At 30.2% G+C, this 57,671-nt stretch carries 49 protein-coding genes (2 of these 49 cut by a window edge); 32 read left to right on the top strand and 17 right to left on the bottom strand.

The features are described 5' to 3' along the window. From dut to ETU08_RS07000, 7 genes are all read left to right on the top strand, one after another. On the top strand, positions 1–248 hold the 3' portion of the coding sequence (gene dut, locus ETU08_RS07030; protein ID WP_146262322.1) for a dUTP diphosphatase. 187 nt of this gene lie to the left of the window's left edge; 248 of the gene's 435 nt are visible here — the last part of the coding sequence; its start codon lies beyond the left edge, outside the window; its stop codon occupies positions 246–248. Positions 249–295: 47 nt separating this feature from the next. After that, positions 296–1,306, top strand: a complete 1,011-nt coding sequence (locus ETU08_RS07025; protein ID WP_146262321.1) for a sugar phosphate nucleotidyltransferase — start codon at positions 296–298, stop codon at positions 1,304–1,306. A gap of 5 nt (positions 1,307–1,311) precedes the next feature. Beyond that, entirely contained in the window at positions 1,312–2,106 is a 795-nt protein-coding gene (locus tag ETU08_RS07020) for a lipoprotein insertase outer membrane protein LolB1 (protein WP_146262320.1), read from the top strand. Beyond that, entirely contained in the window at positions 2,106–3,653 is a 1,548-nt protein-coding gene (locus ETU08_RS07015) for a peptidoglycan DD-metalloendopeptidase family protein (RefSeq protein WP_146262319.1), read from the top strand. The genes ETU08_RS07020 and ETU08_RS07015 overlap by 1 nt, the downstream gene beginning before the upstream one ends. Before the next feature lie 94 nt (positions 3,654–3,747). Further along, positions 3,748–3,936 (top strand): twin-arginine translocase TatA/TatE family subunit, encoded by a 189-nt coding sequence (gene tatA / locus ETU08_RS07010; RefSeq protein WP_146262318.1) that lies wholly within the window; start codon positions 3,748–3,750, stop codon positions 3,934–3,936. 27 nt (positions 3,937–3,963) lie between these two features. Beyond that, positions 3,964–4,569 (top strand): DUF4254 domain-containing protein, encoded by a 606-nt coding sequence (locus ETU08_RS07005; RefSeq protein WP_146262317.1) that lies wholly within the window; start codon positions 3,964–3,966, stop codon positions 4,567–4,569. A 105-nt stretch (positions 4,570–4,674) separates the two neighbouring features. Then, a complete protein-coding gene (locus ETU08_RS07000; RefSeq protein WP_146262316.1) occupies positions 4,675–5,583 on the top strand; it encodes a DUF3078 domain-containing protein in 909 nt (302 codons plus the stop codon). A gap of 33 nt (positions 5,584–5,616) precedes the next feature. Here ETU08_RS07000 and feoB read toward each other — a convergent pair whose 3' ends face one another. Both feoB and ETU08_RS06990 read right to left on the bottom strand, forming a co-directional pair. Next, the gene (feoB, locus tag ETU08_RS06995; protein ID WP_146262315.1) at positions 5,617–7,662 is read right to left on the bottom strand and encodes a ferrous iron transport protein B; all 2,046 of its coding nucleotides are present in this window, start codon (positions 7,660–7,662) and stop codon (positions 5,617–5,619) included. Between the two features lie 8 nt (positions 7,663–7,670). Continuing rightward, complete coding sequence (locus ETU08_RS06990; protein WP_146262314.1) at positions 7,671–7,910, bottom strand: FeoA family protein; 240 nt, start codon at positions 7,908–7,910, stop codon at positions 7,671–7,673. Between the two features lie 265 nt (positions 7,911–8,175). Between ETU08_RS06990 and ETU08_RS06985 the strand changes: the two genes are divergently transcribed. From ETU08_RS06985 to ETU08_RS06970, 4 genes are all read left to right on the top strand, one after another. After that, positions 8,176–9,381: an OmpP1/FadL family transporter gene (locus ETU08_RS06985; protein WP_146262313.1), complete on the top strand. Its 1,206-nt coding sequence runs from the start codon at positions 8,176–8,178 to the stop codon at positions 9,379–9,381. A 13-nt stretch (positions 9,382–9,394) separates the two neighbouring features. Further along, positions 9,395–10,906, top strand: a complete 1,512-nt coding sequence (locus ETU08_RS06980; RefSeq protein WP_146262312.1) for an SGNH/GDSL hydrolase family protein — start codon at positions 9,395–9,397, stop codon at positions 10,904–10,906. An 85-nt stretch (positions 10,907–10,991) separates the two neighbouring features. Next, positions 10,992–11,927 (top strand): ribose-phosphate pyrophosphokinase, encoded by a 936-nt coding sequence (locus ETU08_RS06975; RefSeq protein ID WP_146262311.1) that lies wholly within the window; start codon positions 10,992–10,994, stop codon positions 11,925–11,927. Between the two features lie 3 nt (positions 11,928–11,930). After that, entirely contained in the window at positions 11,931–12,551 is a 621-nt protein-coding gene (locus ETU08_RS06970; RefSeq protein WP_146262310.1) for a 50S ribosomal protein L25/general stress protein Ctc, read from the top strand. Positions 12,552–12,763: 212 nt separating this feature from the next. Here the strand turns inward: ETU08_RS06970 and ETU08_RS06965 are convergent, their stop codons facing one another. Together ETU08_RS06965 and panC are read right to left on the bottom strand one after the other, a co-directional pair. Then, entirely contained in the window at positions 12,764–13,786 is a 1,023-nt protein-coding gene (locus ETU08_RS06965; RefSeq protein WP_146262309.1) for a lysylphosphatidylglycerol synthase transmembrane domain-containing protein, read from the bottom strand. A gap of 1 nt (position 13,787) precedes the next feature. Further along, positions 13,788–14,648, bottom strand: coding sequence for a pantoate--beta-alanine ligase (panC, locus tag ETU08_RS06960; RefSeq protein WP_146262308.1), 861 nt, complete (start codon positions 14,646–14,648; stop codon positions 13,788–13,790). Positions 14,649–14,764: 116 nt separating this feature from the next. Between panC and ETU08_RS06955 the strand changes: the two genes are divergently transcribed. The 4 genes from ETU08_RS06955 to gpmI all read left to right on the top strand — a co-directional run bounded on the left by ETU08_RS06955 (position 14,765) and on the right by gpmI (position 20,583). Beyond that, the gene (locus ETU08_RS06955) at positions 14,765–15,574 is read left to right on the top strand and encodes a glycogen/starch synthase (protein ID WP_146262307.1); all 810 of its coding nucleotides are present in this window, start codon (positions 14,765–14,767) and stop codon (positions 15,572–15,574) included. A 7-nt stretch (positions 15,575–15,581) separates the two neighbouring features. Further along, on the top strand, positions 15,582–17,078 hold the full coding sequence (locus ETU08_RS06950; RefSeq protein ID WP_146262306.1) for a DUF4270 family protein: 1,497 nt from the start codon (positions 15,582–15,584) through the stop codon (positions 17,076–17,078). Positions 17,079–17,091: 13 nt separating this feature from the next. Next, positions 17,092–18,936 (top strand): glutamine--fructose-6-phosphate transaminase (isomerizing), encoded by a 1,845-nt coding sequence (glmS, locus tag ETU08_RS06945; RefSeq protein ID WP_146262305.1) that lies wholly within the window; start codon positions 17,092–17,094, stop codon positions 18,934–18,936. Positions 18,937–19,059: 123 nt separating this feature from the next. Then, a complete protein-coding gene (gpmI, locus tag ETU08_RS06940) occupies positions 19,060–20,583 on the top strand; it encodes a 2,3-bisphosphoglycerate-independent phosphoglycerate mutase (protein WP_146262304.1) in 1,524 nt (507 codons plus the stop codon). A 128-nt stretch (positions 20,584–20,711) separates the two neighbouring features. On the opposite strand, the gene ETU08_RS06935 is transcribed toward gpmI, so the two are convergent. The 4 genes from ETU08_RS06935 to ETU08_RS06920 all read right to left on the bottom strand — a co-directional run bounded on the left by ETU08_RS06935 (position 20,712) and on the right by ETU08_RS06920 (position 25,970). Next, complete coding sequence (locus ETU08_RS06935) at positions 20,712–22,304, bottom strand: peptide chain release factor 3 (RefSeq protein ID WP_146262303.1); 1,593 nt, start codon at positions 22,302–22,304, stop codon at positions 20,712–20,714. A gap of 53 nt (positions 22,305–22,357) precedes the next feature. Further along, positions 22,358–23,218 carry a formyltetrahydrofolate deformylase gene (gene purU / locus ETU08_RS06930; RefSeq protein WP_146262302.1) on the bottom strand — a complete coding sequence of 287 codons (861 nt, stop codon included), beginning with the start codon at positions 23,216–23,218 and terminating at the stop codon, positions 22,358–22,360. 355 nt (positions 23,219–23,573) lie between these two features. Further along, positions 23,574–24,929 (bottom strand): hydroxymethylglutaryl-CoA synthase family protein, encoded by a 1,356-nt coding sequence (locus ETU08_RS06925; RefSeq protein ID WP_146262411.1) that lies wholly within the window; start codon positions 24,927–24,929, stop codon positions 23,574–23,576. A gap of 159 nt (positions 24,930–25,088) precedes the next feature. Then, positions 25,089–25,970 carry an arginase family protein gene (locus tag ETU08_RS06920; protein WP_146262301.1) on the bottom strand — a complete coding sequence of 294 codons (882 nt, stop codon included), beginning with the start codon at positions 25,968–25,970 and terminating at the stop codon, positions 25,089–25,091. Positions 25,971–26,145: 175 nt separating this feature from the next. On the opposite strand from ETU08_RS06920, the gene ETU08_RS06915 reads away from it, so the two are divergent. Next, positions 26,146–26,502, top strand: coding sequence for a winged helix-turn-helix transcriptional regulator (locus tag ETU08_RS06915; protein WP_146262300.1), 357 nt, complete (start codon positions 26,146–26,148; stop codon positions 26,500–26,502). Between the two features lie 35 nt (positions 26,503–26,537). On the opposite strand, the gene ETU08_RS06910 is transcribed toward ETU08_RS06915, so the two are convergent. Beyond that, complete coding sequence (locus ETU08_RS06910; RefSeq protein WP_146262299.1) at positions 26,538–27,557, bottom strand: helix-turn-helix transcriptional regulator; 1,020 nt, start codon at positions 27,555–27,557, stop codon at positions 26,538–26,540. Between the two features lie 170 nt (positions 27,558–27,727). On the opposite strand from ETU08_RS06910, the gene ETU08_RS06905 reads away from it, so the two are divergent. Beyond that, positions 27,728–29,308, top strand: coding sequence for a TROVE domain-containing protein (locus tag ETU08_RS06905; RefSeq protein ID WP_146262298.1), 1,581 nt, complete (start codon positions 27,728–27,730; stop codon positions 29,306–29,308). A 96-nt stretch (positions 29,309–29,404) separates the two neighbouring features. Here ETU08_RS06905 and nadC read toward each other — a convergent pair whose 3' ends face one another. The 3 genes from nadC to nadA form a co-directional block, all read right to left on the bottom strand. Further along, positions 29,405–30,265 (bottom strand): carboxylating nicotinate-nucleotide diphosphorylase, encoded by an 861-nt coding sequence (gene nadC / locus ETU08_RS06900; protein WP_146262297.1) that lies wholly within the window; start codon positions 30,263–30,265, stop codon positions 29,405–29,407. A gap of 2 nt (positions 30,266–30,267) precedes the next feature. After that, positions 30,268–31,842, bottom strand: coding sequence for an L-aspartate oxidase (gene nadB / locus ETU08_RS06895; RefSeq protein ID WP_146262296.1), 1,575 nt, complete (start codon positions 31,840–31,842; stop codon positions 30,268–30,270). Positions 31,843–31,914: 72 nt separating this feature from the next. Beyond that, positions 31,915–32,919, bottom strand: coding sequence for a quinolinate synthase NadA (gene nadA / locus ETU08_RS06890; protein WP_146262295.1), 1,005 nt, complete (start codon positions 32,917–32,919; stop codon positions 31,915–31,917). A 1,589-nt stretch (positions 32,920–34,508) separates the two neighbouring features. On the opposite strand from nadA, the gene ETU08_RS06885 reads away from it, so the two are divergent. The 3 genes from ETU08_RS06885 to ETU08_RS06875 are packed head-to-tail and all read left to right on the top strand — an operon-like array spanning position 34,509 to position 38,540. Continuing rightward, complete coding sequence (locus ETU08_RS06885; protein WP_221410542.1) at positions 34,509–35,246, top strand: hypothetical protein; 738 nt, start codon at positions 34,509–34,511, stop codon at positions 35,244–35,246. A gap of 2 nt (positions 35,247–35,248) precedes the next feature. Next, a complete protein-coding gene (locus ETU08_RS06880) occupies positions 35,249–37,192 on the top strand; it encodes a hypothetical protein (RefSeq protein ID WP_146262294.1) in 1,944 nt (647 codons plus the stop codon). 1 nt (position 37,193) lies between these two features. Next, positions 37,194–38,540 carry a hypothetical protein gene (locus ETU08_RS06875; RefSeq protein ID WP_146262293.1) on the top strand — a complete coding sequence of 449 codons (1,347 nt, stop codon included), beginning with the start codon at positions 37,194–37,196 and terminating at the stop codon, positions 38,538–38,540. A gap of 15 nt (positions 38,541–38,555) precedes the next feature. On the opposite strand, the gene ETU08_RS06870 is transcribed toward ETU08_RS06875, so the two are convergent. From ETU08_RS06870 to ETU08_RS06860, 3 genes are all read right to left on the bottom strand, one after another. Continuing rightward, on the bottom strand, positions 38,556–39,224 hold the full coding sequence (locus ETU08_RS06870) for an ABC transporter ATP-binding protein (RefSeq protein ID WP_146262292.1): 669 nt from the start codon (positions 39,222–39,224) through the stop codon (positions 38,556–38,558). A 23-nt stretch (positions 39,225–39,247) separates the two neighbouring features. Continuing rightward, entirely contained in the window at positions 39,248–40,906 is a 1,659-nt protein-coding gene (locus ETU08_RS06865) for an ArnT family glycosyltransferase (RefSeq protein WP_146262291.1), read from the bottom strand. Positions 40,907–41,007: 101 nt separating this feature from the next. Beyond that, positions 41,008–42,057, bottom strand: a complete 1,050-nt coding sequence (locus tag ETU08_RS06860; protein WP_146262290.1) for a branched-chain amino acid aminotransferase — start codon at positions 42,055–42,057, stop codon at positions 41,008–41,010. Between the two features lie 94 nt (positions 42,058–42,151). Between ETU08_RS06860 and mnmD the strand changes: the two genes are divergently transcribed. From mnmD to ETU08_RS06845, 3 genes are all read left to right on the top strand, one after another. Then, entirely contained in the window at positions 42,152–42,823 is a 672-nt protein-coding gene (gene mnmD, locus ETU08_RS06855) for a tRNA (5-methylaminomethyl-2-thiouridine)(34)-methyltransferase MnmC2 (RefSeq protein ID WP_146262289.1), read from the top strand. Continuing rightward, positions 42,811–43,245: an NUDIX domain-containing protein gene (locus tag ETU08_RS06850; protein WP_146262288.1), complete on the top strand. Its 435-nt coding sequence runs from the start codon at positions 42,811–42,813 to the stop codon at positions 43,243–43,245. Before mnmD ends, ETU08_RS06850 begins: the two co-directional genes overlap by 13 nt. 135 nt (positions 43,246–43,380) lie before the next feature. Next, positions 43,381–43,632, top strand: coding sequence for a hypothetical protein (locus tag ETU08_RS06845; RefSeq protein ID WP_146262287.1), 252 nt, complete (start codon positions 43,381–43,383; stop codon positions 43,630–43,632). 70 nt (positions 43,633–43,702) lie between these two features. Here ETU08_RS06845 and ETU08_RS06840 read toward each other — a convergent pair whose 3' ends face one another. Beyond that, positions 43,703–44,962: a cation:proton antiporter gene (locus ETU08_RS06840; protein WP_146262286.1), complete on the bottom strand. Its 1,260-nt coding sequence runs from the start codon at positions 44,960–44,962 to the stop codon at positions 43,703–43,705. Between the two features lie 170 nt (positions 44,963–45,132). Further along, positions 45,133–46,386, bottom strand: a complete 1,254-nt coding sequence (locus ETU08_RS06835) for a CinA family nicotinamide mononucleotide deamidase-related protein (RefSeq protein ID WP_146262285.1) — start codon at positions 46,384–46,386, stop codon at positions 45,133–45,135. Between the two features lie 244 nt (positions 46,387–46,630). Here ETU08_RS06835 and ETU08_RS06830 point away from each other — a divergent pair, with 244 nt between their 5' ends. From ETU08_RS06830 to ETU08_RS06790, 9 genes are all read left to right on the top strand, one after another. Further along, complete coding sequence (locus ETU08_RS06830; RefSeq protein WP_146262284.1) at positions 46,631–48,916, top strand: cation:proton antiporter; 2,286 nt, start codon at positions 46,631–46,633, stop codon at positions 48,914–48,916. After that, complete coding sequence (locus ETU08_RS06825) at positions 48,916–49,581, top strand: HAD family hydrolase (protein WP_146262283.1); 666 nt, start codon at positions 48,916–48,918, stop codon at positions 49,579–49,581. Before ETU08_RS06830 ends, ETU08_RS06825 begins: the two co-directional genes overlap by 1 nt. 916 nt (positions 49,582–50,497) lie before the next feature. Further along, on the top strand, positions 50,498–51,589 hold the full coding sequence (locus ETU08_RS06820) for a PKD domain-containing protein (protein WP_146262282.1): 1,092 nt from the start codon (positions 50,498–50,500) through the stop codon (positions 51,587–51,589). 16 nt (positions 51,590–51,605) lie between these two features. Next, on the top strand, positions 51,606–54,062 hold the full coding sequence (locus tag ETU08_RS06815) for an AAA family ATPase (protein WP_146262281.1): 2,457 nt from the start codon (positions 51,606–51,608) through the stop codon (positions 54,060–54,062). 20 nt (positions 54,063–54,082) lie between these two features. Further along, positions 54,083–54,529: a hypothetical protein gene (locus ETU08_RS06810; protein WP_146262280.1), complete on the top strand. Its 447-nt coding sequence runs from the start codon at positions 54,083–54,085 to the stop codon at positions 54,527–54,529. 2 nt (positions 54,530–54,531) lie between these two features. Continuing rightward, the gene (locus ETU08_RS06805; RefSeq protein WP_146262279.1) at positions 54,532–55,902 is read left to right on the top strand and encodes a DUF5458 family protein; all 1,371 of its coding nucleotides are present in this window, start codon (positions 54,532–54,534) and stop codon (positions 55,900–55,902) included. Between the two features lie 53 nt (positions 55,903–55,955). After that, positions 55,956–56,552 (top strand): hypothetical protein, encoded by a 597-nt coding sequence (locus ETU08_RS06800; protein ID WP_146262278.1) that lies wholly within the window; start codon positions 55,956–55,958, stop codon positions 56,550–56,552. Between the two features lie 2 nt (positions 56,553–56,554). Further along, a complete protein-coding gene (locus ETU08_RS06795) occupies positions 56,555–57,268 on the top strand; it encodes a hypothetical protein (protein ID WP_146262277.1) in 714 nt (237 codons plus the stop codon). Positions 57,269–57,289: 21 nt separating this feature from the next. Next, a protein-coding gene (locus ETU08_RS06790) for a GPW/gp25 family protein (protein ID WP_146262276.1) crosses the window boundary here: on the top strand, positions 57,290–57,671 show its 5' portion. The gene runs 53 nt beyond the window's last position; 382 of the gene's 435 nt are visible here — the first part of the coding sequence; it begins with the start codon at positions 57,290–57,292; its stop codon lies beyond the right edge, outside the window.

Below are 57,671 nucleotides of genomic sequence, written 5' to 3'. Positions count from 1 at the left end.
GTAGCGGTTTAGCTCTAAAGCACGGGATAGGGTGTCCTAATTCTCCCGGAACGATTGATGCCGATTATAGAGGAGAATTAGGAGTAATTTTAGTCAATTGGTCTAAGGATGATTTTGTTATAAATGATGGAGATAGAGTTGCCCAATTGGTTATTTCTAAGCATGAAACCGTTGAATGGGTTGAGGTTAGTGAACTAAACAATACTTCTAGAGGTAATGGAGGCTATGGAAGTTCAGGCATAAATTAAACATATTAAAAGTTAAAATATATATTATAATTAATCATAAAAATACCATGAAAATAATTGTACCTATGGCGGGAAAAGGTTCACGCTTACGTCCGCATACATTAACAGTACCTAAACCATTAATTCCTATTGCTGGAAAACCAATTGTACAACGTTTAGTTGAAGATATTGCTAAGGTTGTGAATGAAAAGATTGATGAAATAGCTTTTATCATTGGAGATTTTGGTCAAGATGTTGAAAATAAATTAATTAAGGCTGCTGAAAACCTTGGAGCAAAAGCTTCTATTTATTATCAATTAGAGCCTTGTGGAACAGCACACGCAATACATTGCGCTAAGAATAGTATGTCTGGACCTGTAATCATAGCCTTTGCAGATACACTTTTTAGAGCAGATTTTCAACTGGATAAATACTCCGATGGAGTTATATGGGTGAAAAAAGTGGAAAACCCAAGTGCTTTTGGAGTAGTAAAACTTGATGCTTATGGGGTTATTCAGTCAATTGTGGAGAAACCTAAAGAATTTATCTCTGATTTAGCCATTATAGGAATATATTATTTTAAAGAGGCAGAGAAGTTAATGAATGAAATTGATTACCTTATAGATAATAATATTAAATCTGGAGGAGAATACCAATTAACAGATGCCTTAGATAATTTGAAAACAAAGGGAGCAAAGTTTACTTTAGGCAAAGTAGACGATTGGATGGATTGTGGAAATAAAGATGCAACTGTTGAAACGAATTCTAAGATATTAGATTATGAAAAAGACAATGCGATTGAATATCCAGCAAGTGCTGAGATTAAAAACAGCTTAATTATTCCGCCCTGCTATATTGGGGAAAATGTAAAAATTACTAACTCAAAAATAGGTCCTTATGTTTCACTAGGCAATGGTACTAAAATTGATAGTAGTAATATTGAAAATTCTTTAATACAAGAAAATACTCTTATCACTCATGGGAACTTAAACAATTCTATGATAGGAAGTTCAGCAAAATACTTTGGAGTAGCAAGCGCTTTAAGTTTAGGTGATTTTAGTGTTTTAGAAACAAAATAACCTAAATGAAATATATAATCTATTTTGCATTATTAACTATTCTTTTTTCTTGTAATACCCAAAAAGTTAGTACTGAACAAACGAATAAAATCAATTTTGAGAGTGTTAATGAAAAAAGGGTATTTGACAATATCAATAGTTCATTGGAATTTAAGAATTTAAAAATTAAAGCCAATGCAAATATAAAAGTAGGAGAAACAAGTTATCCTTCTGTTTCATTGGTTTTATATTTAGATAAATATAAAGAAATTTGGGGAAATGCATCTTTAATATTGCCTTTAGCAAGAGTTAGTATTACCCCTGAAGCATTTAAGCTGTATGAAAAAATAGGAAAGAGTTATATTGATACAGATTTTAAATATATTAATAGTTTATTAAATGTAGATTTTTTAGATTATTCAAGTATAGAAAATTTATTAACAGGTAAAATATTTTTAACAATAACTCCTAAGGATTATAAATTTTCAATTGAAAAAAACCAATTTATACTACAATCAATAAAAGATATTCGAGTAGGTGAGGGGAAAAACATTCGTAATTACAAAGTGAAAATTTCATTGGATTCCAACTACAACTTAAAAGAAGTTAAAATGGAAGATAAAAAATACAATTCTTTAATTGAAGTTAGTTACGGTGAATATTTACTCTTTGAAAATTTGAAATTCCCAAAGAATATTAAAATTATCTTAAAAGACCAAAAAGAAGCTTCTATTACTTTAGAATATAATAAATTTGAATCCGTTAAAATGGAAACTCCATTTGATATACCTAAAGGATATACCCAAAGAAAAATAAACTAATGAGTATAAAGTCATATTTTACACTTTTCACAGCTGTATTTTTAGGCTGTATAACCTATGCACAACAGCCTTATAAGAAAGAAAATCTTCAGAAAGAAAGTGCTAAGCTAAGACAAGAAATTGTAGAATTAAATAAAGCTTTATCAATCAGTAAAAATCAATCTCAAAGCTCATTAATTTATATAACTAATTTAAATAAAAAATTAGCAGCAAGAGAAGCTTTAATAAATAACACGAAAAAAGAGTCTAAAGTTTTAGATGATGAAATCTATCTTAATCAATTAGCTATAAACAAATTAAGAAGAGAACTAAAAGATTTAAGGGAGGATTATGCTGAAGTATTAATAAGGTCTTATAAAAACAGATCAGTGCAAAATAAGGTACTTTTTATTTTATCATCCAATGATATTTCCCAGGCCTTTCGAAGAATAAAATATTTACAAAAATATTCTGAATATCAAAATGAAAAAGTAGCTGAAATTGAAGCCAAGCAAGAAGCTATACTTAAAACAATTGAATTAAGAGAAAAAGCCAAAAAAGATAAAATTAACATTCTTGCTCAGCAACAAGCGCAAATAAAAGAAATAAACAAAGACAAGAAAGAAAAAGAAGCGGCTGTTGAACTTTACAATAAGCAGCAAGGAGATTTGTTAACAAAAATTAAGGAAAAACAAACGCAACGAAATGCTTTAGATAGACAAGTACAGGCGATTATTACAGAAGAAATGCGTATTGCTAAAGCTAAAGAAGCAGAGGAAAGAAGAAAAGCGGAATTGGCTGAACTAGCAAGAAGAAAAACCATTGAGGAAGAAAGAGCGAGAAAGGCTAGGGAAGCAGAGTTAGCAGCAAAAAAATTAGCAGAAGAAAAAGCAGCTGCAGCAAGAAAAGCAGCTGCAGAAGCTTTAGCAGCGAAGCAGGCAGCTGAAAAAGAAGCCAATGAAAAAGCCAGAATCGAAGCAGAAAAAATTAGAGTAGCAAGAGAGAAGGCAGCAGAAAAAGCAGCAGCAGAAAAAGTGGCTGCTGATAAACTTGCTGCTGAGAAAGCAGTGAAAGCTAAAGAGGCTGAAAAGATTGCTGATGATAAACGTGCTTCCTTAGGGATTACAAAAACACCCATAACTAATACAGAAACTTTATCTAAAAATTTTGAAGCAAATAAAGGCAGATTGCCTTGGCCAGCTATAGGTACAGTAGTTGCTACTTTTGGGACTTCTCCGCACCCGACTATGCAAAATATAAAAGTTGACCATAAAGGGGTTGAAATAGCAACTTCACCCGGAAGTTTAGCTAAATCTGTATTTGAAGGAACGGTAAGCAAAGTATTTGCAGTTCCTGGAGGAGGTAAAGCTGTTCTAGTAAACCATGGGAACTATTTTACTTTATATGCAAATTTATCAACGGCTATTGTTTCAGCGGGCGATAAGGTTAAAATAGGCCAGCCTCTAGGGAAAATTTATACTGATGATGCAAATAATACATTATTAGATTTCCAAATTTGGCAGGGACAAGTTCCAGTAAATCCAGCCAATTGGATTTCAGGAATGTAGAATATATTTTTAAACTTGAGAGTATTAATTCAATATGCATATTGTAATAATAAATATTTATTACCTTTGAAAAAATCTATTAAAGAATAACATCATGAGATTATTTGAGCATCCTATGACAATTGTAATTATACTAGTGGTAGTATTATTATTATTTGGAGGTAAAAAAATTCCAGAATTAATGAGGGGATTAGGTACAGGGTTGAGAGAGTTTAAAGATGCTACCAAGAAAGATGAGGAGGTTAAGAATAAGGACTCCAATTCCACTAAAGATGAGTTATAATAACTTAAAATTTCACTCAATTTTTTTATGAATTTTACAGAAAACGCTTGGAGAATTTTTAATCAGTCAATTGAACATTATCATAAGCTTGACAGGGTAGACCAAGAAATTAAAAATCCATATCCCAATCATTCAATTGAACATCTGCTATATCTAAAAAACTGGATTGATACTGTGCAATGGCATTTAGAGGATTTGATAAGAGATCCTAAGATTGATCCTATTGAAGCTTTAGAATTAAAAAGAAAAATTGATGCATCCAATCAAGAAAGAACGGATCGTGTTGAAAATTTAGACGGTTGGTTTTTAGAGAAATTTAAGGATGTGAACATTTTGTCTGAAGCTAAAATAAACACCGAAAGTCCTGCTTGGGCTCTTGATAGATTTTCAATCTTAGCCTTAAAAATTTATCATATGAATATGGAGGTTAATCGTGAAGATGCCTCGACTACACACATACAAAATTGCAAAGAAAAACTTTCAATTTTAAAAGAACAACATAAAGATCTATCCATAGCCATTGAAGAATTGTTAGAAGATTATAAACATGGTAGAAAGTATATGAAAGTGTATAAACAAATGAAGATGTATAATGACGAAGACTTAAACCCTATATTGTACAATAAAAAATAATATTAGTATATAACTCTAAAGTATAGTAAATTACGAAATTTATCTTAATTTCGTAATTTTTTTATATAGTCTAGTATCATCTATTAATACTATTAAACCAGTGAAATGCAGAAAATAATCTACACATATATTATTTTAATAGGAGCAATTAATCTGTTTGAAGCACAAGAAAACAAAAAGGTTGATGAATTGGATTCTATCATAGTTCCAAAAAAAGAAAAACATTGGAAAATTATTGGTGAACAATCGTTAACCATAAATCAAAGTTCATTCTCTAATTGGGTAGCAGGAGGTGTAAATTCATTTGGTGCGAGTGCTAAAATTAATTATTCATTCAATTATGAAAAAGGTAAAAACATCTTTAAGAATAAAATAATTTTAGGTTATGGTCAAGTAAGTAACGAAAAGGAAAAACCTAAAAAAACAGACGATGTTATTCATATTGAATCGATGTACGGATATAAAATCAGTAAAAGTTGGTATAGTTCAATAGCATCATCATTAATTACACAGATGGCCAATGGTTATAATTATGATGCTGATCCGGACTATACAGTTAAGGATAGAAAATCAGCCTTTATGTCGCCGGGTTATGTAACTCTCGGTTTGGGGTTTGAATATAAGCCCTACGGAAAACTACAAATTTCCATTTTACCAGTAACTGCCAAAGCTACACTTATTTTAGATAAAAAACTACAAAAAAAAGGGGAGTATGGTTTAAAAAAAGATGGGGATAACTTATTTATGGAATTGGGAAACCTTGTTACTGTAAAATATGATTTTGATTTAATGAAAAATGTTTCAACTAACAATACCTTAAGCTTATTTTCTAACTACCTGGAACATGTAGAAAGATTTAACATAGTATACGGAACTATTATTAATATGAAGATTAATAATAGTCTAGCTACTAAACTTACTTTTGATCTTATATATGCACACAACCAAGTACAAAAGGTTCAAATTAAGCAAACCTTTGGCTTAGGAATGTCCTACAAATTTCAAACGGAATAATTAGTTAAATAAATATTTTATACTTGAAATATACTATTTTAATATTTGATAGGCTAATAGAGCTGTGAAATATGCAATTCCAGTCATTGATAATAATTGAATGATTGGCCACTTCCAAGAAAAAGTTTCTTTTTTCACTACTGCTAGGGTGCTTACGCATTGCATAGCAAAAGCATAAAACAACAAAAGTGAAACACCTGAAGCAAAATTAAATGAAGGTTTTCCAGTGTTGGGATTAATGTCATTTTTCATCAGCTCTTTCAATTTCACATTGCTATCTGAGTCATTTTCTTCAAGGCTATAAATGGAAGCTAATGTACCCACAAAAACTTCTCTTGCTGCAAAAGATGATAAAATAGCAATATCAATTTTCCAATCATATCCCAAAGGTCTGAATACAGGTTCAATAGTTTTACCGAATTTCCCTAAATAGGAATCAGCAAGAGGTACTTCTGCAAAATAATTAGTTTTAGAATTGTTTTTAGAAATTCCAAAGGTTCCCAAAGCCCATAAAACTACACTCACAGCAATAATAATTTTTCCTGCGTTGGTTATAAAGCTTAAAGACTTTTCATATAAACCATAAAATACATTTCTCCAGAATGGCACTTTATAGTTGGGCATATCTAAAACAAGATAACTTTTATATTTAGATTTTATAAACGCATTAGCAATGGAAGCTCCGAGAAAAGCCATTAAAACACCTAGTAGGTACATCACCATCATAGCTACTCCTTGTAAATTAAAGAAACCTTCTCCTTTGGGTATAATTAAAGAAATAATGATTGAATATACAGGTAAGCGAGCAGAGCAAGTCATAAACGGAGTTACTAAAATGGTAATAAGCCTTTCTTTAGTATTTTCAATATTTCTAGCAGACATTATCCCGGGTATTGCACATGCCACCCCAGATAGTAATGGAACAACACTTTTTCCATTTAGTCCCACCGGTTTGAACCATCGATCCATTAAATAAACAACTCTAGCCATATATCCACTCTCCTCCATTAAAAGCAAGAAAAAAAATAACAAAGCTATCTGTGGAACAAAGACTATTACGCCACTAACTCCTGGAATAATTCCTTGAGCAATTAAATCCGTAAGAGGACCTTTGGGGAGAAACTTAGAAATCCAAGTACTGCTATCTGCAAATATACCTTCTATCCAATCTTGAGGATAACTTGATAAATAAAATAAAGATTGAAATATTAGAAAAAGAATCAAAAAGAAAATTAAATATCCCCAAATTTTATGTGTAGCAATTTCATCAATTTTATTTGTTAAAGTTTGATAAGTTGGATCTTTGTATACAATTTTTTCAACAACATTATCTATCTGCTGATGTCTTAAAATAGTCTCTTTAACTTGTAAACGTTTAGGTATGATTTTGTATTTTTTCTCAATTTCAGAAATAACAGATTTATATTTAAGAGGTATGTTATATGTTTTAACTTGAGTGATAAGTAACCAAGCAATATAATCATTATTAATGGAACAACTCTCTTTAATTTCGTTGATAATAGCTTTATATTCATTAGGACATTCAAAATGAATTTCTTTTGTAACAGCACTACTAGTAGTTAGTTCATATATTTTATTTTTTAGTTCTTCAACACCCTTATTTTTCCTAGCACTAACCAATACAACAGGAGTGTCAAAATAGGTACTAATATTCTCTTCTCTAATTAGAATACCTTCTTTTTCAATATCATCAATTTGGTTGATTGCTAAAATACAGGGGATTTGTAAATCTCTTATTTGCTTATATAAATATAAACTTCTTTTTATATTATGTACATCTCCAACGACAACTATACAATCAGGATAAAAAGGATTTTTGGTATCTAATAAAGTATTTAATACAACTTCTTCGTCAGCAGAAGAAGGACTTAAGCTATAGGTTCCAGGTAAATCTACAATTCTATAATTTGTATTTTTAAAAGAAAATTTACCTTCTTTTTTTTCAACAGTAATTCCGGGATAATTGCCTGTTTTTTGGTGAAGTCCAGTTAATTGATTAAAAAGGGTAGTTTTTCCAGAATTAGGATTCCCTACAAGAACTATAGTTTTTTTTTCCATTATAAAATTTAAGATTTTACCTCAATAAGAATACATTTTGCCTCTTCTTTTCTTAGCATAATAATGCTTTTCTCATTCCCATATTCTATGTATAGAGGACCATTCCATGGAGCTTTTCTTATAAGAGAGATGGAAACTCCAGGTACAATACCCATTTCTAATATTTTCGCAGGAATATCTTCCTCTGAAAAACCAATTACTATTGCTTTTTCAGAAGGTTTTAATAAGGATAATGATTGAGGGTTCATAGATTGACTCAAAGTGAATTGATTGCAAATATAAAAATTATTTAGATTTAATATAAATAAAATTTGAATCTATATAGTATATATGATAATTGTGAATACATAAAAAATAATTCAATATTTTATTAATATATCTTATTATAACTGAAAATATTAGCTAATATTTTAATAATTTATTAAAATTACTAATAGTTTTGCTTTCAAAGTTTAGAGAATTTTAAATTATATGAGAAATAAAAAGCATTTATTAATATTTATATTCATAATCATGATTTCAATGGTACAAGCTGGAGGTTTTAGAGTATCATTGCAAGGGGTAAGACAAGCAGCTATGGCGCATACTAGTGCACATGTAAGAGATGCAAGCGTTGCTTTCTTTAATCCCGGAGGAATAGCATTTATCCCTTCTAAACTGAGTATATCCTCCGGAGGTTTTTTAGTAGGAACCAAAGTAAATTATCAAAATTTACAAACCCATTATAAGGCAAGTACAGACAATCCAATTAGCACACCAATGACATTTAATGTGGCTTACAAAGCAACCAATCAAATTTCTGTAGCTTTAAGTATTACAACACCTTTTGGAAGCACAGTTAATTGGGGGAGAGATTGGGCAGGAAAAGATTTAATCAACAAAATTGAACTTCAAGCTTTTTATATACAACCTACGGTTGCCTATAGGTTTAATAATTGGATAAGTGTGGGTGCAGGGGTTATATATGCTACAGGGAACGTAAACTTACAAAAATCATTAACACCCGTAAATGGACATATGAAGTTAGAAGATAAAAATGCATCCGGTAACGGGTTTAATGTAGGAGTGTATCTAAGACCCACTGACAAATTAGATATCAGCGTAGCATATCGATCAAAAGTTGATATGAAAGCAAAAAAAGGAAAAGCTGAATTTGATATTCCTTCTTCATTGGTTGGGAAAAGTCCCTTTTTAACGTCAACAGACCAGTTTAGTGCAACACTACCTTTAGCTTCAGAATTTACACTTGGGCTAACTTATAGAGTATTACCAAAATTATCTATATCCGCCGATTGGAATGTTTCCGGGTGGAACAGATATGAAAATTTAACCTTTAACTTTAAAAAGAATCAGGTGGGTAACTTAGAAAATGATCCTACTGTTTCAATGGCACCCAAAAAATTTAAAAATTCAAATACCTTTAGAATAGGTGGAGAATACTTAGCAACTAAGGATTTAGCCGTTCGTTTAGGATACTATTACGATCAATCTCCTGTAAGGTCAAATTATTGGAGTCCGGAAACACCTAGTACGAATAATAATGCTGTTACAGGTGGAGTAGGTTATAGTTTTTATAATAAAAAACTAATGGTTGACTTATCTGGAATTTACTATGTAGGAAAGTCAAGGAAATTTAATAACGAATTTTATAACTTTAGTGGAGAAGCTAACTTAAGTAGCTTTATTGTTGGACTAGGATTAACTTGGAATCCATTTTAAAATTTAAAAAACGATGAAAAAAAAATATTTATATCTCTTTCTATTACCTATATTAGTATTAATCGTACATTCTTGTAAAAATAGTTTTGATGAGGATGTCTCAGATGTAGCTATTCAAAAAGGACAGGCAGATTTTTCAAGATATGTTGCGTTAGGGAATTCACTAACTTCAGGTTATAGAGATAACGCTTTATATATATCAGGTCAAAAAGAATCATACCCAGTTATGTTAGCCACTCAAATGAAATACGCTGGAGGAGGTGATTTTAAAGTTCCTTATATGAATGATGAATTAGGGGGGATACCCATGCTGAAAGTTGAAAATAAAAAAATATTAGCAGTAGTAAATGGTAGTTTATCTCCAGTAACAGCCCCTGATAATGCAAGCACAACCATAAATAATTTATATTCTGAAGGGCCTTTTCAAAATATGGGAGTTCCGGGAGCTAAATCATTTCATTTGATAGTTTCGGGGTATGGAAATCCTAACAAATTACAATCTCAAGAAGCAAATCCATACTTTGTACGTTTTGCATCTTCACCAGAGTCCTCAGTTTTATCTGATGCAATGTTGCAGAATCCAACTTTTTTTTCATTGTGGATAGGAAATAATGATGTATTGGGTTATGCTACCTCTGGAGGGGACGGCACCAATCCAATTACAGATATTTCTACTTTTGATTCTGCTTATAAAACATTAGTACAAACCCTAACTTCAGGAGGTGCTAAAGGAGTAGTTGCGAATATACCAGACGTAACCAGTATTCCTTTTTTTACAACTGTTCCATTCAACCCATTATCCCCTCAAGCACTTACAGCAAGTGATCCAAATCAAATAGATAAAATTAATACTTCATATTCACAGTTGAATCAAATTTTTGAAGCTTTAGGTTACCCGGAAAGAAAAATTGTGTATTCATCAACACAAGCAAATCCGGTATTAATTAAAGATAAATCAATTAAAGATTTAAGTCAACAATTGTCAAATGTATTAATATCCAAAGGAATCCCATCACAGCAAGCAAATTTTCTAGGAAAGTTGTATGGACAATCTAGACCAGCAAATTCAAAGGATTATTTGTTATTAACAGTAAGCTCAATTCTTGGAAAGCCCAATCAAGAAGCTATAAAAGATGGTGTTCTAGCAGAACAATCCATTAATGGGGTAACATATCCATTGGAAGACCAATGGGTACTAACAGAAGTAGAAGTAAATCTAATAAAACAGGCAACAATCGCATTCAACAATATAATAAAGAATTACGCAGAACAATATAATTTAGCATTTGTAGATGTCAATAAGCTGATGAATGATTTAAGCAAAAAATCAGGGATTACATATGATGGAGTTAACTATACAAGTAAATTTGTTACAGGAGGAGCTTTCTCTTTAGACGGGGTTCACCCTTCAGGTAGAGGATATGCCTTTATTGCTAATGAATTTATAGAGTCTATTAACAAAAAATATTTATCAAATTTACCTAAAGTAAATCCTAATAATTACAAAGGCGTAGACTTTCCTTAGAAATTTATTTGCAATAATTAGTCTATATCTGAAAAAATTATAAATTTGTGTCATTGTTTTTGGGTAAAAATTTTAATAAGCATAAATGAGTCAACCGGTACATATTTTCTCTACCAGAGAAAATGTAACTTTAGCAGAAAAAATATCACAAAGTTATGGAATGCCATTAGGAAAAATGAGCTTTTTTGATTTTAGTGATGGAGAATATCAACCATGTTTAGAAGAATCTGTAAGAGGTTCAAGAGTTTTTATCATAGGATCAACCTTTCCACCTGCAGATAATTTAATGGAAATGTTATTGATGATTGACGCTGCTAAACGAGCTTCTGCTGATAAAATTACAGCAGTGATTCCATATTTTGGTTTGGCTAGGCAAGATAGGAAGGATAAACCTAGAGTACCTATAGGAGCTAAGTTGGTAGCCAATTTACTAAGTGCTGCCGGAGCGACGCGTATAATGACCATGGATTTGCATGCAGATCAAATTCAAGGTTTTTTTGAAATACCGGTGGATCATTTATTTGCATCCAACATCTTTGTGAATTATGTACGTTCATTAAATTTAAAAAATTTAACAATAGCATCTCCGGATATGGGAGGAGCTAAAAGAGCGAGAACCTATGCCAGTCATTTAAATGCTGACGTAGTAATCTGTTATAAAGAAAGAAAAAAGGCTAATAATATTGATTATATGATTTTAATTGGAGACGTTAAAGATAGAAACGTTATTCTAATAGATGATATGATTGATACAGCCGGTACTCTAACAAAGGCTGCTGATATTATTATGGAATCCGGCGCACTAAGTGTTAGAGCTATGGCAACTCATCCTATTCTCTCTGGAGGAGCTTACGAACGAATTAATAATTCAAGATTAGAAGAAGTAATTGTCACAGATTCAATACCATTAAAAAATAATTTGGTAGACAAAATAAAAGTCTTATCTTGTGCACCTCTTTTTGGAGAGATAATGAATCTTGTTCATAATAGAGAATCTATAAGTAAAAAATTTTTAATATAAAATATGAAATCAATTACAATTCAAGGGGAAAAAAGAGAAAGCGTAGGTAAAAAGTCATCCCAAGCTCTACGTAATGCTGAAAAAGTTCCTTGTGTTGTTTATGGAGAAAAAGAAGTATTACACTTCTCAGCAGATGAAAAAAGTTTTAAAAACTTAGTTTATACTCCCGAAGCACACACAGTTACTTTAGAAGTTGATGGAAGAAAGATAGATGCAATTTTACAAGATGTGCAATTTCATCCAGTAACTGATAGAATTATACATGCAGATTTTTATGAGTTAAATCCAGACAAGCCTGTATCAATTGAAGTTCCTGTAATTACAACAGGTAGATCTAAAGGTGTTGTTAGAGGAGGGGTACTACGAGTAAACTTAAGAAAATTAAAGGTAAGAGCGATTCCGGTTAATTTGCCAGATGAAATAGTTATAGATGTAACGCCTTTAAATGTTGGTCATAAGTTTGAAGTTGCTAAACTTAAAAATGACAAATTTCAAATCCTACATCCAGACAACACAGTGGTTGTAGCGGTTAAAACTTCACGTACAGTTAAGGCAGGAGCTGATGACGATGATGAAGAAAATGGAGAAAGTTCAGCAAATGAAAATGCGGAAGGAACTAATTAATACAATTTTTAAAAATAAAAAAAGGATACTTAAGTAAGTATCCTTTTTTTATTTTTAATTTCTGAATCTAAAAATAATTAATGAATATTTAATGCTAAATTATATAAATAACTAAAGGTAAGCATTCAATGTTTTTATTTTATTGCTTGAAACAGTAATTGTAATTGATTAATTGATATTCAAGTAATATCTATTGAACTGTAAATCAGATGTTATTTTTTTGTTTTTTTATTTCTGGCAAGCATTACAACGGATATTAGTCCCATAACAATCATAATAACCATTTGCAAGCTATGAGAAAGTATAGCATAAGAATATCCTATGTCTTTCCCTTCCGATGCAGATTTATCTAAGCTTAAGAATAAAGCAGAAAATCCAATCATCATAGCACCGTGGTACGCGCCAATACCCCCAGAAGCAGGTAGCATCATACCTAGAGAGCCAATTGCAAGCAAATAAAATCCGGTTTGTATAGAAATGAAAGAAGTTTCAGGTAACGCAAATACAATTAAATAAGAAGCAAAAAAATAGCACACCCATATTCCTATGGTTAAAAGTGTGAATTTGAGTTTTTGTTTTACTTTTACAATTGAAATAAGTCCAGTAAGAATTCCTTTTAATAGGCTTATTATTTTATTTACTACTGATAGCTGTAAAAGCTTTTTTCTTAAAATTAGAATTAAAGAAAATAGTAATAAAGTAGTAAAACCTATAATATATAAAATTGTATAATTGATTTCAATAGGTTTATCATTAGAACTTATGGAGATACTAATGGCAGATAATAAGGATGAATAATTAAAAATGAAAGCTAATAATAAAAAAAGAAGCATAAAAAGAAGATCAATAACCCTTTCTGTTACAATCGTACCAAAAGATTTTGAAAAAGGAACATTTTCAACCGTTTGAAGTGCAGTTGCTCTACCTATTTCTCCCATTCGTGGTATGCCTAAATTTAGGAAGTAACCAAAAGATAAAGTCCATAATGCATTTGAATTATGAATCTTATATCCCATGGGCTCTAATAGTAAATTCCAACGAATTGCTCTAAGAAAATAAGCTCCTAAGCCAAAACAAGCGGCTAAACCAATCCATAGATAGTTTGCCCTTTTAACTACAGATATTGTTTTTTCAACAAAGTTTCCACCTAAACTTTTTGCGACTAATAGCATAAGACCTCCGGCTACAATTATAGATACTAAGACGGTTAGAGTAGTTTTAATCTTTTTATTCATTCTAAATGCAGTTATTAAAATCTAATTTTATATTATCAATAAGCCTAACTTCTCCAGCGTAAACAGTTATAAAGGCTCTATAACTTTTATTTGATTCTAATTTTTCAACAGGGATTAGATTTTCCTCTTCAGCAATAATAAAATAATCCAGTTTAAAGATTGAACTATCATACAATTCTTTAATTTCTGAAATAACTTCACTCACAGGTTTACAATTTTCAATAAGTTTTTTTGCTTTAAGTAAAGATTGATAGATGAATGAAGCTTCTTCTTTGAATGAACCCGATAAACGGCTGTTCCTGGAACTCAGAGCAAGACCCGAGTCTTCTCTAAAAATTGGCATTCCAATAATTTTTATAGGAAGTTTTTCATCGTAAACAAATTTTCTAATAATTTGAAGTTGTTGAAAATCTTTTTCACCAAAATAGGCTTTAGAAGGTTTAATTTGTAGAAATAAACGTCTAACTATAGTAATCATACCATCAAAATGTCCCGGTCGTGAATGCCCCTCCATATAATCCCCTAAGGTTCCAATAGTAAATTCATCAATTTCTAAACCCTCTGGATACATATCTTGATTCGAAGGAATATAAACGGCATCACAACCAATACTTTCTAATTTTTTTATATCTTCCTGTTCGGTTTTAGGATATTTTTCAAAATCAGATATATCATTAAATTGAGTTGGATTTACATAAATACTAGCGAGGGTGTACTGGTTTTCTTCTATGGATTTTTGAATTAGAGAAAGATGTCCTTGATGTAGAGCCCCCATAGTTGGCACGAAGCCAAGGGCAAGTTGCTTATCATTTATTGAGCTAGAAAAGTCTGATAAATCTTGCCTATTTCTTAATATAACCATAATCTTAAAATTATTTGTTGCAGTAATGCAACTAATCCATATATAATGCAAACATAGCACATATCATTAATTTTTTGTAACTTTGTAACAACTATTACAATCATTTTTTAAAAATAATGAGTTTACAAAGAATACTTCATGTAACTTCCGAATTAGTTCCTTACTTTAATGAAAACCCTATATCTTCTGGTGTGTACAATGCAGCAAAGCAGATGTTTGCACAAGGGAAAGATGTTAGGATTTTTATGCCAAGATTTGGTTTAATAAATGAGAGGAGATATCAACTCCACGAAGTTATTCGACTGTCGGGAATGAATTTAATCATCAACGATTTAGATCAACCATTGGTAATTAAAGTAGCTTCACTTCCTGGAGAAAGAATGCAGGTTTATTTTATTGAGAATCAAGAATATTTTAAAAGAAAATCTGCCTATTCAGATGATTTTAATCAATGGTTTGAAGACAATGATGAAAGATCCGTTTTCTTTGCTAAAGGAGTTCTAGAAACCATAAAAAAATTAAATTGGATTCCAGATGTAATACACATTCACGGCTGGATGGCAAGTTTTTTACCTATCTATTTAAAGACTAATTATTCCAACGATGCATTTTTTAGTGACATAAAAATTATATCTTCAGTATATAATCATGGAGAAGGCGGTGTGTTTAGTGAGAATTTTAAAAATATTCTTGAATATGATAAGATTGATTTGAATGATTTAAAATACTTAAATTCCAATTCTTACGTTAATGTTGTAAAAGAAGCGATGAAATTTTCTGATGTAGTAGTAAAAGGAGAAGAACTTCTATTGAATGAGTTGGAAGAGCTTTTCAATGAATTAGAACAATCCAAGTTTGATTTTATTCAGAATGAAGACATTCAGGAAGTTTATCGAGAAGCAAATGGAATAAATATTCAACATTAAATATTTTATGAATATACTTAAAAGTAATATAAAGTTATTGATATTAACAGGAATATCAATAACTTTTTTGTTAAGCTGTGAAAATGATTCAACAGATATAGGTGCAGGATTAATACCAGATCAATCTAAAGGTATGAAAACTACAGTTGATTTAGTAGCTTACACAGTATCTAATAATGATACTATTAGAGCAGATTATTCAACATTAACCAATGGTTTAATTGGTGTGTATGAAGATAATGTCTTTGGAAAATCCAAAGCTTCGTTTAATACTCAGATTAGATTGGCTGCCAATCATGAGATTAAAGGAAATATACAAGAAGTTGATTCAGTGGTTTTAACTATAAATCCCTCTTTTGGAGCTTCTTTAGGAACGGTTTCAAGCGTTTTGAAACCAGGTAATGGAACAGACACGTTAAAATATACTACTAAATATCCTTTAACCTCTTATTTAGGAAGCACAGAAACTCCTATGCCTATTAACGTTAATAGAATTAATACTTTTTTAGAAACTACCTCATCGGCTTTGTATTCTAATAAAGTTGTTAGCGTAGGTGACTTGTTAGGAACTGCCAACTTAGGTGGAACCCTTACAAGTATTTCAATAAAAACTAGTGGAGGTGCTGTAGTTACAACTGAATCAAAGCCAGGTTATAGAATACGATTGGATCCTACCTATTTTAAAGAAAACTTCTTTAATAAAAAAGGTGCACCAGAGCTAAGTAATGACGATCTCTTCGTGCAATATTTTAAAGGAATAAGAATTTCTCCGGCTGATGATCGTTCACATTTCATGTTTGATTTTTCAAGAAGCACAATGACATTAGTGGCTTATTATAAATACAAAAACACAAATGCTGATAATTTTGTAAATGCTACTTATGAATTTACCATGGGGAATGAATTTAATTCTGAGCTTGGTGAATATACTTTTGACAATTCAACCGCTAGCTCTCAATTGAAGGAACAACTGCTTAATCCCAACATAACACAAGGAGAATCTAAATTGTTTTTACAAGGAATGGGAGGTCCGTCTGCGATTATTAAATTGGATGAAACACAGATTTCTGCCATTAGAGATTCAGTCTTACATAAAAATTGGGCAATTGTTAATGCTCAGTTAAAATTTAATGTGGCAGAAACTACGGGAACTAAACCCATTTATATTTATGGGTATAATAGTACTAAAAATTCTTTTTTACCAGATATAACTAGTTTTTCAAGTTTATCGGGTTATAATTTCAATCCTCCTTACAATACAGAAATAAATCCAGGCTATTATATTTTAAACATTACTCAATATGTGAAAAGTATTGTAGAAAAAAATGCTAGTAATGACCTTATTAAGGTTGGTATTGGAAATTTTGAAAAAAATTCTTCAGATCAGTATGTTTCATATGCCAAAACAACAAGAGCATATCAGCCCTACCGATTAGTATTTTACGGAAATAATGAAACTGAGGATAAAAAATTAAAATTAGAAATCACTTATACTAAAAAATAAATTTATAATAATTATGTGTGGAATTACAGGATATATAGGAAAAAAATTGGCTTATCCCATAATTATTAATGGATTAAGACGATTAGAATATAGAGGGTACGATAGTGCAGGAATTGTTTTAAATGAAAATAAAAATTTTAAATTATTTAAGACTAAAGGTAAAGTTTCAGATTTAGAAGAAATATGCAAAGGACTTAAATCTGATGCAACCGTAGGTGTTGGTCATACAAGATGGGCGACCCACGGAGTTCCTAACGATATCAATTCACATCCTCATTTATCCAACAATGAGAAGATAGTTTTGGTACATAACGGTATAATTGAAAACTATGATACTTTAAAAATAATGCTAACTTCTAAAGGGTATACCTTTAAAAGTGATACAGATACAGAGGTGCTGGTTAATCTTATACAATTTATGCAGGATACCCAAAATATTGATTTATCAACGGCTGTTCGTCTAGCTTTAAACGAAGTTATAGGAGCTTACGCTATAGCAGTCATGGAAGTAGATCATCCGGAAGAAATTGTAGTGGCAAGATTAAGTAGTCCATTAGCCATAGGAATTGGTGAAAATGAATACTTTATTGCTTCTGATGCATCTCCATTCATAGAGTTTACGAAGGAAGCCCTTTATTTAGAAGATGGCGAGATGGCTAATATAAGCCTGAAAGGCGTTGATGTTTTTAAAATTAAAGATAACTCAAAAGTAAATCCGATCATTCAAGAACTTAAATTGAGTTTAGAAGAGATTGAAAAGGGGGGGTATGAACATTTTATGTTAAAAGAAATCCATGAACAACCCAAATCTATTATGGATACCATGAGGGGTAGGTTATTAGTGGAAGAAGGCATCATTCAAATGGCAGGAATATGGGACTATCAAGAAAAATTTCTAAATGCAGAAAGAATTATTATTATCTCTTGTGGAACTTCTTGGCATGCTGGCTTGGTAGGAGAATATCTTATTGAAGATTTGGCTAGAATACCTGTAGAAGTTGAATATGCCTCAGAGTTTAGATATCGAAATCCAATAATTACAGATAAAGATATTGTAATTGCTATATCTCAATCAGGAGAAACAGCAGATTCTTTGGCAGCTTTGAAATTAGCCAAAGAAAAAGGAGCCTTTATTTACGGTATCTGTAACGTAGTTGATTCTTCAATCGCTCGTTTAACAGACGCTGGCTCTTATACCCATGCAGGACCCGAAATAGGTGTAGCATCAACAAAAGCTTTTACTGCACAATTGGCAGTACTTTCAATGATAGCTATAAAGCTAGCTAAACATAAAGGAACCATTAGTAAAGAAAAATTCAATTCTTTAATAACGGAATTGGACTCAATTCCTGATAAAATTGAGAAACTAATTAAATCGACAGAAGAACAAATCAAGAAGATTTCTTTGCAATACGAAAATGTACATAATTTCTTATATTTAGGGAGAGGATATAATTATCCAATTGCTTTAGAAGGAGCTTTAAAACTAAAAGAGATTTCATATATTCATGCAGAAGGTTATCCAGCAGCTGAAATGAAACATGGACCAATAGCCTTAATTGATGAAAATATGCCAGTGGTGGTTATAGCTCCAAGAACGGAGCATTACGAAAAAATCGTAAGTAACATTCAAGAAATAAATTCAAGGAAAGGAAAAGTGATAGCAATCGTTACAGAAGGTGATACCCAAGTTAAAAATATGGTTGCTGAAGCAATTGAAATCCCTGATGTTTCAGAATGTTTTTCCCCGATCTTAGCCTCAATTCCACTTCAGTTACTTGCTTATTATATAGCAATTTTGAGAGGGGTTAACGTTGATCAACCTAGAAATTTAGCAAAATCAGTAACAGTTGAATAATTAAAAAAGGTTTAGATTTCTAAACCTTTTTTTATAAGCTATAATTTTTAAGATTAGAGGAACTTAAAGACTAAAAAAAATTATAAAAATCAGTATTTTTGTAATAAGCAAAGATCAAATACAATGAATAAAAAAGTTATATTAATGATATTAGACGGCTGGGGGATAGCCACTGATAAATCTGTTTCAGCCATTGACCAAGCACATACACCATTTATGGATAGTAACTTCCAAAAATATTCTCATACCACATTAGTAACCTATGGATTAGATGTGGGATTACCTAAAGGGCAAATGGGAAATTCTGAGGTTGGACATATGAATTTAGGAGCAGGGAGAGTAGTTTACCAAAATTTAACTAGGATAAACTTAACCGTTGAAAATAAGACTTTGAATAAAGAGGCCGAATTGCAGAAAGCTTTTGAATACGCAAAAGCAAATAATAAGCCGGTTCATTTTATTGGTTTAGTTTCAGACGGAGGAGTTCATGCGCATATAGATCATTTAAAATCACTAGTGGAAGCTGCCAATAATTCTGAGGTTAAAGAGGTATTTGTTCATGCGTTTACAGATGGAAGAGATTGTGATCCGCATAGTGGAAAAGGATTTATAAAAGAAACTTTAGATTTTTGTAATACTTATAATGCAAAGTTAGCAACAATTGTAGGAAGGTATTATGCAATGGATAGAGATAAGAGGTGGGAAAGATTAAAACTTGCCTATGATGCCATGGTAAATTCTGAAGGAACCCATACGGATGATCCATTACAAGTAATTGAGCAATCGTATAAAGATGGAATTACTGATGAGTTTTTAAAACCTATTGTAATTACAGAAAATGATACAGCCATTGCTAAAATACAAGAGGGTGATGTAGTAATTTGTTTTAACTTTAGAACAGATAGACCTAGAGAAATTGTAGATGTATTATCTCAACACGATCATCCAGAAGTAGGTACTAAAAAATTAGATCTCTATTTTGTAACAATGACTGAATATGATGAAACTTTCAAAAATATTCATGTAATTTTTAAAGAAGAAACCATTAAAAATACTTTGGGAGAAGTTATTGCAAATGCTTCTTTAAACCAAATAAGAATTGCAGAAACTGAAAAATATCCGCATGTAACATTCTTCTTTTCAGGTGGAGAAGAAAAAGAGTTTGTGAATGAAAAAAGAATTATGGCACAATCTCCTAAAGATGTTCCAACTTATGACTTAAAACCACAAATGGCAGCTTATGATATACGGGATGCAATAATACCTGAACTAAAAAAACAAGAAGTAGATTTTGTGTGTTTAAATTTTGCTAATACCGATATGGTAGGACATACCGGAGTGTTTGAAGCGGCTATTAAAGCAGCAGAAGTGGTGGATGAATGTGCGAAAGATATTTGTGATGTAGCCTTAGATAATGGTTATACAACAATTATTATTGCCGATCATGGAAATTCTGATAAAATGAAAAATGAAGATGGATCTCCAAATACACAGCATACAACAAACTTAGTACCTTTGGTTATAGTAGATAAAGAGCACTACAATTTAAAACCAGGGAAATTAGGCGACGTAGCCCCAACCATTTTAACTCTTATGGGACTCCCAATTCCTAAAGAAATGACTGGAGATATACTTATTCAAAAGTAAAGTTAATATTATAATTTTGCAAAAAGACATTAATATAATTAATGTCTTTTTTTATATATTCAATCTTAAATGAATATTAAGATTAAGATAAACTATGGTTGATATTTTAAATATTATAATTTAATTCTTTAGAATTCATTTGTAAAATGAAGTTTAACAGAAGGATATTTTTCTTGCGTCATGGTGATGCTAAACGCGGAATCAGCTAGAAAAACTAGTTGCCCAAATTTATCTTTAGCTAAGAATTTTTGTTTCACACGTTTAAATTCTAAAAATTCTTCAGATTTTTGATCTTCACATTCCACCCAGCAGGCTTTATGAATGCTTACGGGTTCATAGCTACATTTGGCGGAATATTCATGTTCTAATCTGTATTGTATAACTTCGTATTGAAGAGCACCAACAGTTCCAATAATTTTTCGATTATTAATTTCTAAAGTAAATAATTGAGCAACACCTTCATCCATAAGCTGGTCAATGCCCTTAGCTAATTGTTTAGTTTTCATAGGGTCATCGTTATTAATATAGCGAAAATGTTCTGGAGAAAAGGAAGGAATCCCTTTAAAATTAAGCTTTTCGCCCTCGGTTAGTGTATCACCAATTCTAAAGTTTCCTGTATCATGCAATCCCACGATATCCCCAGGAAAACTCTCTTCAATCACTTCTTTTTTATCAGCAAAAAATGCTGCCGGGCTACTAAATTTTAAAGTTTTGTTTTGTCTTACATGAAGATAATTCGTATTTCTTTTAAATGTTCCAGAAACAATTTTTACAAAGGCTAAGCGGTCTCGATGTTTAGGATCCATGTTTGCATGGATTTTAAATACAAAACCCGTAAAATTATTTTCTTCTGGTTTTACTAAGCGTATATCGCTCATTTTTGGAAGCGGGTTAGGAGCTATATCAATAAAAGCATCCAATAACTCTTGAACTCCAAAATTATTTAAAGCAGAACCAAAAAACACCGGTTGTAAAGTTCCATCTAAATACTCTTGTTTGGAAAATTCTGGATATACAGATGTAATTAATTCCTGATCTGTTCTTAGGTTTTCAGCGGCTTTATCCCCAATTAATTCATTAATTATAGGGTCATTTATATCTTCAATTTCAATACGATCTCCAACTTTTTGTTTTTTCTCTTCCGTAAAGAATTTTAAATTCTTTTCCCACATATTATAGATTCCTTGAAAATCTAAACCCATACCAATGGGCCAAGAAAGAGGAGTAACTCTTAAGTTTAGTTTTTGCTCAACTTCATCCAATAGGTCAAAAGCATCCTTACCTTCTCGGTCCAATTTATTAATGAAAACCAACATAGGAATGTTTCTCATTCTACAAACCTGCACTAATTTTTCAGTTTGCTCTTCTACCCCTTTAGCAACATCAATAACAACGATTACGGAATCAACAGCTGTTAAAGTTCTATAAGTATCTTCTGCAAAATCTTTATGACCAGGAGTATCTAAGATGTTTATTTTTTTTCCTTTATAATCAAAAGCTAGCACAGAAGTAGCTACAGAAATACCTCTTTGTCGTTCTATTTCCATAAAGTCAGAAGCAGCACCCTTTTTCACTTTATTACTTTTAACCGCTCCAGCTTCCTGAATAGCGCCTCCAAACAATAATAATTTTTCAGTTAAAGTAGTTTTTCCTGCATCTGGGTGGGAAATAATTCCGAACGTTTTTCTTTTATGTATTTCTTTTTCTAAGGTAGTACTCATGGTATCTTACAGCTAAATGTCTGCAAATATAATATATTTAACAGATTTAGATTCTAAGAGAATAAGACAGTTTTATTTTTATAAACCAAAACCTTACGGTTAATATGGTGCTCTATAGCATGAGATAATACAATTTTTTCTAAATCTTGTCCTTTTCTTACTAAATCTTGAACACAATCTTTATGACTGATACGAGTGATATCTTGTTCTATAATAGGACCCGCATCCAGTTCTTCAGTTACATAATGGCTGGTAGCACCAATTAGTTTAACTCCACGTTCGAAAGCGGCATGATAAGGTTTAGCACCAACGAATGCAGGTAGAAAAGAGTGATGAATATTAATTATTTTATTTGGATAGCTAAGAATAAAATCATCCGTAAGGATTTGCATATAACGAGCAAGAACAATAAAATCAATCTCTTTTTCCCTCAATAGCTCTTTCTGTTTTGCTTCAATGGAAGTTTTATTTTCAGAATTCATTTTAAAAACATGGTATTCAATGCCAAATTTATCTGCTACCCATCTAAGATCTTCATGATTACTAATGATTATAGGAATTTGTACTTTCCATTCACCCGCCGTATATCGACCTAGAATATCAAATAAACAATGGGACATTTTTGAAACGCAAATAGCCATTTTAGGAACATAATCGTTAAAATATAATTTAAAATTCATGGACAGGTTTTCTCCATAATTTTTTTTAAAATATTCTGAAATTTCATTTCTAGGAATTGAAAAATCCTTTAAATCCCATTCTACCCGCATAAAAAATATTTTATCTTTAGGATCTACGTGCTGTTCCAGTTCAATAATATTTCCTCCATACGAACATATAAATTCTGTAACAGAAGCAATTAGCCCGGGTCTATCTGGGCAGTGTATAAGTAGAATAGCATTTGAATTCTTCATTTTGTATTAAGAGTTTTTAGTAATTGTATATTATCTTGAATGATTCGAAAAAATTTTCCTTTTATTAAAGATAAGGATTAAATCTAATCATAGGGCAATACAAAATTAATTTTTGACAAAAGCGAAGAAGAATAAATTTTTATAGAAACCATAAAATGTGTATTAAAACTAAGAAAAACTAAAATTTTGGCTAAGAACAGACCCTAAATTAGAGACTTAAATGTTTTTTTAAATTAAGTTTAATACACGATGAATAAAACTACTAGTAAGTAAAAAAATCAATAGAACGTACAATTAATTACTAAAAAATAAATAAAAAAGGAGAATAAACCTTTATTCTCCTTTTTTATTAAGCTTATATATACTTATAAAATCTTGCGCCCAATAAATTTGGATCATTCTTTTCAATTTTGTCCAATATGTATTCATTACAAGGAGATATAATAGATTTTTTTAATTCTTTTTTATGCAATGCATGATAAGCATCAAGGTCTATGGGTTTAGAGTCTTTAATGGTTTCAAATAATTTTATTTTTTCAGTTTGAGATTTCCATTCACTTTCAACAATACCTTCAAACGCTTTGGATTTTGAACCGCTTCCGTAGGCTAAAAGACCAAATTTTTCTCCTTTGATTTCTGAATTGTTTTTAAAATGATAGTAAAGTGTTGACAATAATCCCATAAATATAGAACCGGTATACATATTTCCTATGTCAGAAGAAGCAATTTCTGCGGGGCTAAATTTTTCTTTAACAAGGGTTTTATACTCTGCGCTCTTTCCAATTTCTTTAATTCTTTCATTATAGGCAGTCAAATCTTCAGGTAATGAATCTTTCAAGTTGGAATCTAAGGCATAAATTTCTGAAAACATTCTTCTTCCTTGAAAAGAATAGGGCAAGTGAACAATTATATTTTTCCAAGCATTGTATAAAGAGCCTTCATAATTTAAAAGTTTTTTTAGTTGAAAGTAGGCTCCTTTTAAACGGTTTTGATAGCAACTATTGGAATATTGCCCTTCAAAAACGGGTTGTTCTTTAAATAAATCAATTTCATTTTCCAGTACGCCAAACCATTCTGGATTGTTCTCTTTACCGGTCACTTCTTTTTTATTTAAAGACCTTTTCGGTTTAAAGAAATCAAAAACGCCTTGAGTGCTAATTCCTATTTTATTATCAATAGAAATGATTCTGGGATTGCTGGATAACAGTATAGCTATTGCGCCAGCCCCTTGGGTATATTCTCCGGTTGAATTTAAGTCGTATTTTGCGAAATCCGTACAAATAACAATCGCTTTTTTCTCGGGGTTAACCCTTAAAAAATCTAAACAATTATGCAAAGCATCTACCCCTCCAATACATGCGAAAGTGAGATCAACTACATCGCAATGTTCCATCGATCCTGCTCCATAATAATCTTCCAGTAAGGGAAGTAAAAATGAACCAATGGGTTTAGAGGAGTCTATACCGCTTTCAGTTCCAACATATATTCTAGCTATATCCTCAGGTTTTAAATTCTCTTGAATTATTAGTTTTCTCAATGCATTGGCTGCAAAAACTACCACATCCTGATGTACATCAGGAAAAGACATTCTTAATAACCCCAATCCTTTTTCCAGCTTTGCAGGTTCTATATTCCTTGCTACAGCAAGATCTTTAATAGGCAAGTATATTTTTGGTATGTCAAAACTAGCTGCATCTATTCCTACTTTTATCGATGAATTCATGGTTAAGTTATTAAAATTGTAATTGTACAAAAATAATAAATTATAAAAAGAAGCTGAGAAATTGTATTAAGATTTATAAGATAAAAAGAATAGTATATAAAATCCTTTAGAATTTTCTAAAGGATTTTTATTAGGTGAATTTATTTTTTATTGAATTAAAGGAAGTTTTTCTAACATATTTTTTATTTTTATAGCTACTCTGGGCATTGGTTCTGCAATAGTTAGCCCAACCAAATCGTAACTACTAGCTATATCATTAATTATTCTAACCACTTCATTTATTTTCATTCCATCCGGATCAGTACCTACAGCAGCAACCATCTCATTAGGGTCAATAACATCCAAATCAAAATGAATAACTACTTTTGATGCTTTCGTTGCTTTTATCCAATTTAGGATTTGTTTACTATTTTTAGCAACTTCTTCTCCGGTTAAATGCTTAATTCCTAATGCTTTTTGTCTTTCAGGAGTACCTCCTTCTTCATCCCAAGCACGAAGCCCCACAAGTAATGCTTTGGAGGCATCAACTTTTCCGGGTAAAAGATTTATTAATTTCTCATCACCCATGCCTAAGCTGGCGGTTAGTGCCATGGCATGGTAGCCTTCATATTTATCATAGGGAAGATTGAGATCAGGGTGGGCATCAATCCATATAATTGCAACATCATCGGGGTATTTTGATGCCAGATAGGTAAAGGGAACTATACTTACAGAGCACTCTCCCCCTAAGGTAACTATTCGTTGAGGATTTTCTTTTTTTAAGATTTCTAAAGCACTTTGGGTTTGTTTATAGATTACCTGATAGGAATTAATTCCATTTTTAACAGCCCGATCATTGATATTTAAAGATATAGGTACCTCTATTGTTTTTTGATTAGTATTAGGAGCTAAAAAATTTAAAAGCCTAGCTCCTAAATAATAACCAGTACAGGAATCTTCAGGTGATAATTCGGGAACAAGTGGCGAAATAATTCCTCCTTGCCATTGCGGATAAATTAATCTTAGAGTAGTATTTTGTTCTTTGTTCATATTATTATTGTTTAATGTGGTTGAATTATTTTTATATGATTAGTTGCAAATTTATTATGTAGGTCCATATAAGTAAAGTACTGATAAATTATTCATATACTGATAAATTTATCCTATACATTATTTTTTAGCTTATACAGATAATTACTTACATTTATATTTTAAATTTATTTTTATGTATAAGAGAAAGATACCTTTTGAGATTGATTGTGGAATTAAAATAACTATGGAAGTTATAGGGGGAAAATGGAAAAGTTGCATACTTCAATCTTTAAATAAAGAACCTATGCGTCCTAGTGAATTACATAAAGAATTTTCAGATGCTAGTCCGAGAGTTATAAATCAGCAATTGAAAGAATTAGAAATTCATGGAATAATTCAGAAAAAAATTTTTGCAGAATTCCCCCCACATTCTCAATATTCAATTACTGATATAGGAAAAACCTTAATTCCTATTATAGATCAAATAGAAAAATGGGGGGATAGTTTCCGACCTACTATGGGAAAGATTCTGGGAATAAAAGAATCTTAATTTATTTTGTTATAAAAAATGTGGTTTTTGTAGCATTAAATTTCATTTTCAGTATAATTTTTAAGAGCTGAATAAAACTTTTTATTCATAAAATTAGCCAATGACTGAGGGGATAAAATTACAATAGAATCAGCAAAGCCTAAAAATTCTCTTTGTAATTCTTGATTTATGATTACTCTAATTTGGAAGGTTTTAGAACCATCTTCATGGGATTCTATTATTTGTTGACTTTTATGCAATGGTTTAGTTTCTACATATGGAGCATTGTTTTTGTCTACCCAAAAACGTATGTTTTTAGCTCTAATATTAGCATTTCTAGTTACACCTACAATATCTTCAAAAAATGATTGAATATTAAATAAGTCATTATCAATAAATTTATCATTTTCAGATATTTCAATTTCCTGAATTCTATCTAAAGCTAAATTATATAGAGAGTGATTAAATCTACCAAAAACAAACCAACGGTTCCTATATTCTTTTAACAAGTATGGATGAAATATATAACAACAAGTGGACGTAGCCTTAAACGATTTATATGTGATTTTTAAAACTTTTTTATTATTAATTGCATGGTAGATAGGATCAAGATATTTAAGCCCGGTTAAGTTTTCATTTTTTTCAAAATCAATAACTGGAAATGTTTTTTTCTTTGCCGAAGTAACATGATCTTCCAGACGACTAACAATGTTATCCATTTCGGAAAAGTAAGAAAACCCTTTAAATTGTCTGAGTATTTCAACAGCTTCCGACATGGTTTTTAAGTCTTGTTCTGTTAAGGGCGTATCTGTAATACTATAATTTTCATCTTCATATTTATAATATTTATGGTCATAAACTACAATAGGAGCATTGTATCCGAGCTTTTCGCTACGCATCATCTGTATATCCATTTGAACTGTACGCTTACTTATCCCTTTATCAATTCCTTCGTATTCATACAAAGCATCAGAGCAGGCGTCAATTAAATCATTTAAAGTCCACCGACGATATTTATTTCTTAAACAAGTGTCTATGGTTTTATATCGAATTAAAGCATTTCTATTGACTGGCATGTAAATAATATTAGATAAAGTAAAATATTTTTATTAATTTTAAAATTTAAAGTAAAATATAAGTTTCTAAAGATATAAAATAAATTTAATTGCGCAAAAATATTGCGTAGTCTAGGTTTTATCTTTGAAAAATATTAAAGGATTTTCTTATCAATTCAATTATCTGAACCATGAAATTTAATCAATTATCTAATAATAAAGATCAAACCGTAAATCATATGGGGGCACTTGCATTTCGTATGGAAAGCGAAATTGAGCTTTATTCAGCAGTGGTAACCTTCATGGTTGATGATTCTTATTACGAGTCTGGTGAGGAACGTTTAAAAAGAATTAAAAAATTAATTATTGAGTGTGATCCTGAATTTGTTTGCAAATTAGCTGTATATGCTCGGACTTATATGAACTTACGTTCGGTACCAATTCTTTTAACGGTGGAGTTGGCTAAAATTACCAATGGTAATGATTTAATTAGAAAGACAATTGCAAGTATAGTTCGCCGTGCAGATGAAATTAAAGAAGTTTTGGCGTATTATCAAATTGCCAATAAACGTAAACAGACAAAAAAGTTAAACCAATTGTCTAAGCAAATTCAAAAAGGTTTGGCCGAAGCCTTTAATTCTTTTGATGAATATCAATTCGCTAAATATAATTCTAAATCTGAAGTCAGTTTACGTGATGCTTTATTTTTAGTTCATCCCCAACCCAAGGATAAAAATCAACAAGAAATTTTTAATCGCATAGCTACCAATACATTAAAAATCCCTTATACCTGGGAGACAGAGATGTCAGAATTAGGAAAGAAAAATTTCTCATCTGAAATAGAAAAGAAAAATGCAGTAGCTAAAAAATGGGAGGAACTTGTAGAAAGTGGCTCTTTAGGCTACATGGCTATTTTAAGAAATATAAGAAATATTTTAGTAAAAGGTACGGATCGTTCTCTGGATACAGCAATTCAAATCCTTACCGATAGAGAACGTATTCATAAATCTAAGCAAATGCCTTTTCGTTACTTGTCTGCCTTTATTGAGATTGATAAATTGTCTCAAGAAGATCAAATTTTTGAGAAGATCAAAGAAAAAACTGTAAGAGTTAGAAATGCTTTAGAAATAGCTTTGCTTATCGCATGTGAAAATATCCCCTACCAAGAAGGGAAAACAGCCATATTATCAGACAATTCGGGAAGCATGTATGGAGACTATGCCGGGAAATCCTTAGTATCAGCCATGAGTAGCCGTAAAACGGCCGATATAGCCAATTTATTTGCTGTACTTTATTGGGAAAAATGCAGAGATACGTATGTGGGACTATTTGGAGATCATTTAGTTAATGCTAAATTAAGCCGAAATGAAAATGTGTTTGAAAATTTTAAAAGAATTGATGAAGCCGCTAAAGAATGCGGACCAGGCACAGAACGAGGCATCTTTGCATACATGGAAGAGATAATTAAAGAGAAAATAATTATTGATCGAATGATCATTTTCTCAGACTGCCAAATTGGAGATGGATGTAATTGGTTTGATGACAAGGGAAATACTGGAAAAAACTTTAACTCTCTATTTAAGAAATATTTAAAAATAAATCCTGAGGTAAAAGTTTATACTATAGATTTAAAAGGTTATGGTAATTCAATGACCAAAAGTTCCAAAAATATGGTGTATATTAGCGGTTGGAGTGAACGGATTTTTGACATGATTTATTTCATTGAACAAGGATCTACCATTGTGGAAGAAATTATGAAAATTAAATTATAAAATAAGGCTTTACGGATGCCGTAATATAGAGTTACTTCGATTTACAGAACAACAGTCTCTATATGAATGTTGCTCTGTAAAGCTTTTTTTATTCAATTATTTAATGGCTTTTAGGCTCATATCCTTAACAGATGCGCGATAAATAATTGAACCTGAAGAAATATAATCAACTCCTATAGAGGCTATTTCCAATATTCTTTCTTTGGTTATTCCTCCGGATGCTTCAGTCTTTGCACATCCATCAATTAAAAGTACTGCTTTTTCCATATCTAAAATGGACATATTGTCAAGCATAATTATATCTGCTTTTACGTCTATCGCTTGCTGAACTTCTAATAAATTACGTGTTTCAACTTCAATTTTTAAATCCAATTGTTTTTCTTGCAAGTATTTACGAACGGATGTTACTGATTCTATAATTCCACCGGAAAAATCATTGTGATTATCCTTAAGCATAACCATATCAAAAAGTCCATAGCGGTGATTGGTGGCTCCACCTATGTAAACTGCCCATTTTTCACACATACGAAAGTTAGGAGTAGTTTTGCGTGTATCTAGGATTTTAGTTTTTGTACCTTTCACTAAATCGCTCATTTCTTTACTTAATGTAGCTATACCGCTCATGCGTTGCATACAATTTAAAACGAGTCTTTCCATGGATAAGATAGATGATGCATTTCCGGATACAATAAAAGCTATTTCTCCTTTCGAAACTTGTTCTCCATCATTTTTCAAAACTTCAATTTGAAGGGATGGGTCATAAAAATTAAAAATCTCTATAGCTAGATCAATTCCGGCAAGTAAACAATCTTCTTTAATAATAAGATGTGCTTTTTGTTTGGAATGTGCCGGTACACTTCCAAGGGTAGAATGGTCGCCATTTTCAATGTCTTCCTTTATAGCTTCTGTAATGAAATGCTTTAATCTATCTTTAGTAACGTAAGGGGGGCTATTCATCTTTAATTTAAATCTTTATTATAAAATGCTCCATTGTTTCGTTTTTGTTCAAGGCTTTGGTTAATAATTAACCAGGCAACACTAACCAAATTTCTAAGTTCTGATAATTGTGGAGAAAGTATGGACAAATGGTATAATTCTTTTACTGCTTTATATATTTCCTCCTCTTTTTGTTTAGCCATTTCTAGCCGTCGATTGCTTCTCACAATGCCTACCAAATCACTCATCAAAATTTGTAAATCTTTACGAAGGTAATTAAGAATAGCCATCTCTTTACTTACTTCCATGCCTTTTTGGTCCCATTCTGGGATTTTATCAATTTTGTTGTATTGGAAGTTATCACTATTGAGCTTTTCAGTGGTTTTCATAGCACTTCTATGGGCAAAAACCAAAGCTTCAAGTAAGGAGTTTGAGGCTAAACGGTTGGCACCATGAAGACCTGTATTGCTACATTCGCCTACAGCAAACATATTTTCTATAGTACTCTGTCCATAGATATCCACATCAATACCTCCGCAAAGATAATGACAGGCAGGAACTACAGGTATAAGATCTTTAAACATATCAAAACCTTCTTCTTTACATTTTTGATAAATATTAGGAAAATGTTCAAGGAACTTCTCGTGATCAAGATGACGGCAATCTAAACATACATAATCATCGCCGCGTAACTTCATTTCACTGTCAATAGCTCTGGCTACAATGTCCCGGGATGCCAATTCCTCTCGTTCATCATATTTATGCATAAATTTTTCACCGGAAGCGGTTCTTAATTTAGCTCCAAATCCACGTACCGCTTCTGAAATTAGAGATAACTGACCAGATCTACGGCTATAAAAGGCAGTGGGATGAAACTGAATATATTGCATATGGCTGATTTTAGCCTTAGCCCTATGGGCTAAACCAATGCCGTCTCCTGTGGCTATAAGTGGGTTGGTGGTATTTTTATAAACATGTCCGCATCCACCGGTAGCCATAAGGGTTATTTTGGAAGACATTTTTATGATTCTTTGTTTCTTTAAATCAAGCACGTAAGCTCCAAAACAGTTTTGATTATATTTATTGAAAGGCTCATTTGGGATATGATGTTCAGTTATGAGGTCAATAACATAATGATAATTAAGTAATTGAATATTTTTATATTTATTTATAGCTTCAAGTAAAGCACGTTCAATCTCAGCACCTGTAATATCTTTAAAATGCACCACTCTATTTACTGTATGCCCTCCTTCTCTTCCTAGGTCGTAGGTTTGTTTATCATCTTTGTCAAAGATAGTACCCCATTCCACAATTTCTTTAATTCGTTCCGGCCCTTCTTTAACTACAATTTCTACCACTTCTCGGTTGCATAATCCATCACCTGCACGTAAAGTATCTTCAATATGCTTATCAAAACTATCTTGAATAAAATTCGTTACTACGGCTACTCCTCCTTGTGCATATTTAGTATTGGATTCTTCATCATCAGCCTTAGTTAATATTGTAATGCGAGCTTCTGGGGATTTTTGTGCAATTTTAAGAGCATAGGATAAACCTGATATGCCTGAACCTATAACTAGTACATCTGTATACAACATTAGCGGTGTGGGATTTTTATTGGTGTTTACTATGAAATTTATGGATAATTCAAAATAATTAATGTTATTGTATTACTTAATTTGAACTGAAAGTTCTAACATTTTGTTTATTGATTTTAGGGCTTTTACCCGCATATTTTCATCCAGAAGTATTTCTGGTAATTCGTATTTCATACACAGATATAATTTTTCTAAAGTATTCATCTTCATATAAAAACATTCACTACAATTACAAGTTTCGTCTTGTATTAAAGCGGGGATCAGTTCTTTATGTGGAGCTCGTTTATGCATTTCATGTAGTATTCCTTCTTCAGTTGCAACAATAAATTTTTGTGACTCGTTGTTTACAACATAATCAAGAAGTCTAGCAGTAGATCCTATAAAATCAGCCAAAGCCAATACATTTTTTTGAGCTTCCGGGTGTGCGATTAGTTTAGCTCCCGGATGCTCTAGCATTTGCTTGGCAATACGTTCGGCGGAAAATGCTTCGTGTATAATACAGGCTCCATCCCATAGTATCATGTTCCTACCAGTTACTTGGTTAATATATCTTCCTAGATTTCGATCGGGAGCAAAAATAATTTTTTGATTTTCTGGTAGTGATTTTATAATACTTTCAGCATTGGAAGAAGTTACAATTATATCACTTTCGGCTTTAACACCTATATCACAATTGATATAACTGACAACAGTAGCACCGGGATGTTCTTCTTTCATTTTGCGCAATCCATCTCCACTGCAATTATCAGCAAGAGAACAACCTGCATGTAAATCAGGTAAAACTACTTTTTTGGTAGGATTCAGAATTTTTGCTGTTTCAGCCATAAAATGAACGCCACAAAAGACAATCATATCTGCTTCTGTTTTCTCGGCAGCTCTTGCTAGTTGTAAGCTATCGCCTAGAAAATCAGAAAGATCTTGAATTTCTTTACTTTGGTAATAGTGAGCTAGGATAATTGCATTTTTTTCTTTTTTAAGTTTTTGAATCTCTTTAACAAGATCTAAATTTTCAGGAACTTTCAAATTCAAATAGCCTTTTTCCTTTAAAGATTCTATGGCATTATTCAATGTTGGCATGTTACAATTCAATTAATAATTGATAAATATAGATAAAATTCATTGAATGAATTTATAAATAAACGGATAATATAAACAATAATGTCTTTTTAGATATAACTTTATATCATGCATTAGTTTTCTTTAATAATTTAAATGATTAAAAGACTTCTTTTCTTAATTAGAATGATTGTAAGAATTTTCTTTTAGAATTTTAACTTTTAAATTTAATTTTAATAAAAAAGGCGCAAATATACTTCATACATAAGCATTTAGTTTGCATTGTAAACCTATACATGGTCTTTAAAATTGAGTGATTGAGATGGTTAAGAATTTAAACATTATTATAAAATTATTTTTTAACAATGCAATATTTATGTATATGATTGTAATTAATTAGGTCGATACAAATAATTTCCATCTATACTGGTCATTTATTTAAAAATAAATAATTTTTTGTGTAATATTTTATAAAATAATGTATTACACTATTCATATTATGCCCTTGTAGCTTAAAAGGTAAAGTCTATGGAAAAAGAACCGGTCGAGCCATAGAGTGTACGGATATCCCCGTTATTTTGGCGGGTAGACGAAAATATTTTAAAGTAAGTAGGGAAGCGCATTTAGAGCCGTACTGCTCCGTAAGGAGAATGTGAGTTCGAATCTCACCAAGGGAACAAAATTGGTAGACTAAAGTTCTGAATTTCAATTAATCAATGTATGATTTGCAGTAGTTTTGTTAGAGGGAATTGCTAAATATACTTATTTTGATATATGAATAATTTATAGGTGTTTAATTTTAGATATTCTATTGTTTTTATTTATTATGGTATTTAAAACATAATATCACTTGGTTTAATTTACGTGTTTCTCAAATTTATATTATTCACTTTAAACTTCATGAATATTCAACCGACTTCATTAATTTCAAATAATTATTGGTTTAAGTTTATTTCTGTGTGTTTTTACCTTACGATTTATCTTTTATTTCCAATATATTGAAAAATAATTGGTAATAAAGGAATTTTTTTTTGAAAATAACCATATTATAATGCAACTAAAAAATATTATTCTGTATCAAGAAATTAAAATTGTTGAGTATATATGAATACCTAGATATATTACTTATTGATTTCATTTGCCTCGTTGCCGAATGGTAATCAGAACAGGAAATAAATAAATCTCTTGCATTCTTTATTTATAGAAGCATGGGAGAATATGAAGAAAATGAATAAATAAAAACAAAGGCAAACAAAACCAAGATTGGAGCCTCGTTTATATTTAGTAGCTCAACATATTTCTAATTTAAGTGAAATAGAATTAAAAACATATTCTAGCGATATATAATATTTTTATACATTGTTTAGGCCTTTATTACAAATTAAGAAGAGTAGGATAGGGAATACTACCTTTTACCCATATAAACAGCAAAACCATAATATTTCCCAACCACATCAATATTATATTTAATTCTAATTTTTGACTAATTAAATATGCCTATATAAAAATGAATTTCAATATTTTAAAAGATGATTTTGCTACAAATTTTAAATTATTTAGAGGGAATCCTAATAAATAAAAAAATAAGTTTAAGCTAAAGATAAAATAAGATGAATAAAAATATGCTTATATTTAACGGCTATAAACTAACTGCTATAATTATGGATCTTTATAAAACTTTTCTCATTAAAAATTGCAAATTTTTTCTTCTTTTTATACTGTCTCCTTTTCTAATTTCATGTTTTGAAATATTAGAAGAGGTGGATATGAATGCAGATGGAAGTGGGGAGATGACCATGACAATTAATCTCAGCCAAAGCAAAAATAAAATAGCCTCCATTATGTTGTTAGATAGTATTAATGGATATAAAGTTCCCGGTAAAAAAGATATTCAACAAGATATAAATGGTTTATCCACTAAACTAAAAAATATAGCAGGGATCAGTAATGTAAAAACGACTACAGATTTCACTAATTATATAGTTTCCGTAAGTTTTTCTTTTTCAGATGTATCTGTTTTAAATAAAGCTAGTAAAGATATTTTTGCGGCTTATAAAATGAAAGTTGAAGAGACTCCGGTTTATTCTTACAATAAAACAAGTAAAACCTTCAATTATGATTATAAAAATGGAAATAAAGAAGCTTACAATAAACTGAAAGCAGCAGATAAGGAAGTTTTTAAAAATGCAACTTATACCCAAATCTACAGATTCACCTCTACCATTGAAAAAAGCAACAATGCACAAGCAAAAATTTCTAAGAGTAAAAAAGCGATAATGCAGAAAAGTCTAATTTTAGATTTAATAAACAACAAAGTAAATATATCCAATCAAATAAAACTAAATTAATAATGAAATTACTACTATCAACCCTCTGTACCCTTTTGTATATAAGTATTTTTGCACAAGGGCAATTAGTTAATAAAATTCCACAAGATGCAAATGCAGTAATTCATGCAAAAGGGAATAAATTTTTAGAAAATATATCCCTACAGGAACTAAGCAAAACTAATTTAGGAGATAGCATTCTAAATAAAATATTCGGAAAAAAAAGAAACGGTAAAGATTTTAATGATTTAGGAATAAACTTTTCTTCCGATTTCTTCTATTTTAATCAAACAACCGATAGTATAAACTACAATGCACTATTATTTTCAATATCAGATGCAAATAAATTTGAAGAACTATTAAAAACTAAACAAGGAAAAAATATTAAAATTAAACAACAAGGAACTATAAAAGAATTTTATAAAAACAATAATCTAATACTTTGGGATAACGAAAAAGCAGTGTTTGTTTTCGGAGATTTTAAAAATAATTTTTTTGATGATTCTACTAATGTTGCACGTTATGGGGTGAATAATTCAGATGAGTATGTTTATAATTCGATAGATACCTTAGCTGCTACAGATGTTATGGAATCTGCCTCAGTAGAAGAATCTGATGAGGTAACTGACTATCTGGTGGCAACAATTGCTAATCCTGCTGAAAACGATGAGGAAACAACCGTTGCAGAAACCTCTACGGAAGATGATGATAGCGAATATGAAAATAGACAAAATTCTTATGAAAGAGAAAGGGAAAAGCAAGATAGTTTAAAAGCATCAGTTAATGAAAGATGGCTGAAAGAATATGCCTACAGAATTTATTATAGAAATACAGCCCCATCTATTTTAGATAATCCCAATTATAGAAAAGTAGAAGATAAAGAGGCAGCAATTACTTTTTTTACTGATAAATATGATAAAAGAAGATATTATTATGGTTGGTACCCAGAGAATAATGGTCTATTATCCATATATACTAAAAAATTTTTAGAATTTACAGGTTCACCACTAGCTTTAGGGGCTAAAAGTGTAAATGTAAAATTATACTTAAACAATCAGAATGTACTACTTAAAACAGCTGTTGAAGTAAATGAAAAAGATTTAGAGCAGTACAAGCAAATGTATAATTATAAATTGAATAAAAAGTTCTACCAATATATAGATGAAGATAAAGTTCCAGGTTTCATCAGTTTGTCTTTAAATACAGAAAAATACATGGAATTATATCCTAAATGGATGGCTAATTTAATTTTTAGTAAAGACGATAAAGAAGAAGCTGAATTATTTACTGAATTTTTCAATATCATTTTAGATGAAAAAGCAATTGCCAAAGTAGCCAAAGGAGATGCCTTATTCCTTTTAAATGGCTTATCAGCCAGAGAGAGTACTTATAAAACCTATGAATATGAGGAAGATACTTATGATTCTAAAGAAGTAGAAAAAACTAAAAAAGAAACTTTACCCGAATTCCTATTTATGGCGTCTTCTGAGGATACTCGCTTTCAAAAATCTTTGTTAAAATATGGAATAAAAAAAGGGATTGTATCTTTAGATGATGGAATTTATACCATTGAAAATAAAGATTATAAAACCTATAAATTTTATTTACTGATTAAAGATGGAATTATATTTATCGGTACTTCTCCTAATGATATTTTAAATATTAAAAACGGAACCTATGTAGCTAAAATAAATAAAAAACAAAAAGAGCTCTTATCTAAAAATGGTTCAGTTGTATATTTTGATTCAAGTAAAATACTTAATCAACTATCAGAAGAAGGGTTTAATGTTGCTAAAGATTATAAAAAAGTTAGTGATTTTTTGAAAGAAATGGGAATTTTTACAGCTAAATATACTGGAATTTCAGACAACAGTATTAATGCAGAATTAACTTTAGAAACTAAGGGTGAAAATAATAATTCAGTAAAAAGTTTCCTAAAAATGGTAGAAATACTATTAGATTTTTAGCATGAAAAAAAAAGGATATTGCATAATATTAACTATAATTTTACTATTGGGTATCTCCTTATGGGGATACCTTCAATATCAGGAAAAACAATCCTATAAAGCAGGTATTTATAACCATGCCCATACCTTGGTTAAAATAGATACGTACGAAATCCTAAAAAAAGCAATAACCAACCAACCAAATACTTTAGACTCTGTAACCATAATAAAAAAGATAATTAAAGCAGTTGAAATTCCTACCAATATATTTATTTACAATGTAGAAGCGAAAGATAAATCTACCTTTTTCGGAAGTTTAAAAATTAAAGATTACACCTTTTTTGAGAACTATACAGAACCTGGTTTAGAAAGAAAAGATATAGATTCTCATACCAAATTATTTATGGATAAAGACCATAAATGGGCTATCATGTACAACCAAACAACAGCTGTATTTGCTTATACCTACAAGGAAGAAAAAGTAATAGATATTATGCTGGAAATTATTAATAACAAAAATATAATACCTGTAGAAGAAAGTAAATTTAAAGATATAATTAATAAGAAAGGACTAGTTGTGTTTTATGATGGAAAAAATGAAGCAAATCTAAACTTAGAAGGAACCAAGATTAGCGGAACCATCCAGATAGAAACTAATAAAATAAAAATTCCAGCTACAATAGTAAGTCCAGATTTTAATAAAGAAAACATACTTTCCTTTTGGTTGCAAGCAGATGTGAAATCTTTTATACCCCATAAAATCTTTACAATAGATAAATATCAAATAAATACAGATAGTTTGCTATCCTCTTTTCAAAATGAAATACAATTAGAGATAACAAAACCAGTAATTCAAAAAGAATCCATAATTACCTATGATTTTGATGATAATTTTGAAAAGATAGAAATAGTTAAAACTAAAGAAACCCTAATCCCCGGTTTATCACTTCAAATAAAATCTAAGACTAATCAATTATATCAATACCTAGACAAACAGAAGATAATAATAAACAATGAAGAAGTTAATAGAAAAGTATTTCCTTTATACCAAGTATATGTAGGAAAGTCCAAAGAAGCGTTGGTTTTTAGCACACAGAAAAAACCGAAATTTGCTCCGCAGGTTCCATCCAATATCATTTTCTATCTGAAAATAGATTTTGATAAAATGAAAAAAGAGAAAGAATATTCCACATTATCTAAATACATTCAAAAATTCCAAAATTTAGAAATGAAAGCTCGAAGTTCAAATAATAAAATAACTTGCGATTGGCAATTTAATTTTTCTAATAATAACGAATATCCACTAGAGACATTAATTGATTTTATAAAAATAGTTAACAATCCTAAATTTGAAAATAATAAAGATTAATTTATATCTTGATTTTTATTCCGCTATAACACCATCTTTTATAACCAGGCATTTATCAGACATCTCAGCTAACTGATTATTGTGTGTAACAATTATAAAGGTTTGATTGAACTCTTGTCTTAGTTGTAAAAACAATTGATGAAGATCTTCTGCATTTTTAGAATCTAAATTACCCGAAGGCTCATCTGCTAAAATAACTTTTGGATCATTCATTAAAGCACGTGCTACTGAAACCCTTTGTTGTTCTCCTCCGGAAAGTTCGCTCGGTTTATGATCCAACCTGTGGGAAAGATTTAAGTACTTCAATAATTCAGATGCTTTTTTTTGTAGCTCATTTTTCCCTTTTCCGGCAATCATTCCAGGAAACATAACATTTTCTAAAGCGGTGAATTCCGGAAGTAGTTGATGAAACTGAAATATAAAACCAATGTTTTGATTTCTAAATAAAGATAACTCTTTATCTCGAAATTGCGTAACCGGAAGATTATCAATTTCAAGCAAACTATGATGCTTTTCAGGATGAGTAGGCTTATCTAGTGTTCCAATAATTTGTAATAAGGTTGATTTTCCAGCTCCTGATTCTCCAATAATAGAAACAATTTCTCCTGTTTTTATATGCAGAGAAATACCTTTAAGAACTTCTAAATTTCCAAAAGATTTGTATATATTTTTAACTAGAACCATAGTTATTTCAAAAGTAAAAAAAATTAATAAATTTTTGTCGTAATTTCATTAGAAATAATTTTGCCAGAAATGCCACAAGGGTTTAAAACAATATATATAAAATATTCTCCCGGTTCTAATTGAGGGATGGTAATTCGTAAGTTACTACGAACAGTTTTGTTATTGGGAATACGAATTTTATCCTCAACAGGAAGAAGTACAACCGGCTCTAAATTTTTTTTTCTTAGGAAAAGAACCTTTATTGTTTGATTAGCAACGGAATTTAGATCAATGCTTGTTTTGTAGGGATGATTCCAATTAAGTTCCAAGTCAAAAGTTTGATTGGGTTTGGATTGTATTATTGTAGGTGACACCTCAACTTTTATTTCAGGATAAGAAATATAGGAAGGTATGAATTTATAATATTCTTTATCACCGTTTTCATCAGTAATAAACTTATCTGAAATATTGCCCAAACCAAAAAAAGTTATAGGTTTTCCTTGGATTAAATTTTCTGAATTCCAAAGATCGTATTGAGAAGATCTATGCCTATAAACTTGAAGGCTAATAGAAGGTTTCTGGTTATAAAAATGAAATAATGCCGCTTTTTGATATCTTTCAAACACAGCAATACCATTGGTAAATTTATTTGCCTTTACAACAAATTCTTTCAATTTATACATGGGTGAAGCATGAATTACCCAAGGGGATAAAATTAAAAATCTAAGTAAAAATAGTACTGCTAAGTATGTATATGAAAGTAAAATTATTCTCTTATTATTTAAAGATTTATATTTTAAATAAGTTAAAGGGATTATAGCTAAGTAAACGATTAAATTCCATTGAGGTTGAATAATTCTTTTAAATGAAAATAAAAAGAAAAATGCAATAGTTCCAATGCTAATCCACTGCAAGGATTTTATCCATAGAGAATCATATTTTTTTAATAAGCTTTTACCATAAAAATACAATAATAAAGGATTTGCAATTAACATTAATCCTAAAAGCCATGCCGCAGTAGGAAATCCATTAATTTCTTTTTTATTTCTTCCAAAAAGGTGGTATTCAATGGAAACCCAATTATGGTTGTATTGCCAAACTAAATGAGGGATATACAAAATTAAGGCTAATAGAATGCTGAAATAGAACCATTTATTTTTATAAAAAATTGGGATTGATGGTAGAAGGGTAAAAATAATTAAAATAGCTCCATGGTATTTAGAATACATGGTTAAAGCCATGGATAATCCTAAGAATATTGAATTTAGGGCGTTATATTTATTTATAAAACATTTCCATCTCCATAAAAATAGAGAACCAAATAAGAGCAAGGGTACGTCTGGAGTAGCCACAAAACTCATTCCATTAAAAATAGCCGTGGATCCAAATAAACCTAAGAATAAATAATTTTCATTTATAGTTTTAGGATTTAAAATTTTTAACCAAATGATATAAAAAAGGATATTTGAAAAGCAAGAGATCAAGCGAACCCCCAGCTCATTCTTTAAGAAGAATGAACCAATTTTTATAAATACTGCAACCATAGGCGGATGGTCGTAATAACCAAAATCTAAATGATTGGACCAAACCCAATAATAAGCCTCATCATCTATTAAAGGCAGGGTATACGCATGTAAAAGGTTGAATATTAAAAGAATCAATAAGAATATATATTGAATATTTTTACTATTTATTTTACTCATATTGAAACTTTACAAATAACAATCTTTATTTATTAAAACAAAACTTCTGAATATAGAAATAATCAGAAGTTTTGTTTTAGAAGGATATTTAAAACGTACGATTAAATTTTTATTCTCCATCCAAACGGATCATCCAACTCATTGGTTTGAATACCCACCAATTGTTTTTTCAATAAAACAGCATAACTTTCTTCGTCTTTAAGAGTTGGTAACTCCATAATATTATCATTGTAGCCAACATGTGAATACCTATTTACAACTACAGCAGTTCCACATCCAAAAATTTCTTTTAATGTGCCCTGTTGATAAGCATTTACAATGCTATCTACGGGTATTCTTTCTTCTCTAACCTCAATTTTATTGTGTCTAGCGACATTAACGAGACTATCACGAGTAACACCATTTAAGATAGTATTGGAAACCGGTGGCGTGTAGATAATATCACCAATTCTAACCATAACATTCATAGTTCCAGATTCCTCAAAATATTTATGTTCTTGGCTATCTGTCCATATAATTTGATCAAATCCCTGTTGATTGGCTAGTAGTGTAGGATAGAAAGATGCACCGTAGTTACCGGCACACTTAGTAAATCCAACACCACCACTAACTGCCCTAGTATAATGATTTTCAATTTTTATTTTTAAAGGCTTATCATAATAACTATCAGCAGGAGATGTCATTATCGCAAAAGTATATTTGTTTGATATTCTTGCAGAAAACATTTCTTCAGAAGCAAACATAGTAGGACGTATGTATAATGAGCTTCCATCTTTGGTAGGAACCCAATCTCTATCTAAATCTATAAGCGCATATAAACCCTCTAAAAAAATTTCTTTCGTAATTGGAGGCATGGCTAGCCTTTCCGCAGATTTATTAAAACGTTCAAAATTTTTTTCAGGTCTAAATAAAAAGACATCGTTATTTTTATCCTTATATGCCTTCATTCCTTCAAAAATAGCTTGTCCATAATGAATAGCCATTAAAGCAGGAGAATAGTTCATACCTCCATAAGGCATAATAACAGGTTTTCCCCATTGTCCATTTTCATACTCACAAATTAGCATATGATCTGAAATATTTACTCCAAAAGGAGAATTATTAGGATCAATAGTATCTAATTTTGAATGTTGAGTTTTTTTTATTTCCATTCTAAAATCTTATTTTTTCTCCTATCAAAATTACTAAATTAATTATCTAAACCATGAAAAAGTATAGTAAATTTGAGGATATAAATATAGTTATATGCTAAAAAGAGTAGTAGTTACTACCAAGGAAGGTTCAAAAACATTGCAAATCCCAGAATGGAATGAAAGTTATCATTCACAACACGGTATACTTCAAGAAGCTTCCCATGTATTTATCAAAAATGGATTAGAACTAATAAATTTATCAAAAATTTCAATCTTAGAAATGGGTTTTGGAACAGGGTTTAATGCGCTTTTAACGTTGTTTAAAGCCTTAAATTATAATAAGAAAATAACTTATTACACCTTAGAAAAATACCCTTTAGAAATAAACGAGCTTTTGGAATTGGAATACTGGAAATTAATTGATGATTCTAGGGCAAAAGATTATTATTTACAACTGCACCATTGTGAGTGGGGGAGAATTGTACAAATTCACGAAAATTTCGAAATTGTTAAATATCCTTCTGATTTTTTTGATTTATATAAATTACCTATACATAATATAAACTTAGTTTATTACGATGCTTTTGGTGCTAGAGTTCAGCCCCATCTATGGGAAGAAGAAATATTCACCCAAATAATTAATACAATGGCGCCTCAATCATTGCTAACGACCTATTCAAGTAAGGGAAGTGCTAGGCGAGCCATGCAAAAAGCAGGGTTTTCTGTAGAAAAATTAGCTGGGCCTATAGGAAAACGAGAAATGGTAAACGCATGGAAAATTTAGAAAAAATAAATGTTAGAGTTTACGCTCTTTTGATTAATGAAGGCAATATTCTATTTCTGCAAGAAAAATTTGCAGGAAAAGATATTATTAAATTACCTGGAGGAGGATTGGAGCTAGGGGAAGGAACCCAAGAGACCTTGGAAAGGGAATTAATGGAAGAACTGAATTTAAAGATTGAGGTTAAAGAACATTTCTACACACAAGACTTTTTTTTAAAATCAGAAATTACTCCAAAAAGTCAGTTATTGTCCATTTATTATTTTGTTGAATGTAAAGACCTATCAACTCTTAAAATAGTAGATAAAGATATAAAAAGTATCCTATGGCTACCTATTAAAACTATAGATATTCATAGAATTGATTTGCCCATAGATCGAATAGTTATAAGAAAATTAATCCAGAATAAATTTTTTATGAGGTGAAAGTTTTAAACTTATTTTAATTCATTCTAAATCTAAATTTTTATAATTCAGTAATTTAGATTAATTCTTAAAACATTCTTATTTAATTTTGTTTTATAAGAAATTAAAAATAGAATAAATAAAAATATTTCAATTATGGATTTAAAATTAGCAAAATGTTGTGGGAACTGTGAGTTTTTTTTAGACGGACGTATATGTTCAAAAAAAGAAATATCTGTTACACAAAACCAAGTATGCGATGCTTATGAATTCAAAGCCGTACTACATAGAGAAGACGATTGTTTAAAATGTTCAAAATTCCAAACTACTAATTGTGCACACCCGAAAGTAGCAAGCGAAGGAATCATGTGTACCGTTTGGTATCCAAGAAATTCAGCGGTATCTTAAACTTTAAATTAGTATACTATAAACGGGCATTTAGAAATAAATGCCCGTTTATTTTTTAAGTATTTTAAGATTATATTTTCTTAGCTAATTTACCCACTGTCATCCCTTGTACCAAAATAGAAAAAAGTACTACCACATAAGTAGTAGCAATGATGGCCTCTTTATAATTACTTTCCGGGATTGATAATGCTAAAGCTATGGAAACTCCTCCACGCAAACCTCCCCAAACTAACATGGCAACCGTACCTTTACTAAACTTTTCTTTAAAGGGAATAATTAGTATTGGAATTTTTATGGAGACATAGCGAGCAATTAAAACAATAATAATTGCACTTAAGCCTATAGACCAGTAATTAAGTAAATCTTGAATTAAAAGCAATTCAAATCCCATAAACAAAAATAATATAGCATTCATAACCTCGTCGATCAATTCCCAGAAATTCCCTACATAATTTTTTTCAGAAGAAACAGATTTTCTTTTTGCTTCACCAATAATAAGTCCAGCACCTACCATAGCTAGTGGGGCCGAAGTATGTAAATAACTAGCAATAAGATATCCACCCATTACTACGGCTAAGGTTATTAATACAGATACTTTATAGTCACGGCTGGTTTTAAAACCATAGGCTGCAAGATAACCTAAAGCTCCCCCCAATATAAGTCCACCAATCGCTTCTTTTACGAATAAATCAAAAATATGAGAAAATGAAAGATCCATATGCCCGGTTTCAACTACCACCGGATTGGCAGCTAAATTGGCAAGGATTGCAAATAAAACTACTGCCACACCATCGTTAAGCAAAGATTCTCCCGCAATTTTAGTTTCAAGAGATTTAGAAACTTTAACTTGATTTAAAATACTTAATACAGCAATAGGGTCAGTAGGAGAGATTAAAGCTCCAAATAGTAAACAATATATTAATGGTATGGCTAAATGTATATTAACCAATGGAAAAAAATAATTAGTAATATAATAAAGGCTTACACCCACAAATATGGTAGATATAATTACTCCTATGGTGGCAAATACAATTACAGGAATTCTTTGTTCCTTTAAATCGGATAAATTTATATGGATGGCACCAGCAAATAAAAGAAAATTTAACATGGAGCCCATTAAAATTTCCGTAAAGTCAAATTCTTTAATTAGAGAGGCAAAATCGTTTAAAGGTTTGGAGGTTAAATTTCCTAACAGAACCAATATAATAGACATTACCAGCGCAATTACCATAATTCCGATTGTGGAAGGGAACTTTAAGAAACGAACGTTAATATAGGAAAAAATAGCAGCTAAGACAATTAATATAGAAAATGAATAATATAATTCCATAAGATTAACTTTATATTTTTTGCAAAAATATAAATTTAGATTTATAAATAATTAAATTATAGATAATCGCTTCAACTTAGTATGAAATAAATAAAATAAAAGCCAATCTATATAAGTTTGTTCTTATATACTATTAAATCATTTTATTAGTACTCTATTAGTTTAGTTGATTATTTATTCATTATAATTATATTATATAAAAATTCAATGGCTTTGTTTGAAATTCTAAGGATCATTTCTTCTCGGGTTAAGTTAGAATAAACAAATTTTTCACTAAAAACCTCACCTTTATAAAATAAGCCTACATAGGCTAACCCAACTGGATTATTGTACTCATCTGTATTAGGTCCAGCCACTCCTGTTGTAGAGATAGCAATATCTGTTTGAAATATTTTTGCTGTATTTATAGCCATGGCTTCAGCTACTTCCTTGCTAACTACTGTGTGTTCATCGATTAGAGCTCTAGGAACATTAAGTATATTTTCTTTAATTTTGGTATTATACGCAATAATTCCACCTTTATAGTAAGACGAGCACCCTGGAACAGAGGTAAAACATTGAGAAAGTGAACCTCCGGTTATACTTTCCGCAAGAGCAATAGATAATTGTTCTTTTTTTAAGAAATCAGAAATTAGATCTATTATATTTATATCCTCTTTAGAAATTAAACGATCGCCTAAAATTTCAGGAAGTTTCTCAATTTCTTTAGAAACTAATTTTTCCATTAAATCTTTATCTTCACCTTTAATGGTTAATCTTAATTCAATTCTAGAACCCGCGGGTAAATAAGAAAGTGAAATATTTTTAGGGAGCTCATTTTCCCAATCAGTCAATGCAATGGCTAATTCGCTTTCAGGATAATTAATAACAGTTAGGGACTTTCTTAAAATGAATGGAAGTTTAAATTCAGATTTAATTTTTGGAATAATAGTTTCCTCCATCATAGCCCTTGTTTCGTAAGGAACGCCCGGCAAGTTTATTAGTATTTTATTATTTTTAGCTTTAGACCATAATATTGGAGCTGTTCCATATCTGTTTACGATGGCTAATGAACGTGAAGGAACCAAGGCTTGGTTTCTGGTTAATTCGTTAAGAATTCTTCCTCGTTCGGTATAAAGCTTACTTACATGATCCAAACAATCTTGGTTGAAAATTAAAACATCAGATAGGAAATCAGCAATGGTTTGTTTCGTTTTATCATCTTTGGTTGGACCAAGTCCCCCCGTAGTAAATATAAAATCAGCCTTAGAAAGAGTTGCTTGCAAAAGCTCGTTTTTAATAGTTTCAGGATCGTCAAATATCGTTGATATTTTAATGGTTGATATTCCTATACGGTCTAGTTGTTTCGCAATAAAGTTAGAATTGGTGTCTAAAGTTCTGCCAGATAATAACTCATCTCCAATAGCTATAAGGTATGCATTCATAATGATGTTTCAGATTTTAAATAGTCAAATCTAAAAATAATTAAAAAACTGATAAGTATAAACCTAAAATAACTTATAAAATATATAAGTTATATTCAAGGCAGCAATAGAATTATAAACATTTTAATTTTTCGATAAAAATTGCTATCTTGCGATTATATGCATTATTTTATATTAAAAACATCTAATTTTTAACATAAAAAGCTTGTGTTTATATTGATAAATTTAAAATAACCAGATATTTATGGAGAACCATTTACCTAAATTGATTGTCGATTTAGCTTTAATATTAGGAGCGGGAGCAATAACTACAATAATATTTAAAAAAATTAAACAGCCACTTGTATTAGGCTATATTATTGCAGGATTTTTAGTAGGTCCACATTTTAATTTAATGCCTAATGTGGGAGACATGGCTAATATTAAGACTTGGGCTGAAATAGGTGTTATTTTTCTTTTATTTAGTTTAGGACTTGAATTTAGCTTTAAAAAATTAATCAATGTAGGTGGAGCGGCTTCTATTACTGCTATAGTTGAAATTGTAGTTATTTTGATTTTAGGCTATCTAGTTGGTCAATGGATGGGATGGAGCATGATGAATAGTATTTTCTTGGGTGGTCTGTTAGCCAGTTCTTCAACGACCATTATTTTAAGAGCATTTGATGAATTGGGGGTTAAAAGGAAAAATTACGCTCGTATAGTTTTTGGGGTTCTTATTGTGGAAGATATTGTGGTTATACTTTTAATGGTATTATTATCTACAATGGCAGTTACCCAACAATTTAATGGTACTGATATGTTTATGGAGTTTTTAAAACTTATATTTTTCCTAGCTCTATGGTTCATATTTGGAATATTTTTAATACCTACACTATTACGTAAGACAAAGAAAATATTAGACGAGGAGACTTTATTAATTCTTTCAATAGGACTTTGTTTGGGTATGGTAGTCTTAGCTACAAACATAGGATTTTCAGCGGAATTAGGGGCATTTGTTATGGGGTCTATACTGGCTGAAACAACATCTGCTGAAAAAATTGAACATTCTTTAAAACCAGTGAAGGATTTATTTGGTGCTGTATTTTTTGTATCCATAGGAATGTTGATTGATCCTATATCAATGTATGAGTACCGATGGGAAATTCTAATTGTAACACTATTAACGATTATTGGTAAATTTTTATTTACCACTATGGGAGCGTTACTTTCTGGGCAACCTTTAAAACAGTCTGTTCAGGTCGGAATGAGTATGGCTCAAATTGGTGAATTTGCGTTTATTGTAGCTGCTTTAGGTATGAGCTTGGGAGTTACCAGCGATTTTTTATTCCCTATAGCGGTAGGTGTGTCTGCAATCACAACTTTTACTACCCCTTATATGATTAAATATTCTGAAACCTTTTATGAAATTATAAGTAAAATTGTACCACCACGAATATTAAGGTTGATTGATAAATATTCAGCAGGAACTCAAAATATTCAAGAAGAAAACAAATGGAAAAAATTATCCAAAGCATACTTGTCTTTAGTATTAACCAATGGAGTAGTCATTATTGGGATAGTATTATTAGTTGTCTACGTTGCTATACCAATTATAAATGAACAATTGTTAGGTGTAAGAATCTTTAATCCTTCTTTATTTAATATTATAGCAACAATAGTGACAATTATTTTATGTACGCCTTTCTTATGGGCGATTGTAGTAAAAAAACCCGAAAAAGAAATTTTTACTCATATCTGGAAAGAAAATATTTATGCGAGAGGACCTTTAATTGCTATGGAAATAGCTAAAGTAGCTGTAGCAATCATATTACTAGGGTTTATTTTAAACTTATTTTTATCGGGAATTATAGCTTCACTAATTGTTATACCTATAGTAATTGTGGGATTGTATTTTCTGTCCACTAAATTTGATTTTTTCTACTCACTTATAACCAAAAGATTTGTGTATAATTTAAATGAAAGAGATATAAAACAAAAAGAGTTAGAAAAAAGTGAAAATATAAAACCTAAAAAATCATATCTATTGTGGGATAGTCATATTACAGATTTTGAAGTTAGTCCCAATTCAAAGTTTGTTGGAAAAAAATTATCAGAATTAGCTTGGAGAGAAAAGTTTGGAATTAATATCGCTTATATTAAAAGAGGAGATATTAAAATTTCAATACCGAGTGAGAATGATCGAGTATTTCCGTATGATAAATTAGGTTTAATAGGTACTGACGAACAAATTAAAAATTTTGAAACTAATATACAAATGGAATGTCCTCAAGATGAAAATATTAATTCGTTAAAGCAAAATGTATCCTTAAATAAATTTGCCATATTAGAGGATTCACCAGTACTAAATAAAGATGTAAAGTTTCTTAGAGAATTAACTCAAGGTTTAGTAGTTGGTATAGAGAGAGGAGACGATAAAATTGTGAATCCATCCTCTCATACCTTGCTACAATTATACGATAGGGTTTGGATTGTAGCTGATAAAGAAAATTTACAAGGAATAAATACAACTGATACAGAAAATAAAGATTGATGATAAATACAGTTATATTTGACATGGACGGAGTGATAGTCAATACAGAGCCTATGCATAAAGCTTCCTTCTTTAAACATTATAAAGAATTAGGACTAAACATTTCAGAAGAGGAACATGATACGTTTAGAGGATTATCTACCAAAAATCTGTACCAGAAAATTAAAGAAAAATACAAGGTTGATGCTTCACTTGAAGAATTAGTCAATCGTAAGAGAGAAATATTTTATAAGATATTTGAAACAAAAAAAGATTTAGATCTACTTCCGGGAATGAGAAATTTGATGGAGTCTTTATATAAAGAAAATTTTCAATTAATATTAGCAACCTCATCAGCAAAGGCTACCTTGTCGAAAGTATTTACCAGATTTAACTTATATCCATATTTTACTCATATCGTAAGCGGTGAAGATTTTCCACAATCAAAACCTAATCCAGCAATTTTTTTAGAAGCTGTGCGTTTGTCCGGTAATTCCAAGCAAAATTGTATAATTATTGAGGATTCAACCAACGGAATAAAAGCTGCCAATGCTTCGGATGTTTTCTGTATAGGATATAAAAACGAAGCCTCAGGAGATCAAGATTTGTCAACGGCTGATCTCGTAATTGATGATTTTAATACTTTAACTATTGATAAGATTAGAAATTTAGTTAAACAAGACTAAACATTTGATAGTCTAGTAAATTTATTTGAAGTTAAAAAAAGAATTAATCTATTAAGGTTAATTCTTTTTTTTATAATTGACTATGATAATTACAATATTGAAACTATACTTTAAAATGCAAGTTAAATAGTTATCTCATATTTTATATTAATCTTAATAATACTACAAATGAGAACTTTTCAATATTATTAGAATGTTGTTATTACATATTTACTTAAAATTATAATATATAAATGTAATCTAAATAAATTTTTTAAAATATAAATTGCAATAAGCACCAATAAAGCTTTATTTTATATCAATCATTTATTTAAAGAAGTTATAATAAATATTAGTTGATTAATATTTAGTAATAAAGACTATTTATAAACATAATATATATAAATATATGTATCTAAACTATATTTTTATAAAACAAATTCACTTGTTACAAATAATCAAATTTTTACTATAAATTTTATGTAATATTTTTTTAAATAATTACGTTATAGAATCATATAATTGTTTGAAAATATTAAATTAATGATATTGTAAATTGTGAGCTTTTTGAATTCATTATAAGGTATTTACAGTTCTATTTAGATGAAGAATAATTATTAATTTAAATATGCTGGATTAATATATTAAATGAATTTAAATGATTAAATTTCAATATATTCCAATAATTAAAATATATAATATTAAAATATAATAAAAGAGTTTTATTATATATGAGTAAATTTTAATATTTAAACAATAATAATTAAAAAAAATATGTAATTTTACAAATCTATAATTTAGATTAATATTTATGCCTAAATTACTATATATAAAAATGTAATTTATTATTAATCAAGAATTACATAATAATTAATTGCTATGAATAATATCTTTTTGTTTGACATTAAGGGTGATTTAAATTTTATACTATTTTAAAATGGATTATAAAAGAAAAAGATCTTTATTAAATTACCTTAGAAAGCTTGATATACGCATACTTTTAGTTTTTATTATCTTAATACTTTTTGGGTTGTTTTTGTTTTTATTTCAGTTGTATAGACACGTAGATTGTAGTCAAATAGATTTTGAAATAATTTCAGAGAGAAATCAAGTCGGTGAAGTGATAAGCTTCAAAAATAAAACTCCAAATGCACAAACTTCTATATGGGATTTTGGGGACAATACGAAAGAATCAAAAGAAAAGGATCCATTACATAAATATGAAAAACCTGGAGTTTACACAGTAAGTTTGCAAGTAAATGGCTCTTGTGTATTTCAGAAAATTATCGAAATAAAAGATTTAGGAGCTATCATAGATGAATCAAGAGTGCCAAAAATAATAGCTCCGGAAAGTGTGACTGTAGGAGATCCAGTCAAGTTCTATTATAATTATAAAGGTGAAGCATTTTCGTGGGAATGGAATTTTGGCGAAAGTGGTCAGACTGATAATACCTTTGAATTTCCAGCTTATACTTACAGCATCCCAGGGATAAAAAGAGTTACTTTAATCATTAATGGTGATGTTAAGCATATGGGGAGCGTTGACATATATGTGAAACCTCGGAAGTTAGTTAAAACTAAAACAGACACTATACATTCTTATGAACCTGAAAAAGATGCAAATCTCTTTCAATTGCCTAAAGGATCTCCGCAAAAAGATCCTTTGGAAGAATTCTTGAGAAGAATACCAGGGGTACCACAGCCTAACCCTGTACAAGACAAAATTAAAAAAGCAAATGATAGTATAGCGCCAAATATATCCCAGTATCAATTTGAATTGTTATTGCTAGACGTAGCTAAGCAAGTAAAAACACAAGAAGATTTTGCGAAATATACCTGTGGAAATTATGATTTTCCAGTGGTTAAAAACAGTAAAAAAATAATGCCATTTACCCAATTTTGTGAGCAAATCAGTAATAAAAAAATAAAGATTGAAGCATTAAGACTTACAAAAGACAATAAAAATTGCATTAAGGGAATTGATATCACATATAAAGTGAAGAAATCACTCATTTGGATTTACGACTAAAATAATATAAACTGAGATGCAGAAAGAAGAAGCTTTATTTCATGAAGAATTACATACAGCATTAGAGTTAGCAAGGAAGTACGCAACTGAAAACAGAAATGCAGAATACGGACCTTCACATCTTTTAAAAGCTATACTACATAGAGATCTTTCGTTATTAAAAGAGTTAGAATCAATGAAGAAAGATGTTTTCTTCATTGAAGAATGGGCTGAGGTGCGTATAGACGATGAACTTAAAGCAGGTCGTCCCACTCAACCTGAACCTAATGGTGATATTGATAAAGTAATAAATGAGGCTGATGAAATAAGGGATATATTAGGAAGATCTGAAGTTGATTTGTATTGCGTAATGGTAGCATTAGCCACACCAGGAGTAGGATTTACCTACGATCAAATGAAAAGTTTTCCAGTAGTTAGAGAAGAATTGTTAACAGAGGTAGATCATAATACAACTTTAGAGGCTACAGAAGAAAAAGCGACCAATTCCAAATCCATTAAATACTTATTTAAATATTGCAAAGATAAATTAGTACAGGTACGAAAACGTCCTAAAAAAATTGTTGCTAGAGAAAAAGAGATTAAAGAAATCGTTGAGATCATTTGTAGATTCGTTAATCCCAATGTGCTTTTGCAGGGATATCCAGGAGTAGGGAAAACAGCATTAATTGAAGGATTTGTTAATCTTGTAGCAAATAAACAAGTTCCAGATAAATTAATAAAAACAAAAATTTACGAATTAGATTTAGGAACTTTAATCGCTGGAGCTTCTTACAAAGGAGAAATTGAAGATCGATTAAAAAAGATATTGCAAGAGTTAAAAACTTACCCACAAGCAATATTAATTATTGATGGTATTCATGTATTACTAGACAAGAATAGTGATAATGCTGGAATTTCGAGTATTTTAAAAAGTGAACTTTCCGGTCAAGAAGGATTAACATTGATTGTTACAACAACCATAGATGAATACACCAAAAAAATAGAAAAAGATGAAAGTCTTTCTGGAATGTTTGAGGTAATAAAAGTAGAAGAACCTGATGAAAAACAAGCATTTAGAATTATAAAATCAGCATTAACATCTTATTTGGTTCATCATGAAATAAAAGTTACGGATGACTCTATAGAGGAATCCATAAGATTGTCTAAAAGATATTTAAAAGAAAAAAGTCTACCAGAATCCGCTCTTAATTTATTGGATCGTACCATGTCTGTAATTAAAACGGCAGGTATATCTTTTTTAAAAGAGAAAGAGGTACTTCAAAAAAGATTAGAAAGCATAAAGCAAAAAGAAAGTTATACATCTAATAAAAGTTTAGAGTATAAATGGTTTTATGAAGATTTAAAAAGAAAATCCCAATATTTATTATCCCAAGAAAAGGAACTTAGTGAAGATATTGAAAAATTATCAGAAGAAGAATTATATAATTATCTAAATCAAATATTAGAAAAACTATCAGAAGCATCTTTGGCTAAAAAGGAGCATATTGAACCCATTGATTTAGCCGCTGTAGTAGCTCAAAAAACTGGCATTCCATTAGGGAAGCTTCATTCAGAAGAAAAAGACAGGCTACAAAACATGGAAGAGATTCTTAAGAAAAGAGTAGTAGGTCAAAATTATGCTATTCAAGTCATTACAGAAGCTGTTTTAGAATCAAGATCAGGCTTAAGTAAAGCAGGACAACCCATGGGTTCCTTTTTCTTCTTAGGACCAACAGGAACAGGGAAAACAGAGTTAGCAAAATCATTAGCGGATTTTTTATTCCAAGATGAAAATGCGATCATACGTTTTGATATGTCGGAATTCAAAGAAGAACATTCAGCAGCTTTATTATATGGTGCTCCTCCAGGATATGTAGGATATGAAGAAGGAGGATTATTGGTTAATAAAATTAGACAAAAACCCTACTCAATAGTTTTGTTTGATGAAATTGAAAAAGCCCACTCTTCCGTATTTGATGTATTCCTTCAAATTATGGATGAAGGGAAGTTGCATGATAGATTAGGAAAAGAAGGAGATTTTTCAAATGCATTAATACTATTTACATCCAATATTGGTGCACAGTTTATTGTCAATTCAGTTAATGAAGGAAAAGGTTTACCCCCTTCTAATCAATTAATGGAAATCATGACGAATAATTTTAGACCAGAATTCTTAGGACGTTTAACGGAAATAATACCATTCAGTCCAATCACTAAGGAAAATGCTTTAGGAATATTTAAAATTCATTTGAAAAAAGAACTGTTAGATTTAGTACAAAGCTTAAATATAAATCTTGAGATTTCAGACGAAGCCCAATCTTATTTAGTAGATAACGGATTTAACGCAACTTATGGGGCACGACCATTAAAAGGAATAATAAGATCTGAATTAAGAAGACCAATGGCTAAAAAGATTATCTCAGGAGAGATTAAAGAAGGAGACCAAGTGGAAGTATATCTTGAAAATAAACAATTAAACTGGAAAATAAAATAATAACTTAAAAATAAAATTCTATGTTGTCAAATTTTGGAATAGGTGGGAATGAAGTCCCATTAGATGCAAATGAAGCGATACTAGAGATCGCTCAAAACAGAACATTAATAGCACAAAAATTAACAGGAAATCCACCTGTAAAACCTGAGATTGTTGAAGGTTTAAATACCGTTGAACAAGTTTTTGAACATTTTAAGCCAGAAGTTAAAGTTAATTTTGAAGATGCAGAAGGAGCAACAAAATTCGAAGAGTTAAAATTTAAAAACTTAGGAGATTTTGGAATCAAAGGGATAACTGCCCAAAGCAATTTCCTAACAGATTTAAAAATGGAAAAAGAGCAATATCAAAAAATAATTAAACAATTAAAAACTAACAAAATATTAAAAGCAGCCTTAGAAGATCCAGATGCTAAAGAGGCTTTAATGGAATCAATCGAGGGGTTAATTAATGAATTAAATCAGAAATAATCATGCCTAAAGACGAAATAAAAACTCAGGTTCAAACCAAAGGGGTTTCCGTAGTAGAAACCGGAAGAAAAGCAGATGTTCAAAAAGGAATTGATAAATTAGCCAAATTCGGTGGATTTGATTTATTAGAATCAGCCATTGAAAATGTGCAAAACATGAATCCGGAAAGAAAGGCAAGACGTCAAATATTTTTAGGAGATTCAAGCAAAACCAATGAAAGAACTGCCCTTAAAAAAACTTTAGAGTTATGGTTGGAAGTATTAAAAGGGAATAACAACCTTACTGACATGGTAGCTCAAAGCGAAGATAAGAGTAAAGTAGCAGAAAAAACTTTGCTTAAAAACTTAGCTACTGCTGTAAAAGAAACAGAAGAGTTAGAAAAAGCATATAGAACTATTGCCTTGTTTTATAAAAATACGGAACAAGACAAAATAAAAAATGTATCTATTGTTAATGCAGAGATGGATCAATTAACAGATCTAGATAATACTCGTTTTATTGATGCTATACATAATGAATTGGTAGATAACTACGATAGATTAGACCTTAAAAACAACTATGGATTGTTAGTAATTCCTGGTTATTTAGGCGGAAACAAAGTGGTTGAAAAATGGGCAAAAATAGCACATCAAAATAAAGTTATGTTAGTAACGGATTTCGCTCATTTAGACGAACCGGACGATGTTATGGAAATGTTTGATGAAGCTTATTTAACAGGTGGAGATATCTACAGATCAAACGTTTTAATGACTTGTAATTGGCTAGTGGGTAGAGGTAAATTTGATGAAATTGAAGAAATTGATGATTTATACGTACCACCATCTGCAGCACTAGCAGGAAAAATATATAAAACTTTAATGTCCCAAGTTACAGCTGGTAAAAAATTCGGGGGAATTAACGAGGTTGATGGAGTTAAATTTGACTTGAAAAAAAGTGAAATTGCAAATCTTGAAAATATGGGATTAATTCCTATGGTTAACGAATACGGAAAAGTGATGGCTTTCTCTGGGAAAACATTATTTAACGGTGATAACTTAGGATTACAAACTTATTCAGTTGTGCGTGTTTTTGACTATGTTACAAAAGTTTTAATGGACTTTTTAAATCGTAGAGCTTTTGAAAACTTTACCGCTAAAACAAGAAAAGAAATTATGAATCAGATCGTAAGATTTTTAGATGGAATCACTGGTCCTGATAAATTAATTGAAAACTTTGAAGTGAGAAGATTTGAACAAGATCCCGTACAAAAAGATAGAATTTATTTGGATATACATATGAAACCATATTTCCCAGCTAAAAACTTCCTAATAAAAATGGATGGACATAAAGGAGATGATGGAAACGAATGGGATACTGAATACGAACAAAAATAAATTAAACTACATAAGAAAGGAGATAATTTCTCCTTTCTTTTAAAAACAATAGTATGTTTAAAAGGATTATCAGCAATATAATTTTACCGATTCTATTAATTAATTTTATAAATCTACATTCTCAAGAACAAATTCTTGATACCTCGGACCATGAATTAATAACTATTTCTGAGGATACATTAGTTACAAGAGTAGTGGATTGTAATTCTCTATTTACATTAAACAATAGGAAAATAGATTATTTAAAGAATCGTCCATATATATATGCAGAACCTTATTACGAAAGAGCCTACAATGATAAGAAAGAATATGGAGTTTTTCAGTTAGGTAAAAGAAAAGGAACCAAGCCCTTTTTATATATTAAATTGTTTAAATTTAACACTTGCCTAAAACAAGACGAAGTTTTAGAATTTATATTGGATAATGATTATCGATATAGAATAAACAATATATACAAGCCCAATTGTGACGGTATATTTATAGGTGAAATTACCCATAAAGATATTAAGAAATTAGAGCAAGGATATGTGAAAAGTTTAAAAGTTTTGACTTTTGATGAAGATTTTGAATTTCATTTAACAGATGAAAAATCAGAAAAATTCAGAGATGAATTACAATGCCTAAGGTATCAAAATTTTAAATATAAATAAACATGCCAATACCTCAACTAGGTTTATCTCTTTCAATTACAGATAATGCAGGATCATCCATGTACACAGGAAATGGAGAAAGGGAAAAAATGGCTGAGTTCGACTCTGCTTTAAGACAGCACACCATAACCATTACAATTTCAGATGAAAAAATAAATGAAGTAGAGCTAGAAGTTCAAAAAGGAATTTTAAATAAAGTTAAAATTCCGACCTATAAGATGATGGTAACTGATGATAAAACAGAAGAAAAGACTTATTATGAAGTAACCAGAGATTCATTATTATTTAATAAGCTAAAAAATGAAGAAATCGGAGGTTTTTCTTTTTTAGGCTTAAATATTTTGAAAAAAAAGATGTACAATATTCCTGTTTTAACTTTTGAACCATTAACCTCTAAAATTGAAAAATTTGAGGTATCTAAATATAGAACTAAAAAACAGGATTACTTATCGTATAATCTTTTAAGAAATAAAGAATCTGCGACACTAGTTGCAGGAAAATTGCCACCCAATTTTTTTAACACAATCGAGACCAATCATTTTTTCTATATCGTTGACCATAATGAGGGGCAAAAGTTTATGGGAGATATATCTTATAGAGAAAAATTTGTTCAGATAACCCCCAAAGTAGAAATCAACTTGATTAAAAGATCAGACCATATAAAAGAATATCAATTAGATAAAAGAGGAAGAATAAATAAAATTATTTATTTATAATAAGATAAGAACTATTGAGTTATGTACGGCATATACTATAAAAAACCATTAAATTTTAAAGATATAATTGAAAAAAAAGATTTGGAAAAAACAAATCTTGAAAAGTCAATTATGCAATATATAGATTTAATAGTAACAACTTCTTTTGGAGAATGCAAATTCCAAGAATTATTTGGATGTAAAGTTTGGGAAATGGATTTTGATCTTTTATCAGACGATAATTCTTTAAGAGATAGAATTAAAAACAATATCAAAGATGCATTAAAAATGCACGAATGCAGGCTGGAAGTAACTGAAATTATAGTTACCATTGGAGTTGGAAGAGTTGCAGCATTAAGCAACTCATATAGAGTAAAAAAAGGAGTGGTTGCCTTAATTAATGGCTTTATAAAAAAAACAAATA

This window comes from Apibacter muscae (genome assembly GCF_007845635.1).
Classification (GTDB): domain Bacteria; phylum Bacteroidota; class Bacteroidia; order Flavobacteriales; family Weeksellaceae; genus Apibacter; species Apibacter muscae.
Note: the sequence above shows the minus strand (reverse complement) of the source record. Positions and strands in the feature narration are given on the sequence as shown.

Bases quoted from the DNA above. Each gene is read 5' to 3' on its own strand.
- ETU08_RS06935 (WP_146262303.1), bottom strand. From the start codon at position 22,304: ATGAGTACTACCTTAGAAAAAGAAATACATAAAAGAAAAACGTTCGGA.
- ETU08_RS06870 (WP_146262292.1), bottom strand. From the start codon at position 39,224: ATGGTTCTAGTTAAAAATATATACAAATCTTTTGGAAATTTAGAAGTT.
- ETU08_RS06815 (WP_146262281.1), top strand. From the start codon at position 51,606: ATGCAGAAAGAAGAAGCTTTATTTCATGAAGAATTACATACAGCATTA.
- panC (WP_146262308.1), bottom strand. From the start codon at position 14,648: ATGGTTATATTAAGAAATAGGCAAGATTTATCAGACTTTTCTAGCTCA.
- ETU08_RS06955 (WP_146262307.1), top strand. From the start codon at position 14,765: ATGAGTTTACAAAGAATACTTCATGTAACTTCCGAATTAGTTCCTTAC.
- ETU08_RS06840 (WP_146262286.1), bottom strand. From the start codon at position 44,962: ATGGAATTATATTATTCATTTTCTATATTAATTGTCTTAGCTGCTATT.
- ETU08_RS06805 (WP_146262279.1), top strand. From the start codon at position 54,532: ATGCCTAAAGACGAAATAAAAACTCAGGTTCAAACCAAAGGGGTTTCC.
- ETU08_RS06970 (WP_146262310.1), top strand. From the start codon at position 11,931: ATGAAATCAATTACAATTCAAGGGGAAAAAAGAGAAAGCGTAGGTAAA.
- feoB (WP_146262315.1), bottom strand. From the start codon at position 7,662: ATGGAAAAAAAAACTATAGTTCTTGTAGGGAATCCTAATTCTGGAAAA.
- ETU08_RS07005 (WP_146262317.1), top strand. From the start codon at position 3,964: ATGAATTTTACAGAAAACGCTTGGAGAATTTTTAATCAGTCAATTGAA.
- ETU08_RS06865 (WP_146262291.1), bottom strand. From the start codon at position 40,906: ATGAGTAAAATAAATAGTAAAAATATTCAATATATATTCTTATTGATT.
- ETU08_RS06795 (WP_146262277.1), top strand. From the start codon at position 56,555: ATGCCAATACCTCAACTAGGTTTATCTCTTTCAATTACAGATAATGCA.
- ETU08_RS06860 (WP_146262290.1), bottom strand. From the start codon at position 42,057: ATGGAAATAAAAAAAACTCAACATTCAAAATTAGATACTATTGATCCT.
- ETU08_RS06990 (WP_146262314.1), bottom strand. From the start codon at position 7,910: ATGAACCCTCAATCATTATCCTTATTAAAACCTTCTGAAAAAGCAATA.
- ETU08_RS06920 (WP_146262301.1), bottom strand. From the start codon at position 25,970: ATGAACAAAGAACAAAATACTACTCTAAGATTAATTTATCCGCAATGG.
- ETU08_RS06845 (WP_146262287.1), top strand. From the start codon at position 43,381: ATGGATTTAAAATTAGCAAAATGTTGTGGGAACTGTGAGTTTTTTTTA.
- nadC (WP_146262297.1), bottom strand. From the start codon at position 30,265: ATGAATAGCCCCCCTTACGTTACTAAAGATAGATTAAAGCATTTCATT.
- nadB (WP_146262296.1), bottom strand. From the start codon at position 31,842: ATGTTGTATACAGATGTACTAGTTATAGGTTCAGGCATATCAGGTTTA.
- purU (WP_146262302.1), bottom strand. From the start codon at position 23,218: ATGAAGAATTCAAATGCTATTCTACTTATACACTGCCCAGATAGACCC.
- ETU08_RS06800 (WP_146262278.1), top strand. From the start codon at position 55,956: ATGTTTAAAAGGATTATCAGCAATATAATTTTACCGATTCTATTAATT.
- ETU08_RS06850 (WP_146262288.1), top strand. From the start codon at position 42,811: ATGGAAAATTTAGAAAAAATAAATGTTAGAGTTTACGCTCTTTTGATT.
- ETU08_RS06985 (WP_146262313.1), top strand. From the start codon at position 8,176: ATGATTTCAATGGTACAAGCTGGAGGTTTTAGAGTATCATTGCAAGGG.
- ETU08_RS06975 (WP_146262311.1), top strand. From the start codon at position 10,992: ATGAGTCAACCGGTACATATTTTCTCTACCAGAGAAAATGTAACTTTA.
- ETU08_RS06830 (WP_146262284.1), top strand. From the start codon at position 46,631: ATGGAGAACCATTTACCTAAATTGATTGTCGATTTAGCTTTAATATTA.
- ETU08_RS06880 (WP_146262294.1), top strand. From the start codon at position 35,249: ATGAAATTACTACTATCAACCCTCTGTACCCTTTTGTATATAAGTATT.
- glmS (WP_146262305.1), top strand. From the start codon at position 17,092: ATGTGTGGAATTACAGGATATATAGGAAAAAAATTGGCTTATCCCATA.
- ETU08_RS06835 (WP_146262285.1), bottom strand. From the start codon at position 46,386: ATGAATGCATACCTTATAGCTATTGGAGATGAGTTATTATCTGGCAGA.
- ETU08_RS06885 (WP_221410542.1), top strand. From the start codon at position 34,509: ATGAATAAAAATATGCTTATATTTAACGGCTATAAACTAACTGCTATA.
- ETU08_RS06810 (WP_146262280.1), top strand. From the start codon at position 54,083: ATGTTGTCAAATTTTGGAATAGGTGGGAATGAAGTCCCATTAGATGCA.
- ETU08_RS07015 (WP_146262319.1), top strand. From the start codon at position 2,106: ATGAGTATAAAGTCATATTTTACACTTTTCACAGCTGTATTTTTAGGC.
- nadA (WP_146262295.1), bottom strand. From the start codon at position 32,919: ATGCCAACATTGAATAATGCCATAGAATCTTTAAAGGAAAAAGGCTAT.
- ETU08_RS07025 (WP_146262321.1), top strand. From the start codon at position 296: ATGAAAATAATTGTACCTATGGCGGGAAAAGGTTCACGCTTACGTCCG.
- tatA (WP_146262318.1), top strand. From the start codon at position 3,748: ATGAGATTATTTGAGCATCCTATGACAATTGTAATTATACTAGTGGTA.
- ETU08_RS06875 (WP_146262293.1), top strand. From the start codon at position 37,194: ATGAAAAAAAAAGGATATTGCATAATATTAACTATAATTTTACTATTG.
- mnmD (WP_146262289.1), top strand. From the start codon at position 42,152: ATGCTAAAAAGAGTAGTAGTTACTACCAAGGAAGGTTCAAAAACATTG.
- ETU08_RS06910 (WP_146262299.1), bottom strand. From the start codon at position 27,557: ATGCCAGTCAATAGAAATGCTTTAATTCGATATAAAACCATAGACACT.
- ETU08_RS06950 (WP_146262306.1), top strand. From the start codon at position 15,582: ATGAATATACTTAAAAGTAATATAAAGTTATTGATATTAACAGGAATA.
- ETU08_RS07020 (WP_146262320.1), top strand. From the start codon at position 1,312: ATGAAATATATAATCTATTTTGCATTATTAACTATTCTTTTTTCTTGT.
- ETU08_RS06980 (WP_146262312.1), top strand. From the start codon at position 9,395: ATGAAAAAAAAATATTTATATCTCTTTCTATTACCTATATTAGTATTA.
- ETU08_RS06915 (WP_146262300.1), top strand. From the start codon at position 26,146: ATGTATAAGAGAAAGATACCTTTTGAGATTGATTGTGGAATTAAAATA.
- ETU08_RS06825 (WP_146262283.1), top strand. From the start codon at position 48,916: ATGATAAATACAGTTATATTTGACATGGACGGAGTGATAGTCAATACA.
- gpmI (WP_146262304.1), top strand. From the start codon at position 19,060: ATGAATAAAAAAGTTATATTAATGATATTAGACGGCTGGGGGATAGCC.
- ETU08_RS06965 (WP_146262309.1), bottom strand. From the start codon at position 13,786: ATGAATAAAAAGATTAAAACTACTCTAACCGTCTTAGTATCTATAATT.
- ETU08_RS07000 (WP_146262316.1), top strand. From the start codon at position 4,675: ATGCAGAAAATAATCTACACATATATTATTTTAATAGGAGCAATTAAT.
- ETU08_RS06820 (WP_146262282.1), top strand. From the start codon at position 50,498: ATGGATTATAAAAGAAAAAGATCTTTATTAAATTACCTTAGAAAGCTT.
- ETU08_RS06905 (WP_146262298.1), top strand. From the start codon at position 27,728: ATGAAATTTAATCAATTATCTAATAATAAAGATCAAACCGTAAATCAT.